Genomic DNA, 57,671 nt, shown 5'->3' on the forward strand with positions numbered 1-57,671 from the left:
TCCGGGGAGCACATCCGCGCCTTTGAGATGACGGGCTCCGCCCAGGTCACCGCCATCGTCTCCCGCTCCAAGGAAAAGGGAGAGGCCAAGGCCCGGGAGTACGGCCTGGAGGGCCGCTGTACCGTCTACACCGACTACGCCGAGGGGCTGAAGGACCCCAGCGTGGATATCGTGGTCATCTGCACCCCCAACGATATGCACTGTGAGCAGACCATCATGGCCGCCGAGGCGGGTAAGCACATCCTCATCGAAAAGCCGGTGGCCCTCTCCTGGGAGGACACCAAGCGCATGGACGAGGCGGTGCGCAAGGCCGGGGTAAAGACCCTGGTGGGCTACGTGCTCCACTACAACCCCCTCTTCGTCACCGCCAAGCGGATGCAGAAGGACTACATCGGCGAACTCAAGTACGCCGAGACCGACTACTTCCACCGGGTCACCGACTCCATCCCCTGCTACGAGTGGACCTGCAAGAAGAGCGTGGGGGGCAGCTCCCTCCTGGCCGGCGGCTGCCACGCCGTGGACGCCATGCGGTGGTTCATGCAGGACGAGGTGGTGTCGGTCTACGCCCAGTCCAGCAAGATGCGGGAGGACCTGGAGTTCGACGGAACCATCGCCATCATCCTCAAGTTCAAAAACGGGGCCGTGGCCAAGGTGGGCAGCAGCTACGACTTCATCAGCCCCTACGTCTTCAACCTCCACCTGTGCGGCACCAAGGGCACCTTGTGGAACGAGAAGCTCTGGTCCCCCGACCAGATCGCGGAGCAGCGGGACTACATGGAGCTGCCCGTCCTCACCCCCAACAGCGGCGACGTGAAGCACCACCCCTTCCCCGAGGAGGCCGCCCACTTCATGGACTGCATCATCAACGACAAGGAGACCGACTGCCCCATGTCCGACGCGGTCAAGACCCAGGAGGTGGTCTTTGCCGCCGACCTCTCCGCCGCCACCGGCGAGGTCATCCATCTGCCCTTGAAGTGACCTTCGCTCCTTCCAACAACAGAAAACCATGGGCCGTGGAAGATTTCCACGGCCCATGGTTTTTTATTCTCCTATGCCGGCTGCTCCGGCAATGGGGGCTTGACCCTGGCCCAGCCCTCCACCACCCGGACGCCCTCCTGGTTGACGCAGGTAGTGCGGAGGACGGCGGTGTTTTTTTCAGGATGCAGCTCCGACACCTCGGCTGTGGCGGTGATGGTGTCCCCCGCCCGAACCGGCGCCAGGAACTTTAGGTCCTGGCCCAGATAGATGGTGCCGGTCCCCGGCAGCTGGACCCCCAGCACGGCGGAAATGAGGCTGGCCGACAGCATCCCGTGGGCAATGCGGCCCTTGAAAAATGTTTGGGAGGCGTACTGCTCGTTCAGATGGGCAGGGTTGATGTCCCCGGATACTCCGGCGAAAAGGCAGATGTCGGTCTCCGTGATGGTCTTGGCGAAGCTGGCCTTCTGACCGATGGAAAGCCGGTCAATGCTGTATCCCATATCCATCCCTCCCTCTAACCGGCCGGAATCTGGTGCTGGAAAACGGCGGGCCGCTTTTCCAGGAAGGCGCCCATGCCCTCCTTCTGGTCGGGGGTGCCGAAGCACAGCCCGAACAGGCCCTGATCCCGTTCCACGGCGGCGTCCAGGGTCATCTGGTGCCCGCCGTCCACGGACCGCTTGGCCAGGGCCACGGCGGTCTGGCTGTTGCGGAGAACCCGCAGGGCCAGGGCGTGGGCCGCGTCGGCCAGCTCCTCCGGCTCCACCACGGAGTTCACCAGGCCGATGGTCTCGGCCCGCTTGGCGTCGATGGAACTGCCGGTAAAGATGAGCTCCTTGGCCCAGGTGTCCCCCACCAGGTGGGGCAGTCGTTGGGTGCCGCCCCCGGCGGGGAAAATTCCCAGGCCCACCTCCGGAAGGCCGAATTTGGCCCGGGTGGAGGCCACCCGCAGGTCGCAGGCCATGGCCAGCTCACAGCCGCCGCCCAGGGCGTAGCCGTTCACGGCGGCGATGAAGACCTTCTCCATCTCCTCCATCATGCGGTAGAGCTCCACCGTCTCCTTGGCGTAGACGGCGGCCTCGTGGGGGCTCATGGCGGACATATAGGCGATATCCGCCCCGGCCATGAAGGCCTTGCCCGTCCCGGTGAGGATCACCACGTTAACTGAGTCGTCCTTGGACAGACCTTTTAGGATCCACCAGTACTCGGTGAGGAAATCCCGGGTCAGGGCGTTGAGAGTGTTGGGGTCGTTGAATGTAATGGTGGCGATGGGGCCGTCCCGCTCCATCAAAATTTTTCCGCTGGTCTCGATAGATCATCACGCTCCTAAGAGAATAGGTTGGGCAACAGCATGGCGATGGGTTCGATGTAGGTGATGGCCACCAAAGCCACCAGAAGGGCGATAAGGAAGGTCCAGATGTTCTTTACCAGCTCCTGGAACTTGATATTGCCCACGCCGCAGGCCACGAAGAGGTTGGCCCCCACGGGCGGGGTGATGAAGCCGATGGAGAGGTTTACCACCATGATGATGCCGAAGTGGATGGGGTTGACGCCGAACGCCGCCACGACGGGGGTGAGGATGGGGGCGATGATGAGGATGGCGGAGGTGGTCTCCATCAGGCAGCCCACCACCAGCAAAATCAGGTCGATGACCAGCAGGATGACGAAGCGGCTGTCGGTAAAGCTCTGAAGAGCGGTGGCCACCATGGTAGGGATCTGCTCCAGGGTGAGCACCCGGCCCAGGACGGTGCCGGTGGCCACGATGATAAGGATGGTGCCGGTGGTCTTGGCGGAGTCAAAGAGCTTCACCCAGACCGTGCTCAAATCCAGCTCCTTATAGACGAACAGGCCGATGATAAGGGCGTAGACCACGGCCACCACGGCCGCCTCGGTGGGGGTGAAGATGCCGCCGTAGATGCCGCCCAGGATGATGACGGGGACCAGCAGGGCCCAGATGGCGTCCTTGAATTCCCGGCCCACCCGGGCCCAGGTAAAGGTCAGGCCGTTGCCGGTCCAGCCGTTCTTCTTGCTGGTCATCACCGACAGCACGATGAGGCACAGCCCGCAGGAGATGCCGGGGAGGAAGCCGGCCATGAACAGCGAGGAGATGGAGGTGCCTGTCGCTACGCCGAACATGACCATGGGGATGGAGGGCGGGATGATGGTGCCCAGACAGCCCGAGGCGGCGATAAGGGCCATGGTGAAGCCCTTACTGTACCCCCGCTCTATCATAGAGGGGGCCATGATGGTGCCGATGGCCGCCACGGTGGCGGGGGCGGAGCCGGAGATGGCGCCGAAGAACATGCAGGCGATGACGCACACGATGGCCAGACCGCCAGTCTTGTGGCCCACAAAGGCGTCGAAGAAGTTGACCAGCCGTTTGGACAGCCCGCCGCCCTCCATCAACGCCCCGGAGAGGACGAAGAAGGGGATAGCCATCAGGGGGAAGGAGTCACAGCCGGTGAACATGTTAGTGGTGATGTAGTTCATATCCACCGAGCCGCCCAGGAGGCAGTAGATCACGCAGGCGGCGCCGATGGAGATGCCGATGGGGACCGTCATAAAGCACAGGGCCATAAAGATGACAAAGATCACAATACCCGCGACAGCGCCTTGCATTATGCCTCCACCTCCTTTTCTTCCGTCTCAGGGGCCCGGTATTCCCGGATCAGCTTGACCGTGTCCTGGATGAGCCGCACGACCATCAGCCCACAGCCCGCCACCATGGAGAAGTAGGGCACCCACATGGGCAGGTGCAGCGTGGCGGAGTACTGGGTGCGCACGAAGGCCAGGCGGTATACCGCGTTCCAGGAATAGTAGGTGAACACCACGGCGAAAAGGAGGAAAAAGGCGTTGGAGATGAGGTCCAGGACAAAATTTCCCCGCTTGTGGAAGACCACCTTCAGCACGTCTACCTTGATGTGGGCCCGCAGCTTCACGGCCATGGCGCTGGAGATATAGATGAGCCAGACAAACAGATAGCGGCCCAGCTCCTCGGTCCAGGCCAGGGAGATGTCGGTATATTTCGCGGTGACCCGGATGAGGATCTGGAGAAAAATGACCACGGTCATGGCTGTCAGCAGCAGGGCGCAGATCATTTTTTCCAGGTTCTCGTCGATCCACTTCAGAATCTTCACAGAGGCTAGCGCTCCTTTCTCTCTTGGAAATAAGCCCCCTGCGGCGGCGGAGGTCGGGAGGACCTCCGCCGCCGCAGGCAGGAAAGGTTGGAACAATCAGCCGGCGGACGCGGCGTCGATGTAGGCCTGGAGGTCCAGATTGGGGTACTGGGTCTCGAACCAGTCGTAAACGGGCTGGCAGGCCTCCTTAAAGACCTGACGCTGCTCGTCGGTGAGAATGGTCACCTCGCACCCTTCGGAGATGATCTCCATATCGGAGGCCACGCTCTCCTCGGAGAGGTTGCGCTGGTAGTCGATGGTGTCGGCCACCACCTCGTCGAAGGTCTTTCTCAAGTCGTCGGGCAGGCTCTGATACCAGTCCTCGCTGACCATGACGGGGGCCAGGTCGATGCAGTGGTGGAGGTCGGTGAAGTACTTCTGGACCTCATAGAACTTATTGGTGTTGACGATGTTGGTGGGGTTGTCCTGGCCGTCCACGGTGCCCTGCTGGAGGGCGGTGAACACCTCGGCGAAGGACATGGCGGTGGGAGAGGCGCCCAGAGCCTCGAAGGTCTTGATGTAGATGTCGTTCTCCATGACCCGGACCTTCAGCCCCTTCATGTCGGCGGGGGTGACGACGGCGTTCTTGCTGTTGGTGAGGCAGCGGGCGCCGTTGAGCATCCAGCCCACGGGGCGGATGCCGATCTCCTCGGCCGCCTGATCGGCCAGCCCGGCCATGAAGTCGCTCCCGGCGAAGTCGTAGGCATTTTCAGGGGTGGCAAAGAAGAAGGGCAGGGACATGGGCATAAAGGCGTCGGTGAAGATGGCCAGAGGGGCGCTGGAGCCCTCGCCGATCTGCACGGAGTTATTCTGCATGGACTCGATGTTGGCCCGGGTGTCGCCCAGGGTGTTGTTGGGGTACAGGGTCATCTTCATGCGGCCGTCGGTGCGGGTCTCCAGCTCCTCGGCCATCCAGCGGAAGGCCACGGTGATGGGGTTTGTCTCGGCCACGGTGCCGGCGTAGATGATCTCGTACACCTGGCCGGGGTCGGCGCTCGCGCTGTTGGCGGCGGGCTTGTCGTTGTTTCCGCCGCAGCCGAAGAGGGTGAGGCTCATCGCGGTGGCCAGGAGCAGAGGCAGGATTCTTTTCGCTTTTTTCATGTTCATTCTCCCTTCAAATTTTGACGGTTGCTTCCTTACAGTTTCATGCCGCGCCAGAACTCGTCGAACTCATTTTGGAGCTGATCCCGGAATTTGGGGTGCGCAATGGAGATGAGGGCCTCCCCCCGCTCCCGCAGACCCAGGCCGAAGAGGTTGACCGCCCCGTACTCGGTGACCACCCAGTGCACGTCGATGCGGGCGGTGGAGACGGGCACGCCCGGGGGCAGAAGGGGGACGATGCGGGAGATGGTCTCGCCCTTGGCGGTGGAGGGCAGGCACAGGATGGGCTTGCCGCCCTTGGAGTAGGCCGCACCCCGGAGGAAGTCGCTCTGGCCCCCCACGCCGCTGAAGATGCGGCCGTTGTTCCACTCGCAGTTGACCTGTCCCGTCAGATCCACCTGGAGGCAGGCGTTGATGGCACAGACGTTATCATTCTGGGCGATGTTGATGGGGCTGTTGGTGTACCAGCCGGGCATCATGTTGATCATCACGTTTCGGTCCACAAACTTGTAGAGGTCGGCGGAGCCCTGGATGAACATGGCGGTGATCTTGCCCCGGTCCAGGGTCTTCCGCCTGCCATTGACCACGCCGCTTTCGATGAGGGGCAGCAGGTTGTCGGAGAAGACCTCGGTGTGGATGCCCAGGTCCTTCTTGTCCCCCAGGCACTTCAAAATGGCGTTGGGCACCTTGCCCTGGCCCATCTGGAGGCAGGCCCCGTCCGGGATCAGCTCGGCGATAAATTCACCGATTTTCGAGGAAGTGGGGTCGGTGTCGTCGATGGGCGGGATGTTCAGCAGAGGCACGTCCTCTTCCACGATGGCGTCAATTTGGGAGACGTGGATGGTGTTGTAGTTGCCGTACACCCAGGGCATGTTCTTGTTCACGTGGGCGATAATTTTTTTGCCGTGGGCGATGGCGGAGGCCCCAAAGTCCACCGACACGCCCAGGTTGCAATAGCCGTGTTCGTCCGGGGGGGTCACGTGGGCCAGCAGTCCGTCCACTGGCCGGGTGGTGGCCATGGCCCGGTCGATGAGGGACACGCTCATGGGGCAGAACTGCCCCCGCCCGTCCGAGGTGGCCATGCGGGTGACCGGCCCGCAGAAAATGGTGTCCACGTCCAGATGCCCGTGGTATTTCGGGTCGCAGTAGGGGGCGTCGCCCCAGTTGAGCCCCTGCCACAGCTGCACCCCCTCCAGCTCGTCCGCCCTGCGGCACAGGGCCTCGGCCAGCACCAGGGACTCGGCGGTGGCGTGGGTGGTGGCCCAGCGCTCCCCGGACTTCACCAGCTTTACCGCCTCGTCCGCGCTCATCACCTTGCGGCGGTAGTCCTCTCTCCAGTTCATCAGTATAACACACTCCTTACGACGTTTTTCGACTAAAACCGCTTTTGTCAAGCCCTGGAAAAATGTTCCTTTGCAAAGATTGCCGCCCCCAGCGCCCCCATGGTCTGGGGGGAGTCCGGGATGGTCACCGGGACGCCCAGCTCTTCCGAGAGGCACTGGGCCATGGTGCCGTTCAGCGCCACGCCGCCGGTCATCACCACCTGGGGCCGAATCTCCACCCGCTTGGCAAGGCCGCTGACCCGCCGGGCCACCGAGACATGGGCCCCCCGGGCCACCGAGGCCAGGGTGGCGCCGCCGGCCAGCTGGGAGATGACCTCCGATTCGGCGAACACGGTGCAGATGCTACTGATGGGCACCGCCTCCCGGCTTTGGGCCGCCAGCTGGGGCAGCTCCCGGATGGTGCAGTTGAGGACCCGGGCCATCACCTCGAAAAACCGGCCCGTCCCCGCCGCGCACTTCTCGTTCATCACAAAGTTCTCCACCCGGCCGTCGGCGCCCAGCTGGATGGCCTTGGCGTCCTGGCCGCCGATGTCGATGATGGTGCGGGCCTGGGGATAGCGGGAGACCACTCCCTTGGCGTGGCAGCTGATCTCGGTGATCTGCTCGTCGGCGCCCTGGTAGGTCATCCGCCCGTAGCCGGTGACCACCGTGTATTCCGCCTCCTCCCGGCCCAGGCCGGTCCGCTGTTTCAGCTCCTCCAGGGCCAGCTCCACGCCGTTGGTGCCGGTGCCGATATTGACCACCGCGCTGCCCAGCACCGTCCCGGCGGCGTCCACCGCCAGGACCTTGGAGGAGGAGGAGCCGATGTCGATTCCCAAAAACATAGGCCTCTCCTCACGTCCCCAGCATTTCCGCGAAGCTCTGGATGCGGGTGCGGATCTGCTCCACCGAGTCCATCTGCTGGTCCACCTCGATGTACAGCATGGGCACTCCGGCGTCGGTCAGCTCCTTTTTGTAGACGGGGTAGTCGAACTCCTCGGGGTCGCAGAACTTGAACATGCACACCACCACGCCGTCGGCCTTCTCGTCCCTGACCGTCTGGATGAGACGCTGACCCTTGGACTTGTCCTCCTCATAGAAGAAGGTGTCGCCCTTCAAATCAATCATCCGGCAGGCGATTTGCTCCATAACGCCGCCGGTGGTTCGGGACAGAGTGCGGAACTGGCGGCTCTCGTGGGCCAGGTCGTCGGCCACCACGGTAAAGCCGTTCTCGGTGAACACGTCCAGCAGCTTCACGGGTTCCATCATGAGGCCCGTGACCACCACCTTGGGCCCCCGCAGGGTCTCCTTGGGCTCCCCGGCCAGGGCGTCCATCAGCTCGGTGAGCTGTCTGGTGTACGCCGCCTTGTCCATGAACCAGGCGGCTTTCAGGATGAGGTGGCGGGCGGTGGGGTTCAGCGAGGCGGGGTAGTCCTTCACCAGCGCCACGAAGCGGCGCATGGCGGCGCGGTAGTCCTCGTAGACCTGGAAGGCTTTTTCGATGTCGCCGTCGGTGACGGCGCGGCCCGTCAGCTCCCCCAGCTGGGCGCGGAGCTTCTCGTTCTGGTGGAGGATGAAGTCCAGCGAGCCGCTGCTGGCCCGGTTCTGGAGCACGGTGTAGGTCAAGACCCTGGGCTCCTCCATGGCCACCGTCCAGTTGGCCAGGATGGATTTCATAGAGTCACAGTAGGTGGGGATGACGATGGCCTCCAGGAACCGGTAGGCCCCCCGGAGGGCCAGCTCCATGTTGGCCCGCATGATGGAACAGCAGAAGCCCTGGATGTAGCGGTCCACCTCGGTCATGGCGGTCTGGCCGCCCCACATGCCCACGGGCAGGAGCCCGGAGGCGTAGATTATCTCCTCAGGCAGGTAGATGGGGAAGCAGCCGATGGGCTTTTTGCCCGTCTCCTTCACGGAGCGGAGGATGGTCTCCTTGGGCGTCCGGCCCGCCTGGGCCAGGGCTGCGATCATTTCCTGGACGCTCATGCCTTCCCCTCCTTCCGCTTCTTATCCGCCATCATCTCCACCAGGGCCTGGACCCGGGTCTCGTACTGGGCCTCGGAGAAGACGCTGGGGTCGGTCTGGTCCCCGTCGAAGATGACGGAGGGGACTCCCAGTTCGCTCTCCAGCTTCCGCTGAATCTCGTACTGCTTGAAGTCCATGCCCTTACAGCTGCGGTTGGAGTGGAACAGCGCCCCGTCGATCTGGAAGTCCCTGGCCCGGTTCAGCAGCCGGTCGGTGGCGTACTCCACGTTGCGCTGGACGTAAATGGCGTCGTAGGCCTTTGCCATGCCCGCCAGGTCGTCCAGCTCATACAGGAGGGTCCAGGACTCGGGGTAGGTGGAGGTGACCACGTTGATGCCGTTCTTCTTCAAAATTTTATAAGTAGGGGCCAGGTAGGGCCAGCAGGCGATGCCGTCCCACAGGATGCGGTACTTCTCCTCCTCGCCGTCCTTCCAGGGCCCCAGGCCCTTGTCCCGCTTCTCCTTGAGCTCCTCGTACCAGAGCTTGAAGAGGTCGGCCCCCTCCTGCTTGCCCCGGACGCACACGATGGTGGCCATGTAGTTGAACATGTCGAAGCCGGACAGGGGCGAGGGCTTGGCCATGGCCAGGTCGGTGGCCTTTTTCCACCACATGGCGGTCTCGTTGGAAATGCGCATGACCTCCCGCAGCCGGTCCCAGTCCAGCTTCCGGCCGGTGAATTCCTCCAGCTTGGCCACGGCGTCCAGGAGCTGGGCCTTGACGAAGGCCACGTTGGCCGGGTCCACCTCATAGCTGGAGTTGAAGGGGCAGTCAATCATGATGAGGGGGATGTTGAACTTCTTCGCCAGGTTCTCATACCACTTGATGACCGTGCAGCAGATGTTGCTGCAGCAGAAGAGCAGGTCGGGGGCCGGGATATTCTCCGCCTCGGAAAAGAGGAGGTCGGCATAGCCGATGTTTACCCGGGCGTAGGAGCAGATGTCGGCGGAGTAGCCCGCGCTCTCGGAGTGCTCGATGAACCGTGGGGCGTCCTTCCGGGCCCCGATGGCGGCGGCGTGGTTCTCCGGGTAGACCACCGTCAGGCCCATGGCCTCCATCAGCTCCTGGGGGGCGATGGAGGTGGACCAGACCACCGGCCGGCCCGCCTTCTTGGCCTCCATGGCGCTGGCGTAGTGGTTTTTTAAGATCTCGCCAAGCATCTGCTTGGACGTCATTTTTTCCACGCTCAATTCCCCTCACTTCTCCGTGTAGTCGTAAAAGCCCCGGCCGGACTTGCGGCCCAGGCGGCCCGCCTCCACCATCCGCCGCAGCAGCGGAGAGGGCCGGTACTTGGAGTCGCCGGTGTCGGCGTAGATGGTCTCCATCACGGCCAGCAGGATGTCGATGCCCGCCATGTCGATGAGCTCGCAGGGACCCATGGGCCAGTTGAGGCCGTATTTACAGCCGGTGTCGATATCCTCCGGCGTGCCCACCCCACGCTCGATGAGGTCGAATGCCTCGTTTATCATGGGGTCCAGCAGGCGGTTGACGATGAAGCCCACGCTGTCGGCGGAGACGATGCAGACCTTCCCCAGCCGCTCGCCCACGGCCCGGGCCGCGGCGATGGTCTCCTCGGCGGTGCTGAGGCCCCGGACGATTTCTAAAAGCTTCATCACGGGCACGGGGTTGAAAAAGTGCATCCCCACGAACCGCTCGGGCTTGGTCACCACGCCGGACAGGGCGGTGATGGAGATGGAGGAGGTGTTGGTGGCCAGGATGGCGTCGTCGGCGCACAGCTCGCACACGCCCTTGAAGATGCTCTTCTTGACCTCCATCTTTTCGGAGGCCGCCTCGATAATCAAATCGGCATCCTTGACGGCCTTCAGCTCCGGGCTGATGGTGAGCCGGGCCAGGGCCGCAGCGCTGTCGGCGGCGGTGAGCCGCCCCTTCTCCACGCTCCGGGCCAGCTGCTTCTCGATGCCCGCCCGGGCCCGGACCAACTGTTCGCCGCTGACGTCCTGGAGGGTCACCTGGAAGCCGGACTGGATGGCGGTCTGGGCGATGCCGGTGCCCATGGCCCCGGAGCCGATGACAAAGATCTTCTGAATGTCTCTCATGTTCTTCCTCCTCAGTCCACGTTTTCCACGATCATGGCGATGCCCTGCCCGCCGCCGATGCACAGCGTGGCCAGGCCGTAGCGGACCCCACGGCGCTTCATCTCGTAGATGAGGGTGGTCAGGATACGGGTGCCGCTGTTGCCCAGGGCGTGGCCGTGGGCGATGGCCCCGCCGTTGACGTTGACCCGCTCGTAGAGGGGGCTTCCGGGGGCCATGCCCAGCTCAATGAGGCAGCCCAGGGACTGGGCGGCGAAGGCCTCGTTGAGCTCGAAGAGGCCAATATCCTCTAGCTTGAGCCCCGCCCGCTGGAGGGCCAGCCGGGTGGCGGGCACCGGACCCAGACCCATAACGTTGGGGTCCACTCCGGCGGTGGCGCTGCTGACGATTCGCACCAGGGGCTTGATGCCCCGGACCTTGGCGATATCCTCGCCCATCACCACCACGGCGGAGGCGCCGTCGTTCATGCCGGAGGCGTTGCCCGCGGTGACCGACCCGGTGCCGTCCCGGAGGAAGGCGGGGCGGAGCTTGGCCAACTTCTCCAGGGTGGTGTCCGGCTTGGGGTGCTCGTCGGTGTCAAACACAAAGGAGGACTTGCGCAGCTGGACCTCCACAGGGAGGAGCTCGTCTTGAAAGAGCCCGGCCTCGTGGGCCTTCTTCCACTTCATCTGGCTGTCATAGGCGAAGGCGTCCTGCTGCTCCCGGGTGATGTTGTAGCGCTTGGCCACGTTCTCCGCCGTCAGGCCCATGTTGAGCCCGTCGTACTTCTCGACGGGATGGGCGTGGGAGGAGGCGTACTCAAAGGCGTCCTCCACCTGGAACTTGTTCATCCGCACGCCCTCATACCGGATGGAGGAGGGCATGAAATAGGGCGCCCGGGACATGCTCTCCGCGCCGCCGGCCAATACGATACCGGCATCCCCGCTCATAATGGCGTGGGTGGCGCTGACCACCGCCTGGAGGGCGGAGCCGCACTGACGGTCCACCGAGAAGCCGGGGACGCTCTCGTCAAAGCCCGCCACCAGCGCCGACACCCGGGCCAGATTGGGGGTCTTGCTGAGCACGTCGCCCATAATGACCTGCTCCACGTCCTTCTTCTCGATGCCGCCCCGCCTGACGGCCTCCTCCAAAACCAGACTGCCCAACTGATAGGCGGGCACCGTCTTCAAGCTGCCCAAATAGGCCCCCACCGGCGTACGGACCGCGCCGGTGATTACACAATTTCCCATGTTACAACTTCCTTTCTTCCCAAAAAGACCGCGTTTTCCGGCTTCCGCCGTTCCCGTTTTCTTGCACACCCAAATTCTATTTGGAAGGCCGTTTTTTGTCCAATATCCCAAATCGAATGAATTTATATCAAATAAATTATGGATTAGGCGATATAAAAAGAGCCGCTCCGAAAGGATCGTCCTTTCAGAGCGGCTCTTTGGTGTCTTTTTTATTTATCGGAGTTTCCTGCCCTCTTTGCTCAGCTGGGAATCCCGCTTCAGCCCTTTGAAAAACTGGGTGGTCATCCCGGTAAACTGGTCGAAAATATCGTCCTGCTTCTTGTCCTTTCGGTAGCTCAGCCCCACGGTTCCATAGCAGGGCGGGTCATTCACCACCTTGTAATTTTCCCGCAGCACCGGGTCGGTAATCAGCGTGGTAAAGCTGCTGAAGGCCAGCCCGCAGCCGGACTTCACCAGTTCCCACATGATGCGGTGATCCGAAACCTCCACGGCATACCGGGGCTCGATGCCAGCCACGGCAAAAAACCGGTCCGACTCTTCCCGCAGGCTGTACCCCTTTTTCAGCCCCACGAAGGTCTCCCCCGCCAGATCCCGCAGCCGCACATGGTCTGCCTTGGCCAGCCAGTGCCCCGGCGGATAGATGATGGGACATTCCTCATTCATCAAAAGCCGGGTCTCCAGGTCCGCCACCTCCAGCAGCGGAGAGCTCAAAACAAAATCCACCGTCTTATTCCGTGCCATCTCAACAAGCTGGTCCCGCCCCACAGTTGAATAGGTGATATGAATATCCGGAGCCTGCTTGCGGAAATAAGACAGCAGCCACGAAATATAAAGGCCCATATTTGAGGCGATTTCGACGGTTTTTCCCGAGTCATGGGACATCTTCTTCAGCTCATCGCAAGTGCTGTCCAGGCTCTTGAGTATTTCCGAAATGCGTTTATAAAAGAAATCCCCATTTTGGTTGAGGCGGATCCCCCGGCCCACATGGTCGAACAGCTCCACGCCCAGCTCCTCTTCCAGCGCGGCGATGGTCTTGCTCAAAAAGGGCTGGGCCACCCCCAGCCGGGTGGCCGCCTTGGTCATATGCTCATATTCCGCCGCGCATTTGAAGTAGGCCAGCTGTTTCAATTCCATGTGTACCCACCTTCCCTCTCAGGTCACGGCTACTTCCATTCCGCTCAATCCGCCCCTTGATTTTTTGGTTAAAACGCTCAATGAAGGGCTCTTTTTTACCCGGTTCATGATATCACACGCCGGGGGAATCTGTCAAAAGATTCCCCCGGCCGCCGGTGTGGATACCCTCGTCGGAGCCCTGACTTATTGCCGGGGATATGGTACACCGCAATGCCGTTAGCGGAGCCCGCCGCTACGCCGAACCGCTCAAGTACATTTCGGGTGGAAAGGAAGCCGGGGCAAGCGACCAAGACCGACCGCCTGCCCCCCGTGGGCACCGACGCCATCTGGTGCAGGAGCAACCACAACCCCTCCCTCCGCCTTCTGCTGGACGAGATGCGGGAATACACCCAGTCGGGCGCCCCGGCCTCCGGCCCGGCGGCGCGAGACTGAAAATCCGCAAAACCGCGCCTGGAATCAGATGATTCCAGGCGCATTTTTGCGGCCGCAGTTCCGCTGGCGGACACAATAGCGGCGATGTACTGAAACGTTCGGCCGCAGTTGGGTTAAACCGCCCATCGAAACTATGATTTTCTCTTTTTGCGGCAAGGAAAGGGGAGCCGCCGGGAATACTAAGGCATTGACACAAGGGCCGCCGGCGTGGTAGGCTTGGTCCGTTCGGCGGGGAACCCCTTTCCACCCCCGCCTCGCCCGTCCCGGGCTTAGAAAGGAATGATCCAAATGTCACAAGCGCTGCTCTGGGCCGCCGGAGGCACCGGCTTCACCTTCCTCATGACCACTCTGGGGGCGGCCCTGGTCTTTTTCTTCCGCAAGACGGTCAATCTGAATTTCCAGCGGGTCTTTCTGGGCTTTGCCGCCGGGGTGATGATCGCCGCCTCGGTGTGGAGCCTTCTCATCCCCGCCATCGAGGAGGCGGAGGCCGCCGGGAAGGTAGGCTGGATCCCCGCGGCGGGCGGCTTTCTGCTGGGCGTGGGGTTCCTGCTGCTGCTGGACAGCCTCATGCCCCACCTCCACGCCGGGGCCGACCGGCCGGAGGGCCTGTCCACCTCCTGCCGCCGGACCACCCTGCTGGTGCTGGCCGTCACCCTGCACAACATCCCCGAGGGGATGGCGGTAGGCCTCTCCTTCGCCCTGGCCGCCCAGCACGGCGACGCCGCCGGCTACACCGCCGCCCTGACCCTGGCCCTCGGCATCGGCATCCAGAACTTCCCCGAGGGGGCCGCCGTCTCCCTCCCCCTGCGGCAGGAGGGGCTGTCCGCCGGACGGGCCTTCCTCCGGGGCTCCCTCTCCGGCATCGTGGAGCCCGTTTTCGGCATCCTTATGGTCCTTCTCTCCGGCTTTCTGGCCCCCTTCATGCCCTGGCTCCTCTCCTTTGCCGCGGGCGCCATGCTCTATGTGGTGGTGGAGGAGCTGGTCCCGGAGGCCCACCTGGGGGAGCACTCCCATATGGGGACCCTCTCGGTGATGGCCGGCTTTCTCCTGATGATGATTCTGGACGTGGCCCTCGGGTAAATAGCCTCCGGGGGCCCGTCCGAAGCAGGGAATTTTTTGCAAAATCAGTCTTGACAAATGCGGTTAGCTGATGTAAACTCATACACAGTCCAGGGGTTAGTAATCGCTAACCCCGTGTTTTACCCCATGTGTTAGTTTTAGCTAACTCTCAGAAGGGGATACGAGGAGGAGGGTAGGATGATGCCGCTGACGTTGGCAAAGCCCGGGGAGACCGTGGTCATCCGCAAGGTCACCGGAAAGGACGAGATCCGCCAGCATTTGGCCGAGCTGGGTTTCGTGGTGGACGGCATGGTCACGGTGGTCAGCGAGCTGGCCGGGAACCTGATCCTGCAAGTAAAGGACAGCCGGGTGGCCCTGGACAAAACCCTGGCCAGCCGGATCATGATTTGAGTGTGTGAGAGGAGGAAGGAGCATGAAAACACTGCGAGAAGCCAAGGTGGGGGACACCGTCACCGTGGTGAAGCTCCATGGCGAGGGCGCGGTGAAGCGCCGTATCATGGATATGGGCATCACCAAGGGTGTGGACCTGCACGTGCGCAAGGTGGCCCCTCTGGGGGACCCCATGGAGCTGAGCGTCCGGGGCTATGAGCTCTCCGTCCGCAGGGCGGACGCCGAGATGATCGAGATCGCCTGAGCCCCCGCGGCGGCGCTGCCCGGCGCCGCCTGTTTTCAGCAAGAGAGTTAGCGAAAGCTAATCCAAGTAGAGAGGAGACCGACCATGGAAATCAAGATCGCGCTGGCGGGCAACCCGAACTGCGGCAAAACCACGCTGTTCAACGCCCTGACCGGCTCCAGCCAATACGTGGGCAACTGGCCCGGCGTGACGGTGGAGAAGAAGGAGGGCAGGCTCAAGGGCCACAAGGACGTGGTCATTCAGGACCTGCCCGGCATCTACTCCCTGTCCCCCTACACCCTGGAGGAGGTGGTGGCCCGGAGCTATCTGGTGGGGGAGAAGCCCGACGCCATCCTCAACATCGTGGACGGCACCAACATCGAGCGCAACCTCTACCTCACCACCCAGCTCATCGAGCTGGGCCTCCCTGTGGTGGTGGCGGTGAACATGATAGACCTGGTGCGCAAAAACGGCGACCAGATCGACCTGAAAAAGCTTGGTGATGCCCTGGGCTGCGCGGTGGTGTCCATGTCCGCGCTGAAAGGCGAGGGGGGCATGGAGGCCGCGGAACAGGCCTTGGCCCTGGCCCGGAACAAGACCCACGGCGACCTCCCCCACGTCTTTACCGGCAGCGTGGAGCACGCCATCGCCCACATCGAGGAATCCATTGAGGGCAAAGTGGACCCCTGGTATCTCCGCTGGTACGCCATCAAGGTCTTTGAGCGGGACGAGAAGGTCATGGCCGAGCTGGGCCTGCCCGCCGATTTGAAGGCCCACCTGGAAGAGCATATCGCCGACTGCGAACGGGAGCTGGACGACGACGCCGAGAGCATCATCACCAACCAGCGCTATTCCTACATCAACGGCGTGGTGGACCGGGCGGTGCGGAAAAAGGCCCCCAAACACAGCCTGTCCGCCTCCGACAAGATCGACCGGGTGGTGACCAACCGGGTCCTGGCCCTGCCCATCTTCGTGGCGGTCATGTTCCTGGTCTACTACATCGCCATCGGCACTGTGGGCACCTGGGCCACCGACTGGACCAACGACGGCCTCTTCGGAGACGGCTGGTTCCTATCCGGCGGTGCCGGCTATGAGGACGCCGCCGGGGCCTATGAGGAGGCCCAGGCCATGATCGCCGGCTACGAAAACGGCGACGCTGAGGTCTACTTTTACGACGACGAGACCGGCGAGACCACCGCTGAGCCCGTGACGGCGGAGGCCTACGCCCAGGCCCTTACGGTAACCGAGCCCGACCCCGCCGACTACGGCGCCTGGGTGAACGGCATCCCCGTGGTGGTGGGCGGCTGGCTGGAGAATCTCCAGGTGGCCGGCTGGCTCCAGGGCCTCATCGTGGACGGCATCATCGGCGGCGTGGGGGCCGTGCTGGGCTTCGTGCCCCAAATGCTGGTCCTCTTCCTCATGCTCTCCATCCTGGAGGACGTGGGCTATATGGCCCGGGTGGCCTTCATCATGGACCGGATCTTCCGCAAGTTCGGCCTCTCGGGCAAGTCCTTTATCCCCATGCTGGTGGGCACCGGCTGCGGCGTCCCCGGCGTCATGGCCTCCCGCACCATTGAAAACGAACGGGACCGGCGCATGACCATCATGACCACCTGTTTCATCCCCTGCGGGGCGAAAATGCCCATCATCGCCCTCTTCGCCGGGGCCCTGTTCGGGGGCAGCGGCCTGGTGGCCACCTCCGCCTACTTTATCGGCGTGGCCGCCATCATTCTCTCCGGCATCATGCTCAAAAAGCTGAAGGCCTTTGCCGGTGACCCCGCCCCCTTCGTTATGGAGCTGCCCGCCTACCACGTGCCCGCCGCCTCCAACGTCCTGCGTTCCACCTGGGAGCGGGGCTGGTCCTTCATCAAGCGGGCGGGCACCATCATCCTGGCTTCCTCCATCATCCTATGGTTCCTCCAGGGCTTCGGCTTCGTGGACGGCGCCTTCGGCCTGGTGGAGGACAACAACCACTCCCTGCTGGCCGCTGTGGGCTCCGCCATCGCCTTCCTCTTCGCCCCCTTGGGCTTTGGAAACTGGCAGGCCGCCGTGGCCACCATTACCGGCCTCATCGCCAAGGAGGAGGTGGTCTCCACCTTCGGCGTCCTCTATCCGGGAAACCTGAGCGCCCAGATCGCCATGGCCTACACCGCCCTCTCCGCCTATTCCTTCATGATCTTCAACCTGCTGTGCGCCCCCTGCTTCGCCGCCATGGGCGCCATCAAGCGGGAGATGAACAACACCAAGTGGACCCTGGCCGCCATCGGCTATATGTGCGGCTTCGCCTATGTTGCCTCCCTTATCATTTACCAGCTGGGCGGGCTCATCCTGGGCGAGGTGGCCTTCGGCGCCGGCACCGTCGCCGCCGTGCTCTGCCTGGCCGGCCTGATCTATCTGCTGGCCCGCAGGAACCGGTATGACGAGAACCACCTTTCCATCAGCTCCGTGGCCGCCGCCACGGCCAAATAAGGAGGTATCCTCTATGAACGCGCCTACCATTCTCATCGGCCTCATCATTTTTGTCCTCTTTGCGGCCATTGTCGCCCGGGGCATCCACAACAAGCGCCAGGGCAAGGGCGGCTGCTCCTGCGGGGGGAGCTGTTCCAGCTGCGGCTGCGGCTGCTCCGCCGCCGGGGCGGGTCACTCAGGGAAATAGAGATCGGCAGCAGCAAAAGAAGGCCGGACCTTTTAGGTCCGGCCTTCTTTTATGCCTTCACCGCAGCACCCAGCGGAGCATGAGCAGCAGCCCGAAGCCCGGCGCCCCCAGCACCCCCAGCACCAGGGCGTTGAGGAGGTTTACCCCCAGCCCGGCCCCCAGGAAGGCCCCCACAGGGGCAAAAAGGGACAGGCAGGCCAGCCCCACCCCCGTCCGGGCCAGGAGCCGCAGCAGCCCGCTCAAAGGCCGCCGCAGAAGGGCCAGGGCCACCACGATGGCCAAACTCCCCAGCAGCCAGGGCAGGCTTTCCATCACCAGTTCCATCCTCACACCGCGGGCAGGGCGGGCTGCACGGCCCCCTGGAGGGCCGCCGGGACCTCCAGGGCCTTGCGCTGCCGGAGGAGGTAGGAGTACCGGGTCTGAAGGGCCTGGATCTCGTAGACGTAGGATTCCACCAGCTCCCCGTCGGCGGCGTAGTTGAATCCGGCATAGGCCTGGGCCAGGAGCACCCTGGTGTGTTCCAGGCTCTCCTCCAAGGTCTGCCTGTCCTCCATCCCCCGGTCCGGCGTCTCCCGCCGCCAGGGCAGCTTCCAACGTTGCGGCATATGCGCCACCTTCCTTTCTAAAACCATTGTATGGAAAGTGTGGACAAATATGCCGGGGGTTATACGGGGCCGGACGGAGACCGCCGCCCGTTTTGCCAAAAAAGGAGCGCCCCGTCTTTGACGGGGCGCTCCCAGAGAGCTTTGATCTTACTTGTACAGCTCCTGCAGTCTCATCAGGTGCTCGTAACGGGCCTTGGCAGACTCCTCGCTCTTGGCGAACAGCTCCTTGGCGCGCTCGGGGAAGGAGCGGGTCAGAGCGGAGTAGCGGGCCTCGTTCATCAGGAAGTCCTGATAGCCGCCCTTGGGCTCCTTGGAGTCCATGATGAAGGGGCTCTTGCCCTCCTTCTTCAGGTCGGGGTTGAACCGGAACATGTTCCAGTAGCCGCACTCGACAGCCTTCTTCATCTCGTCCTGGCAGTGGAGCATGCCGCCCTTGATGGAGTGCATCTCGCAGGGGGAGTAGCCGATGACCAGGGAGGGGCCGTGGTAAGCCTCGGCCTCACGGATGGCGGTCAAGGTCTGAGCCATGTTGGCGCCCATGGCCACCTGGGCCACGTAGACGTAGCCGTAGCTCATGGCGATCTCGGCCAGGGACTTCTTGGCGGTGGACTTGCCGGCCGCGGCGAACTGGGCCACGGCGCCGAAGTTGGTGGACTTGGAGGCCTGGCCGCCGGTGTTGGAATACACCTCGGTGTCGAAGACCATGACGTTCACGTCCTCGCCGGAGGCCAGCACGTGGTCCAGGCCGCCGAAGCCGATGTCGTAGGCCCAGCCGTCGCCGCCGAAGATCCAGATGGACTTCTTGGACAGGAACTCCTTGTGGGAGAGGATCTCAGTCACCAGAGTGCAGGCCTCGCAGTCGCAGAACTCCTTGCCGGCGGCCTTCATCTCCTGGGCGTGGGCCTTCATCTCGGGCAGCTTGTCGCCGAAGACGCCCGCGGCGGCGGGGCTGGAGGTAAAGGCGACGCAGTCGTCCACGGTCATGCGGCACTCTTCCAGCTCGGCAATGTACTTCTTGGCGGCCGCGGCGTTGGCGGTGCCGTCCTCCAAAGTGTCCAGCCAGGCCTGAGCGGCGGCCTTCAACTCGGGATCGGTGTAGGGCACGGCGATGAGGGCCTCGGTCTTCTGGACCAGGCGGTCACGGATGGCCTTCTGGCCGTAGAAGAAGCCCAGGCCGTGCTCGGCGTTGTCCTCAAACAGGGAGTTGGCCCAAGCGGGACCCTTGCCCTCCTTGTCGACGGTGAAGGGGGAGGTGGCGGCGGGACCGCCCCAGATGGAGGAGCAGCCGGTGGCGTTGGAGACGTACATCCGGTCGCCGCACACCTGGGTGATGAGACGGGCGTAAGAGGTCTCGGCGCAGCCGGCGCAGGAGCCGGAGAACTCCAGCAGGGGGGTCTTGAACTGGCTGTCCTTGACGGAGGTGACACCCACCATGTCGGCCTTCTCGGCCACCTGGGCCACGCAGTAGTCGAAGACCTCCTGCTGGGCGGCCTGGCTCTCCTGGGGCTCCATGGTGATGGCCTTGGTGGGGCAGACGCCCACGCACACGCCGCAGCCCATGCAGTCCAGGGGGGAGACGGCCATGGTGTACTGGTACACGCCCTTGCCCTTGCCGGCCTTGATGTCCACGATCTTGGCGGCGGCGGGGGCATTCTTGGCCTCGTCAGCGGTCAGAGCGAAGGGACGGATGGTGGCGTGGGGGCAGACATAGGCGCACTGGTTGCACTGGATGCACTTGTCCTGATCCCAGGCGGGGACGGTGACGGCAACGCCGCGCTTCTCGTAGGCGGCGGCGCCCTGCTGGAAGGTGCCGTCCACGTGGCCGTTGTTGTAGAAGGCGGACACGGGCAGGCTGTCGCCGTCCATGCGGCCCATGGGCTCCATCAGCTCTTCCACCATCTTCACGGTGGCGGGACGGCCGGTGAGGCTGCTGGCCTTGGGGGCGTCCTTGGCGTCCTTCCAGGAGGCGGGGATCTCCACCTTGTGCAGGAGGGAGGCGCCCATGTCGATGGCCTTGTGGTTCATGTCCACCACGTCCTGGCCCTTCTTCAGGTAGGAGTGGGTGGCGGCGTCCTTCATGTACTCCAAAGCCTGCTCGGCGGGGATGATCTTGGCCAGAGCGAAGAAGGCGGACTGGAGGATGGTGTTGGTGCGCTTGCCCATGCCGATCTCGATGGCCGCGTCGATGGCGTTGATGGTGTAGACCTGGATGTTATGCTCGGCGATGTAGCGCTTGGCCACGGCGGGCATGTGGTGATCCAGCTCCTCGTCGGACCACTGGCAGTTGATGAGGAAGATGCCGCCGTCCTTCACGTCACGGACCATGGGGAAGGCCTTGATGATGTAGGAGGGCACGTGGCAGGCCACGAAGTCGGCCTTGTTGATGTAGTAGGGGGCCCGGATGGGCTGATCGCCGAAGCGCAGGTGGCTGATGGTCACGCCGCCGGTCTTCTTGGAGTCGTACTGGAAGTACGCCTGGATGTACTTGTCGGTGTGGTCGCCGATAATCTTGGTGGAGTTCTTGTTGGCGCCCACGGTGCCGTCGCCGCCCAGACCCCAGAACTTGCACTCGATGGTGCCGGGAGCCGCGGTGTTGGGGCAGGCGTGCTCCTCCAGGGACATGTGGGTCACGTCGTCCACGATGCCGATGGTGAACTCACGCTTGGGCTCGGCCTTCTGGAGCTCCTCGTAGACAGCGAACACGCTGGCGGGAGGCGTATCCTTGGAGCCCAGGCCGTAACGGCCGCCGATGACGGTCTTGTCGGTGATGCCGGCCTCGAACAGGGCGGAGATCACGTCCTGGTAGAGGGGCTCGCCCAGGGAGCCGGGCTCCTTGGTGCGGTCCAGCACGGCGATCTTCTTGCAGGTGGCGGGGAGGGCGGCGATGAGCTTGTCGGCCCGGAAGGGGCGGTACAGCCGCACCTTGATGAGGCCCACCTTCTCGCCGTGGGCGTTCATGTAGTCCACCACTTCCTCGGTCACGTCGCAGATGGAGCCCATGGCGATGATGACCCGGTCGGCGTCGGGGGCGCCGTAGTAGTTGAACAGCTGGTAGTTGGTGCCCAGCTTGGCGTTGACCTTGGCCATGTACTCCTCGACGATGCCGGGGACCTCGTCGTAGTACTTGTTGCAGGCCTCGCGGTGCTGGAAGAACACGTCGCCGTTCTCGTGGGAGCCGCGCATGGTGGGATGCTCGGGGTTCAGGGCCCGGGCGCGGAACTCGTTGACGGCGTCCATGTCCACCATGTCCTTGAGATCATCATAGTCCCAGATGGCGATCTTCTGGATCTCGTGGGAGGTCCGGAAACCGTCGAAGAAGTTGATGAAGGGGACACGGCTCTTGATGGCGGCCAGGTGGGCCACGGCGCCCAGGTCCATGACCTCCTGGGGGTTGGACTCGGCCAGCATGCCGAAGCCGGTCTGGCGGCAGGCCATCACGTCGGAGTGGTCGCCGAAGATGTTCAGGGCGTGGGTGGCCACGGTACGGGCGGACACGTGGAACACGCCGGGCAGCAGCTCGCCGGAGATCTTGTACATGTTGGGGATCATCAGCAGAAGGCCCTGGGAAGCGGTGTAAGTAGTGGTCAGAGCGCCCGCGGCCAGAGAGCCGTGGACGGTGCCGGCGGCGCCGGCCTCGGACTGCATCTCGATGACCTTCACGGTGTTGCCGAAGATGTTCTTGCGGCCCGCGGCGGCCCACTGGTCAACATAGTCGGCCATGGGGCTGGACGGAGTGATGGGGTAGATGCCCGCCACTTCGGTGAACGCATAAGATACGTGCGCCGCAGCGGTGTTACCGTCCATGGATTTGAATTGTCTCGCCATTTTGAACGATTCCTCCTTCAGGTATTTCACGGAAAAAATTGAATCGGTTGTTACGCAGCGTCCTTATTCTATCACCTGCTTTTCATTTTGTAAACAGCCTCTTTCCATTCTCGGGACATTTTTTTGTGGAAAGTGCACCTGTTTCTCTCAAAATGGAAAAAGTAAGGATTTTTTAAACCCCTTTGTTTATCACCTGTTGAGAGTTCCTTTTGGGCGTTTTGTTCATAGACTTGACGTTTATATAGTAGACATCCCATGTCGGCGGCTGAGGGCAAAAGGCCCCCGGCGGCGCTCTGCGCCGCCGGGGGCTCCTGATTAGGGGGAGGGGCGCCAGACGGAAGGGCCGTCCCTCTGTTCCCGTGCGTGTCATGTCGGAAAAACGTACTCACAGATCAATTCATCTTGATGATCTTTGTAGTAAGTCCACCACTTGGCACAGCTTTCTTCCAGATCAGCAGCATAATAAAGCTTGTAAAGCACCCCGTTGATTGAAATCCAATCTGATGAAATCAATACTCTATAATTGATCTCATTCTCCAGCACAGAAAAATGATATTGCTGCAAGTCGGAACTACTGGTTAGGATGATTTCAAAGCTCCATTTGGGATCTGCGGCCTTTTTTGCCTCTTCTTGATCATCGGCTGGCGGTTGATATGAATATGATATCAGCCGACCAGCCAAATCATCAAACACAAAGTAGTAACCGCCGCCGGCGTCTTGAAAATTTCGAATGAATCCCATGGGCAAATCATCGCTGCTGCTTGCGCAAAGCTCGGCAAAAGGGTCAGGAGGCTTTTTCGGAAGATAATAATTTGTAAAGAGGACTAATATGACACCAGAAAGCAACAAAATAACAGCCGAACGTTTGGCTTTCATACAAACTCCTCTCCTCAACCGTAATTTCACAGCGAAACTTTTATTTCACACCTTTATTATACGCTTCGTTTTATTGGAGTCAATTTTTCAACTCCGCGTGTCTCCTCCCCACCACCCGGCCGTTTTTACATAGCGGCACCCTGCCGTCCCCATCCCAGCGGCGTGTACCTTCCGGGAAAATCCATTTCTTTTGCCAACTCCCCTCCTCTGTGGTACAATAACCCCAAAACGAAAGGGGGCTTTTTCCATGATGACCCAGGTGCGCTCCCTGGGCCTCCGCGGCGTGGAGGGCTACGAGGTCACCGCCGAGTGCGACCTCTCCGGCGGCCTACCCAATTTTGAGATCGTGGGGCTCCCCGACACGGCTGTGAAGGAAGCCCGGGACCGGGTGCGCGCGGCGGTGAAGAACTGCGGCTTCACCTTTCCCGTCTCCCGCATCACGGTGAACCTGGCCCCCGCCGACCGGCGGAAGGGGGGCACGGTCTACGACCTGCCCATTCTGGTGGGCATCCTCTCCGCCGGGGGCCAGCTGCCCCCGGTCTCCCCCAAGGCCGCCTTTCTGGGGGAGCTGTCCCTCTCCGGGGCGGTGCGGAGCGTGCCGGGGATGCTCCCCATGGCCCTGGCGGCAAAGGCGGCGGGGATCGAGGCCCTCTTCGTCCCCGCCGACGCCGCGGCGGAGGCTACCCTGGCCAAGGGGCCGGCGGTGTACCCCGTGGCCCACGTCTCCCAGCTGGTGGCCCACCTGACGGGGGAGGCGCCCATCTCCCCGGCCCCGCCCTGGAGCCCGGGAGCGGAGGGGGAGGAGGTCCTGGACTTTGCGGAGGTGAAGGGCCAGGAGAACGTAAAGCGGGCCCTGGAGATCGCCGCCGCCGGGGGCCACAACGTGCTGATGATCGGCCCGCCGGGCTCGGGCAAGTCCATGCTGGCGAGAAGGCTGCCCTCCATCCTCCCCGGCCTGTCGGAGCGGGAGGCCTTGGAGGCCACCGCCGTGTGGTCGGTGCTGGGGCTCACCGACAAGGACCGGCCCCTGCTCACCGCCCGGCCCTTCCGCGCCCCCCACCACACCATCTCGGCCATGGGCATGGCCGGGGGCGGCGCCCCCATCCCCCGGCCAGGGGAGATCTCCCTGGCCCACCACGGCGTCCTCTTCCTGGACGAGCTGCCGGAATTTCACAAGGACGTGCTGGAGGTCCTCCGCCAGCCCATGGAGGAGGGGACGGTGCAGATCACCCGGGCCGGCGGCAGCGAGCGCTTCCCCGCCCAATTCATGCTGGTGTGCGCCATGAACCCCTGCAAATGCGGCTGGTACGGCCACGGCGCCCGGTGCAAGTGTTCGCCCAAGGACGTGGAGAAGTACCAGTCCAAGCTCTCCGGCCCTCTGCTGGACCGGGTGGACCTGACGGTGGAGGTGGACGCCCCCGACTTCGACACTCTCTCGGAAAAACCGGCGGGGGAGACCTCCGCCGCCATCAAAGGGCGGGTGGATGCCGCCCGCTCGGTCCAGGCCGCTCGCTTCGGGGCGGAGGGCGTGCCCTGCAACGCCCAGATGGGCCGGGGGGAGCTGGAGGCCTTCTGCCCCCTGGACGGCCCCTGCCAGGCCCTTTTGAAGGGGGCTTTCGAGCGCATGGGCCTCACCGCCCGCAGCTATGACCGCATCCTCCGGGTGGCGCGGACCATCGCCGACCTGGACCACAGCGAGGCCATCCAGGTCCCCCACCTGGCGGAGGCCCTCCAGTACCGGGCCAGCGGCTGGCTGGCGAAATAGCGTTCCCGTCAAAACGGGGAGACGCCGTTTGAAAAGACGGTTTTCCTTCTCTTGATTCCACTGCCCCGTGGTCGGATCGGGGCCCCCTTTCAACATCAGATATTTAAAGTGAGGTCATTCCATTGAACGAAATCATTCTCCTGAAGCTGGGCGAGCTGGTCCTGAAGGGCCTGAACCGCCGCACCTTTGAAGAAAAGCTCATGTCCAACGCCCGCCGGAGGCTCCATTCCTACGGCTCCTTCCAGGTGACCACCAAGCAGTCCATCACCTACGTGGAGCCCCAGAGCGACGACTGCGATATGGACGGGGCCTTCGAGGCCATGAAACGGGTTTTCGGCGCCGTGGGCGTCTGCCGGTGCCGGGCCTGCGCCAAGGACAAGGAGGTCATGCTGACCACCATCCGGGAGTTTCTGGCCCCCCAACTGGCCGCCGCCGGGACCTTCAAGGTGGAGTGCAAGCGTTCGGACAAGGCCTTCCCCCTCAACTCCATCCAGCTGGCCCAATACCTGGGCGGGGAGCTGGATGATCTTTACCCCCACCTCACCGCCGACATGCACCACCCCGACCTCACTGTCTACGTGGAGGTCCGGGACGACGCCGCCTTCGTCCACGGCAACACCGAGCCGGGGGCGGGCGGCCTGCCCGTGGGCATGGGCGGACGGGCCGTGAGCCTTCTCTCCGGCGGCATCGACTCCCCCGTGGCCTCCTGGATGATGGCCAAGCGGGGGCTGTGCCTGGAGATGGTCCACTTCTTCTCCTACCCCTACACCTCCGAGGAGGCCAAGCAGAAGGTGCTGGACCTGGCCAAGATCCTGACCCCCTGGACAGGGCGGCTGGTGGTCCACGTGGTGCCCTTCACCGCCATCCAGGAGGAACTGCGCCGCTCCTGCCCTGAGGAACTCTTCACCATCCTCATGCGCCGGTTCATGATGCGCATTTCCGCCGAGGTGGCCCGCCGCACCGGGGCGGGGTGCCTGGTCACCGGCGAGAGCCTGGGCCAGGTGGCCAGCCAGACCATGGAGGCCATGCAGTGCACCGGCGCCGTCACCTCCCTGCCGGTTTTCCGCCCGGTGGTGGGCATGGACAAGGAGGAGATCATCCGTATCTCCCGGCGCATCGACACCTTTGAGACCTCCATCCTCCCCTATGAGGACTGCTGCACCGTCTTTACCCCTAAGCACCCCAAGCTCCGGCCCACCGTGGCCGAGTGCGAGGCCGCCGAGGAAAAGCTGGACGTGGACGCCATGGTGAAGGACGCCGCGGACCATATCGAGCGCATCCATATCAGCGTGGAATGAGGGGTCGGCGGATACTGTTTGGTTGGTGCCTGGTTGTACGTCGGGACGTGGATAAATCTGGGGAACATTTCTTTTCGGTCTTAGGGAAGCGTGACCTGGCCGGCATAGCCGGCCAGGCTCCGCTAAAAATGCGCCGCCGGCGCATTTTCTAAACGCTGCTGCCTCAGACCCCCAAAGAAAAATCTTTGGTGCTAACCTGCACGCAGACTCCCTTTTTAGTAGAAGGTCTACTGCCCGAAGCTAGGGGTATAAGCACAGGAGCGTCTGTGCGACACGTAGCCCCTTTCGCGCCGCTGCCACTGACGTGCTCTTGATCGATAAGTGCCCCATTCGCACATGTCCTTAGCCTTCCCCCTGGGGGAAGGTGGCAGCCCGAAGGGCTGACGGATGAGGGAAACTGGGGATAATAGAAAAGGTTTTACTAAGCCGATAAGTTCCCCTCATCAGTCTCGCTGCGCTCGACAGCTTCCCCCAAGGGAAGCCTAAGACCTGTCGAACCCCGGACCCGTTACGAGGCAAGTGGACGGGGTCTTCCCACACTCTTGCGGACAGCCCCGGGGGATGAATCCAAACAAGGGGGCCGAGGCCCCGCAGCGTTAAGAAAACTTGCCAGTGGCAAGTTTTTAGCGTAGGCCGCCCGGCTATGCCGGGCGGATCTCTCTTCCACGGGGAGCACAGCAGGGGGTACCACCGTTCAAGGCGGACAAACAAATTTGGAAAGGAAGTCCTGTCAAATGTCCCACACCGCTGAACTTATCGCCGTCGGCACCGAGTTGCTTCTGGGCAACATCGCCAACACCGACGCCCAGACCTTGTCCAAGGAGCTCTCCGCCCTGGGCATCAACGTCTTTTACCACACCGTGGTGGGGGATAACCCCGACCGCCTGCGCCAGGCTGTGGACATCGCCAAGGGCCGGGCCGACATCCTCATCACCACCGGCGGCCTGGGCCCCACCTGCGACGACCTGACCAAAAACGTCCTGGCCGAGGCCTTCGGCAAAAAGCTGGTCTACAACCCTGAGGCCGCCCAGCGGATGGAGGCCTACTTCCAAAAGCTCCACCCCGAGGCGGGCCAAAAGATGACCGAGAATAACTACCAGCAGGCTTATCTTCCCGAGGGCTGCACCCCCTTCCAAAACGACTGGGGCACCGCCCCCGGGTGCGGGTTCGAGGCCGGGGGCGTCCACGTGGTGATGCTCCCCGGCCCCCCCTCCGAGTGCGGACCCATGTTTCGGGCCCGGGCCGTGCCCTACCTCCGGGACCTCACCGACGGGGTCATCGCCAGCCGGTCCCTGCGCATTTTCGGCATGGGGGAGTCGGCGGTGGAACACCAGCTCCGGGAGCAAATGAATTCCCTCCAGAACCCCACCCTGGCCCCCTACGCCAAGGAGGGGGAGGTGGAGCTGCGCATCACCGCCAAGGCGGAGGATGACCACGCCGCCCAGGCCCTCATCGCCCCGGTGGAGCGGGAGCTGCGGGAACGGTTCGGCCCCCTCATCTACGGCGCAGACGTGCCCTCTTTGGAGTCTGTGTGCCTGTCCCTGCTCCGGGAACAGGGCCTCACCCTCTCCGCCGCCGAGAGCTGCACCGGCGGGCTCATCGCCAAGCGGTTCACCGACCTGTCCGGGGCCTCCGCCGCCTTCCGGGGGGGGGTGGTGAGCTATACCAACGAGGTGAAGCACTGCGTTCTGGGCGTTCCCCAAGACCTGCTGGACCAGTACGGCGCCGTCTCCGAGCCGGTGGCGAGGGCCATGGCGGAGGGCGCCCGCCGGGCGCTGGGGGCCGATTTGGCGGTGTCCGCCACCGGGGTGGCCGGGCCGGACGCCGACGACCGGGGCAACCCGGTGGGGCTCGTGTACGTGGCCCTGGCCTGGGAGGGGGGCGTCCACGTCCGCGCCATCCACGCCGCCGGGCCCCGGGAACGAGTGCGCACCGTGGCGGCCAGCCACGCCTTCGACCTGGTCCGCCGGAGGCTGACGGGGCTGGATCTGTGAGCCTGCGTCCTCATCCGGCAGGGGAGAGGCCTGCTTCCATGGATAATCGGAAACACCTCTCCCGCCGCCGGCCGATTCCCCCGCGCCGTGAAAGGAGGCGAACTTCTCCGTGAAACTCTGCCTTGTCTCTCCTCTATGCAAAGCCTGACGGGCGGCCTGCATAGAGGATATTCTTTCTGACTCATCGCCCCGACAGGCTTTGCTTTTGTTTTATTAATACAAACAAAAGGAGCAAAGTCTGTATGAAACGTCATTTGAACACCCACGCCATGGGGCCCTTCCTGCTCCTGTGGCTCACCCAGTCCTTTTCCACCCTTGGCAGCTCCATGACCAGCTTCGCTCTGGTGGTCTGGTCCTATCAAAATTCCGGGTCCGCCCTGACCACCGCCCTGCTCTCCGTCTGCTCTTACGCCCCGTACATCCTTATGAGCGTCTTTGCCGGCGCCCTCAGCGACCGGTGGGACAAGAAGCGGGTCATGCTTTTCAGCGACACCTTCGCCGCCTGCTGCACCGCGGCGGTGCTGATCCTGCTAGAGGGCGGCGGCCTGCGGATCTGGCACCTCTACCTGCTCAACTCCCTCAGCGGGCTGATGAACACCTTTCAGCAGCCCGCCTCCGAGGTGGCGGTCAGCCTGCTGGCCCCTCAGGACCAGTACCAGAAGGTGGGCGCCCTGCGCTCCCTCTCCAACTCCCTCAACAGCATCCTGGCTCCGGCGCTGGCCTCCGCTCTCTTTGCCCTGGCCGGGCTCCGGGTGGTCATCCTTTTCGACCTGGCCACTTTTCTCGTCGCCTTCGGCACCCTTTTGTTCCGAATCGCCATTCCCCCGGCGCCCGGGGCGGCGGGGGAGGGGGAGCGTCTTTTCCGCGCCGCCGGGGCGGGGCTTCGGTACCTGCGGGAAAACCGGGGCATCCTCCACCTGATCCTGTTCCTGGCGGCCATCAATTTCACCGCCTCGGTCTACAACGCCGCCCTGCCCGCCCTTCTGCTCTCCCCGAGAGGGGGCGGGGAACAGGTCTACGGCATCGTGAACACGGTCTCGGGGGCCGCCATGCTGGCGGGGAGCCTTCTGGCCGCCATACTGCCGCCCCCCAGGAGCCGGGTGCGGGTCATCTGCAACGCCCTGCTGCTGACCATGGGCACGGAAAATCTGCTCCTCGCCCTGGGCCGTGACCTCCCCGTCTGGTGCCTGGGGGCCATCCTGGGCTGGGTGGGCATCCCGATCATGAATACCAATCTGGACGCCCTGATGCGCGGCGTCATCCCCATTCCCATGCAGGGGCGGGTCTACTCCGCCCGGAACACCCTCCAGTTTTTCACCATCCCCCTGGGCTACACCCTGGGCGGGCTTCTGGTGGACAAGCTCTTCGAGCCTCTCATGGCCGCCCAGGGCCCCGGCGCCCTCCTTGCCCGCCTTTTCGGCACGGGGAAAGGGGCGGGCGCCGCCCTGCTGTTTTTCCTTCTAAGCCTGCTGGGGACGGTCACCTGCCTGGTCTTTCGGGCCGACCGCCGCATCTGGGATCTGGAGCGGGGAAGGGAGGGAGAATGAGGCCGCCTTGACATTTCCCTGGAAATCGTTTACTCTTAGTAATAAATTGGAGTAAAAACAGGAAACGAGGGGTCGCTATGTCAGATTACGCCAGCCGCCGGATTTCGGAGGCCGAGCTCTCCGTGATGGAGGCCTTGTGGGATGCCGGAACGCCGATGACCGCCAAGGAGCTCCAGGAGACGCTGAAGGTGACCCGGGGGTGGGAGCGCACCACCGTCCGCTCCCTGCTGACCCGGCTGGCCGAAAAGGGCTCCGTCTCGGTGGACAAGACCGCCGACGTGGCCGCCTATGCCGCGGGCTTTACCCGGGACGAGTACGGCTGGGACCTGACCGAGGTGCTGGTCTCCCGCCTCTACGACGGGGACGCCAAGGCCCTCACCGCCGCCCTGTGCCGGCACGGCTGCCTTGACCAGCGGGACCTGTCCGACCTGGAATTTCATATGTGACCGGAATCAAATACCACATGCCGCATTTTTCCAAGAAAAAATGCGGCATGTTTTCTTTTTTTAACTCCCAATTCGATTATGTGTTCCCACCAATGAGCGGCGGATAACAGCGTGAATATCCTCGTTGCCTTGTGAAAACAGAGAAATATTGTATGATGTAAAAGGATTTTGACTGTGGAGTTTAGAAGACGTAAAATATATCTGATAGACTAAAGGTTTCTTTAGCGGTATGATTTCAATAGAAAAGGTGGTGTGGTTAATGGATATTGGTTCTAAAATTAAAAATGCACGACTTAACGCAAACCTTACACAAGAGCAGGTAGCAGAAGTCCTTGGTGTGAGCCGTCAGACAGTTTCAAACTGGGAAAATGAAAAAACCTACCCGGACATTATAAGCGTAGTGAAAATGAGTGACTTATACCACATCAGCCTTGACCACTTGCTAAAGGAGGAAAAGACTATGCCGAATTACTTAGACTATCTGGAAGAAAGTACAAACACAGTTAAGAGCAATGACCGTAAAGCAAAAATCACATTTATTTCCGTTTACCTTGCAATCTGGGCTTTTGCAATTATTGTTTTCTGGTTCTTCACAAGCGGATCTGATGCAATGGGATATAGCTTGATGTTCCTATGGGTATTGCTCCCGGTTTCGACTTTCATCTTCTCTTTAATGATTGGAAGGAATAACTACTGGGGTAATCAAAAATGGGTATCTGCCATTGTTTTTGGTGTTATGTATATGTTGGCAGAGTACGCAACCTTCAGCGTGGCCAACATGGTAGCGTTCCACAAGTTCAATATGCCTGAATTTGGGATGATCGTGGGCGGTGCAGTGATATCTGCTATAGGAATTGCAATAGGTTCTGCCGCAAGACGAATGAAGCAAAGCAGATAAATCGGAAGCAGTAATTCCTGCCCTCAGTGTATAGGGGGCAATACGCTGTGGTAAGGGAACACAAAAGGAAATTGGGAGTTTTTTAAAGCAAAACAGTTGCTTTTCTGCCTTTCCCAGGATATAATAGATGTTCGTATGTAAAAAAGTATGATTATTTGAAGCACGAAAGATTTGAGGTGCAGGAAGTTGCAGAATCAGCATTTGAGAAACGTCGCCATCATCGCCCACGTCGACCACGGCAAGACCACTCTGGTGGATGAGATGCTCAAGCAGGGCGGCATCTACCGGGAGAACCAGGCCACCGTGGACCGCGTCATGGACTCCGGCGATCTGGAGCGGGAGCGGGGCATCACCATCCTCGCCAAAAATACCGCCGTGCACTATAAAGACACCAAGATCAACATCGTGGACACCCCGGGCCACGCCGACTTCGGCGGCGAGGTGGAGCGTATCCTGAAGATGGTCAACGGCGTCATCCTCCTGGTGGACGCCGCCGAGGGCCCCATGCCCCAGACCCGGTTTGTCCTGTCCAAGGCCCTGGAGCTGGGCCACCGGGTCATCGTGGTGGTGAACAAGATCGACCGGCCCGACCAGCGCATCCACGAGGTGTGCGACGAGGTGCTGGAGCTGCTGATGGAGCTCAACGCCACCGAGGAGCAGTTCGACTCCCCCACCCTGTTCTGCTCCGGCCGGCAGGGCACCGCCTCCTACTCCCCCGAGGTGGCGGGCACCGACCTGACCCCCCTCTTTGACACCATTTTGAACTATATCCCCGCCCCCGAGGCCGACGACACCAAGCCATTCCAGATGTTGGTGTCCTCCATCGACTACAACGAGTTTGTGGGCCGCATCGCCATCGGACGCATCGAGCGGGGCTCCATCAAGCAGAATGAGGAAATTGCCGTGTGCAACTTCCACACCCCCGACGAGGCCCCCAAGAAGGCCAAGGCCACCGCCATCTATGAATTCGACGGCCTGGCCAAGGTCCCCGTGGAGTCCTCCTCCGCCGGCAGCATCATCGCCATGAGCGGCATCGGCGACATCACCATCGGTGACACCATCTGCTCCCCCGCCGCGGTGGAGCCCATCGAGTTCGTGAAGATCTCCGCCCCCACCATGGAGATGACCTTCTCGGTCAACGACTCCCCCTTCGCCGGCCGGGAGGGCAAGTTCGTCACCTCCCGCCAGATCCGAGAGCGGCTCCAGCGGGAGACGCTGAAGGACGTGTCTTTGAAGGTCACCGAGACCGACAACACCGACTCCTTCAACGTGGCGGGCCGGGGAGAGATGAGCCTTTCCATCCTCATCGAGACCATGCGCCGGGAGGGCTACGAGTTCCAGGTCTCTCCCCCCAGGGTCCTCTTCCAGGAGATCGACGGCAAGCAGTGCGAGCCCATCGAGCGGCTGGTGGTGGACGTCCCCGCCGACGCCATCGGCTCCTGCATCGAGGCCATCGGCCGCCGCAAGGGCGACCTCATCGACATGACCCCCATCGGCGACCGGATGAAGGCCCAGTTCCTGGTGCCCTCCCGGGGCCTCTTCGGCTACCGCAACGAGTTTTTGACCGCCACCAAGGGCGAGGGCATCATGGCCTCCGTCTTCGAGGAGTACGCCCCCATGAAGGGGGAGATCGCCCGGCGGAGCACCGGCAGCCTGGTGGCCTTCGAGACCGGGGAGGCCGTGACCTACGGCCTCTTTAACGCCCAGGAGCGGGGCGTCCTCTTCATCGGCGCGGGCACCCCGGTATACGCCGGGATGATCGTGGGCGAGTGCCCCAAGCAGGAGGATATCTCGGTCAACGTCTGCAAGAAGAAGCAGCTGACCAACATGCGGGCCTCCGGCTCCGACGACGCCCTGCGGCTGACCAGCCCCCGCATCATGTCCCTGGAGCAGGACCTGGAGTTCCTGGCCGACGACGAGCTGCTGGAGGTCACCCCGGAGAACCTGCGGCTTCGCAAGCGCATCCTGGACCACGGCGAGCGGATGAAGCAGGCCTCCCGAAAGAAATAACGCAAAACCGGGCCGCCATCGTGGGCGGCCCGGCTTTTTCTCTTTGCCTGGCCGCCGGGCTAAGAAATTTTCTCTCTCCATGGCAGAGTTCCTCTAACTTATGGAAAAAAACAGAGTGACCGCTTGTTTTTTTCTTCAGTTTCGCTATAATGGAACCAGCGTGTTTGCGAAAGCACCTTAATCATTAACAAGGAGGAACTTTGAAATGAACAAGACGATTGCTTCTCCCGCCGCTCCCGCCGCCGTGGGCCCCTACTGCCAGGCCAAGCTGTGCGGCGACACCCTGTACACCTCCGGCCAGCTGGGCCTGGACCCCGCCGCCGGCAAGCTGGCCGAGGGCGGCATCGAGGGTCAGGCCCACCAGTCCTTGAAGAACCTGGGCGCCATCCTCAAGGAGTCCGGCATGGATTACTCCGACGTGGTCAAGACCACCTGCTTCCTGGCCGACATCAAGGACTTCGCCGCCTTCAACGCCATCTACGCCGAGTACTTCAAGGGCGAGGTTCCCGCCCGCTCCTGCTTCCAGGTCGGCGCCCTGCCCATGGGCGCTCTGGTTGAGGTCGAGGCCGTCGCCGTAAAGTAAGCATCCCCCCGCTTTTGTTCCAAAAAGGCTGGCACCTGCCTTTTCAAAAAAACGCCCCGTCCAATGGACGGGGCGTTTTGTCTATTTTGTACAAAATACCAACTGGTTTTTCTATCCCGCCGGTTCCCCCAGCCCCTTGCATTTCTTCCAGGATTCGGGTATGATAGTTCAAGTGCAAAATATATTTTAGTCCAAAAAAAATTAGTGTGTGAGGCGAGTGTTTATGTCAAAGGAGACAAACAAGCAGCCGGCCAGTGTGTTCCAAATGGAGGGCATCCCCCCCATGGGGAAGGTAATCCCTCTTGGTATGCAGCACGTGGTGGCGGCCATCGTGGGCGTCATCACCCCAGCCATCATCATCTGCAACACCTGCAACATCACGGGCAGCGACCGCACCCTGATGATCCAGGTTTCTCTCATCCTGACGGCCCTGGCCACCCTTCTCCAGCTCTTCCCCATCTTTGGACGTCTGGGCTCCGGCCTGCCTGTGGTGATGGGCGTCAGCTTTGCCTATGTCCCCACCCTCACCGCCATCGGCGGCGAGTTCGGTTTGGCCACCATCCTGGGCGCCGAGCTGGTGGGCGGCGTCGTGGCCATCCTTTTCGGCATCTTCGTCAAGCCCATCCGCAAGTTCTTCCCGCCCCTGGTCACCGGCACCGTCATCTTCACCATCGGCCTGTCCCTCTATCCCACCGCCGTGAAATACATGGCCGGCGGGGCGGGGAGCGCCGAGTTCGGCTCCATGAAGAACTGGCTGGTGGCCATCGTCACCCTGGCTGTGGTCTTTGCCCTCAACAACTTCGGCAAGGGCATCCTCAAGCTGGGCAGCCTTTTGTGGGGCATGATCGTGGGCTACATCCTGGCCGTGGTCCTCAATATGGTGGACTTCTCCGGCATCGCCGCCGCCCCCATGGTCCAGATCGCCGTGCCCTTCCATTTCCCCATCGAGTTCAATATCAGCGCCTGCGTGTCCATGGCCATCATGTACATCGTCAACTCGGTGCAGACCATCGGCGACCTCTCCTCCACCACTCTGGGCGGCCTGGACCGTCTGCCCACTGACAAGGAGCTCTCCGGCGGCATCGTGGGCCAGGGCTTTATGAGCATCCTGGGTTCCATCTTCGGCGGCCTGCCCACCGCCTCTTACAGCCAGAACGTGGGCATCGTCACCGTGAACAAAGTCGTCAACAAGGCGGTCTTTGCCTTTGCCTCCCTGGTTCTGCTGGTGGCCGGCTTCCTGCCCAAGTTCGCCGGCATCCTCACCACCATCCCCCAGTGCGTCATCGGCGGCGCCACCATCTCGGTGTTCGCCACCATCACCATGACCGGCATCCGCATGATCACCTCCCAGACCTTCACCATGCGCAACTCCACCGTGGTAGGCCTGGCGGTGGCCCTGGGCGTGGGCGTCACCACTGTGGGCTCCAGCGCCCTGGCGGGCTTCCCCGGCTGGGTCACCACCGTGTTCGGCTCCTCCAGCGTGGTCATTTCCACCATCGTGGCCATCGCCCTCAACCTCATCCTGCCCGCCGACCCCCCCGAGGACGTGGAGAAGGTGGCCGTGGCCTTCGAGACCGACGACGTGATGGAGCGCCTCAGCGACGACGATCCCACCAACGACCCCACCGACGCCGAGTTCCAGCGGTAAGCAAACCAAAAAAGGCCCGGACCGTCAGGTCCGGGCCTTTTCTCGCGCCGCGCTGCTCAGCCTTCCTTGGCCTCGTCGATGTAGCTGTACAGGGTGTACTTGGAGATGCCGAAGAACTTGCACACCTTGTCCCCGGACTTGGTGATGAGGAAGGCCCCCGTGTCGTTCAAAAAACGGATGGCCTTCACCTTGTCGTCCTTGGTCATCAGCGGCACCGGCTTGCCCACCAGCTTCACGCTCTGGCCGATGAGCTCATCCAGCAGGTCGGAGACGTTGCGTGCGATGGGCTCCGGCTCCCTCTGCTGATCCTCGGTGGCGGTGAACTGGTTCAGCGTCTCCTCCATGGAGAGGAGCAGGGTGATGTCGTAGTTAATGGCAAAAATGCCCACAGGCTTGCCGTCGTCGTCCCGGATAAAGATGGTGCTGGACTTCAGGATCTTCCCGTCCTTGGTCTTGGTCAGGTAGCCGAAGTGGTCCTTCAGCACCGAAGAATCCCCCCGGAGAGCCTCCAGGACGATGTGGGAGGGGCCGTCCCCCACCTTCCGGCCGGAGACATGGCCGTTTTCGATGGCGACGATAGAGCTGTCCGGATCGTTGGAGGCCAAGTCGTGGACCACAACCTCACAGTTGGGCCCGAACTGTTTGGCCAGGCCCTTGGCCAGCTGGAACAAAAACTCCATGGATGTGGCTTCCGACATGCGGTTCCCCTCCTCTGGGCGTCGATTCCTGTTATTTTTTCATTATATCATATGAACTGGGGATTTCAAGAAAAATTGTTAGGCTAAAAAATTTTTAGGTATTCACGAAAAAGCATTGCTTTTTTTACAATCCTGTGGTAGGATGGAGCCAGATAAGGGGTCTTCCCTGTGAAAAACAACCAAATACCCGGTCATAGCTGCAAAGAAGTGCTTCGCGCACGGGCTGAATGAGGTCTTGTCCCCATCGGCCCCGGTCAGCAAGGGCCAGACGGACGCTCATTCCACGCCGGAATGGGCGTTTTTTGACGTTGGAAGCCGGAACGCATTTATGATGAGATGAAAAGGAGGAAATCGCCATGCTGCTGATCGGCAACGGAAGACTGATGACCCGGGACCCGGAGCATCCCTACCTCAAGGACGGCGCCGTGGTCACAGACGGGGAGGTCATCAAGGAGGTGGGCTCCACCGCCGAGATGAAGGCCAAGTATCCCCAGGCCCAGTTTGTGGACGCCAAGGGCGGGGTCATCATGCCCGGCCTCATCAACGCCCACACCCACATTTACTCCGGCCTGGCCCGGGGCTTGTCCATCGAGGGCAACAACCCCACCAACTTCCTGGAGGTGCTGGAGGGGACCTGGTGGAACATTGACCGCCACCTGGCCATGGACGGCACCCGGGCCTGCGCCGCCATCACCATCCTGGAGAGCATCCGGGACGGCGTCACCACCCTCTTTGACCACCACGCCAGCTTCTGCGAGATCCCCGGCTCCCTCTTCGCCATCGAGGAGGAGTGCAAAAAGCTGGGGATGCGGGCCTGCCTGTGCTACGAGGTCAGTGAGCGGGACGGGGCGGAAAAGACCCGCCAGGCCATCCGGGAAAACGCGGACTTTGCCCGCCACTGCAAGGAAAATCCCTCCGATATGATGAAGGCCATGTTCGGCGGCCACGCCCTCTTCACCATCTCGGACCGGACCTTTGAGGAGATGGTGAAGGCCAACGACGGCATGACCGGCTTCCACATCCACGTCTCCGAGGGGATGAACGACGTCATCGACTCCCGGGAGAACTACGGCTGCCGTTCGGTGAACCGCCTCTACTACAACGGCATCCTGGGCCCCAAGACCATCCTGGGCCACTGCATCCACCTCTCCCCGGCGGAGATGGACCTCATCAAGGAGACCGACACCATGGTGGTCAACAACCCGGAGAGCAACATGGGCAACGCCGTGGGCTGCGCCCCCGTGCTCCAGATGTTCGAGAAGGGCATCCTCATCGGCCTGGGCACCGACGCCTACACCCACGACATGCTGGAGAGCCTGAAGGTGGAGCTGACCATCCAGCGCCACAACGCCTGCAAGCCCAACGTGGGCTGGGGCGAGGCCACCACCATGCTCTTCCAGAACAACGCGAAGATGGCCGCCCGCTATTTTGAAAAGCCTCTGGGCATCCTGAAACCCGGGGCCGCCGCCGACGTTATCGTCATGGACTACCATGACTTCACCCCCTTCTCCGACGAGAACCTGGACGGACATATGCTCTTCGGCATGCAGGGGCACGACTGCACCACCACCGTCATCAACGGCAGGCTCCTCTACCAGGACCGGAAGTTCGTGGACATCGACGAGGAGGCCGTGAACGCCTTCTGCCTGGAGCAGTCCAAGAAGCTCTGGGGGGAGTTGAACCACCGGGTGTATTGAGCGTTGACTGACTGCACGTCGGGATGTGCGGCCTTCTGGGGGATGTTTCTTTTCCCGAGGAAAAGAAACATCCCCCAAGCCCCCAAAGAAAAGTCTCTGGTGCGGCCTTGCGCGCAGGTTCCCTTTTCAGTAGTAGGTCTACTGCTCATTGATAGGGGGAAAAGCACGGGAGCGTCTGTGCGACCCGTGGTCCCACTAGCGCCGCTCGGCCGCTGACGTGTTCTTGACAGAAAACTGGTCTTTAGCCTTCCCCTCGGGGGAAGGTGGCAGCCCGAAGGGCTGACGGATGAGGGGAACTGGGGATACGGGAAAGGCCCTGCTAAAGAGATAAGTTCCCCTCATCAGTCTCGCTTCGCTCGACAGCTTCCCCCCAGGGGAAGCCTAATTTCCGCGTACCTAGGCGCGCCAATGAGCTGGAAACGCTGTCTGTACAGCGGTACCCTGCGGCAGCGGCGCTAAGAAGAATACGAGTTGACAGACGTGAGCGCCAGTCGTTAGAAGCTACCACTTGTATATTTAGTTAGCGCTTTTCTTTGGCATCCACCGCAGCGTTCAGAAAACTTGCCGATGGCAAGTTTTCTGCGTAGGCTGGCCGGCTATGTCGGCCAGGGGCCGCCCTGCCCCTATCCCCACCCAACCACGAACCAAATTAGAACGGAGGTACATACCCCATGAGTGACATCATGCGCCCCATTTCCTTCCCCCACCTGATGAACTGGGTCCTCACCGAATACAAGGACCACGGCACCATCTTCGGCGTCCAGGCCGCGAAAATGCCCCGGCATACCGACGGCCAGGCCCTTCCCCTTTTCGCCGAGAAGATCGAGTCCCCCTTCGGCCCCGCCGCCGGCCCCAACACCCAGCTGTGCCAGAACATCGTGGCCTCCTACGTCTCCGGCGCCCGGTTCTTTGAGCTGAAGACCGTCCAGATCATGGACGGGGAAGAGCTGTCCAAGTGCGTCAACAAGCCCTGCATCACCGCCGCGGACGAGTGCTACAACTGCGAGTGGTCCACCGAGCTCACCGTCCCCCAGGCCATGGATGAGTACATCAAGGCCTGGTTTGCCTGCAAGCTGCTGGCCAAGGAGCTGGGCCTGGGCGACCCCGACGGCTTTATCTTCAATATGTCCGTGGGCTATGACCTGGCGGGCATCCAGTCCCCCAAGATCGACGCCTACATCGAGGGCATGAAGGACGCCTCCCACACCGCCATCTGGAAGGAGTGCGTGGCCTGGGCCCAGGCCAACCTGGACAAATTCCAGCGGGTGGACGGGACCTTCGTGGCCTCCATCTCCCCGGCGGTCTCCCGCTCCATCACCGAGTCCACCCTCCACGGCTGCCCCCCCGACGAGATCGAGCGCATCGCCACCTATCTCATCACGGAAAAGGGCCTCAACACCTACGTCAAGTGCAACCCCACCCTCCTGGGCTACGAGTTCGCCCGCAAGCGACTGGACTCCCTGGGCTTTGACTACATCGTCTTTGACGACCACCACTTCCTGGAGGACCTCCAGATGGCGGACGCCCTGCCCATGTTCCGCCGCCTCCAAGCCCTGTGCGACGAACGGGGGCTGGAGTTCGGCGTGAAGATTACCAACACCTTCCCCGTGGACGTGGCGGCGGGAGAGCTGCCCAGCGCCGAGATGTATATGTCCGGCCGCTCCCTCTACCCTCTGTCCCTCTCCCTGGCCGGGATTTTGGCCAAGGAGTTCGGCGGCAGGCTGCGCATCTCCTACTCCGGCGGCGCCGACGCCCGGAACATCAAAGGCCTCTTCGACTCCGGCATCTGGCCCGTCACCATGGCCACCAACGTGCTGAAGCCCGGCGGCTACGAGCGGTTCTGCCAGATCGGCCGGGTCCTGGCCGGCGCCGGCTCCAACCGCTGGTCCGGGGTGGACGTGGCCAAGGTGGAAGCCCTGGTGGACGCCATCCCCGCCGACCCCATGTACCACAAGGCCCTCAAGCCCATGCCCAGCAAAAAGCTGGAGGCCAAGGTGCCCCTCATCGACTGCTTCACCGCCCCCTGCCACCAGCAGTGCCCCATCCGCCAGGATATCCCCGCCTACCTGAAGCTGGCGGGGGAAGGCAAGTACAAGGAGGCCCTGGAGGTCATCACCCAAAGAAACGCCCTGCCCTTCATCACCGGCACCATCTGCCCCCACCACTGCGCCGACAAGTGTATGCGGGGGAACTATGAGGAGTCCATCCACATCCGGGAGGTGAAGCTGGAGGCCGCCCAGAAGGGCTTTGACGCCCTCCTGCCCACCCTGAAGCCCAAGGCGGCGGTCCCCGGCAAGAAGGTGGCCGTGGTGGGCGGCGGTCCCGCCGGCCTGGCGGCGGCCTACTACCTGGCCCGGGAGGGCGTGTCCGTCACCATCTTCGAGCAGCGGGACAGCCTGGGCGGCATCGTCCGCCACGTCATCCCCGAGTTCCGCATCTCCAAGGACGCCATCGACTCCGACGTGGCTCTGGTGAAGGCCATGGGCGTGGAGGTAAAGCTGAACGCCCAGGTCTCCTCCGCCGGGGAGCTCAAGGCCCAGGGCTACACCCACGTGATCTTCGCCACCGGCGCCTGGAAGCACGGCGCCCTCAAGCTGGAGCAGGGCCAGGCCGGGGACGTGCTGGAGTTCCTCCTGGCCGCCAAGGCCGACGGCTCCAAGGTCTCCCTGGGAAAGAACGTGGCCATCGTGGGCGGCGGCAACACCGCCATGGACGCCGCCCGGGCGGCCAAGCGCGTCCCCGGGGTGGAGAACGTGTACCTGGTCTACCGCCGGGATAAGCGCAATATGCCCGCCGACGAGGAGGAGCTGGAGCTGGCCGAGGCCGACGGCGTCCTCTTCCGCCCCCTGCTGGCCCCCATCAGCCACGAAAACGGCCGGCTCCTCTGCCACAAGATGGTGCTGGGGGACCGGGACGCCTCCGGCCGCCGGGCCCCGGTGGACACCGGCGAGGTGGAAGCCATCCCCGCCGACACCGTCATCGCCGCCGTGGGGGAGCGGGTGGACGGCGACTTCTTCCGGGCCAACGGGGTGGCCCTGGACGACAAGGGCCGGGTCACCGTCAACGCAGACACCGCCGAGAGCGCCAATCCCGGCGTCTTTGTGGTGGGCGACGCCCACACCGGCCCCAAGACGGTGGTGGAGGCCATGGCCGACGCCATGAAGGCCGCCCAGGCCATTCTGGGCCACAAGGGCGGGCTGGAGAAGTTCGAGGGTCTCAACGCCGACTTTGACAAGGACGCCCTTCACGCCAAGCGGGGCGACCTGTGCGCCGACTGCTCTGAGTGTACGGAAGGGGACCGCTGCCTGGGCTGCGCCGCCGTGTGCGAGACCTGCGCCTCCGTCTGCCCCAACCGGGCCAACATCGCCGTGGCCGACCCCGGTATGGCTATGGCCCAGATCGTCCACGTGGACGGGATGTGCAACGAGTGCGGCAACTGCGCCACCTTCTGCCCCTACGACTCCCGCCCCTACAAGGACAAATTCACCCTCTACTGGTCCGAGGAGGACTTTGAAAACAGCGAGAACGAGGGCTACCTCCCCGCCGGGGACGGCTCTGGCCGCTGCAAGGTCCGCCTGGGCGGACAGGTGAAGGAGTACGACGTCACCGACCCCGCCTGCGGCCTCTACGAGCCCCTGCGCCAGCTCATCCTGGCGGTGCGGGATTCCTACGGCTACCTGATCCGGTAAGTTTCCCACTAAAATACGAAAAAACCCCCAAAAGAGCAGCGGCAAGTGCCGCTGCTCTTTTTAAAAGGGTTGCATATTGGAAAAAATACGGTAAAATAGAAGTATAAAAGTTGCTGGAAGAGGGACAAAAATATGATCGCCAGCCCGAACGCCCAGATTCATACCGCTACCAGTTACAGCGGCTTCGTCACGGAAGCCGCTGCCCTGATCGCGTCTGCGGGCCAGGACAGGGCCTTCACAGTCAGCTACATCGACATTACCGGTTTCAAAAAATTTAACGACCACTACGGTTTTTCCGCCGGGGACCGGCTCCTCTCCGATCTGAGCGCCCAGCTGAAGACCATGCGCCGCACCGTACTGTGCAGCCGGGTCTTTTCCGACCATTTTCTCCGCCTGGCCCAGTATGACCCGGCCGCCGACACCATGGCCCAGCTGGTGGAAAACATGGAGCAGACGCTGTGCGCCCTGGAGGACCGGATCGCCAGGCAGTACCCCGACTGCTCCATCAGCTTTTCCTGCGGCTACTGCAGGATCGAGGGCGGGCAGACGGGGCTCATCCAGGCCATGGATGACGCCAACCTGGCCCGGAAAGAGGCCAAGGCCCTGGGCCGCACCCGGGCGGTCTGGTTCGACCTGAGCCTGCGGGAAAAGCTGGCGGAACGGGAACGGCTGGAGGTGGAGATCCGCTCCGGCCTGCGCAATGAACAGTTCACTTTCTTCCTCCAGCCCAAGGTGGACCTCCACACCGGCGCCATCGTGGGGGCGGAGGCTCTAGCCCGCTGGGACCGCCCCGACGGAAAGCAGGTGCTCCCCGACCAGTTTATCCCCCTCATGGAGGAGAGCGACCTCATCCTCTCCCTGGACCAGCTCATCTTCCGGCTGGTATGCGACTATCTCCGCACCCGGCTGACCCAGGAGAAGCCGGTGGTGCCCATCTCGGTGAATATGTCCCGCCGCCATCTTCACCACGCTGACTTCGCCGATATCCTCAACCGCCTGGCCCGGGACCGGAACATCCCGCCCTATCTCCTGGAGATCGAGCTCACCGAGACCGTCCTGCTCAATGACCCGGCCGAGGCCAAAGACGCCGTGGCCAAGCTGCGGGCCTATGGCTACCGGGTCTCCATCGACGACTTCGGCTCAGGCTACACCAGCATGAATCTGTGGCGGGACCTGGATTTCGACGTAGTAAAGCTGGACAAGTCCTACATCCTGGACCGCCCCGACCGGGGAGAGGCCCTGCGCAATGACATCGTGGTCACCTCCATCTCTTACATCAGCCGCCAATTCAACACCCCCCTGCTCTGCGAGGGTCCCGAGACGGCGGAGCAATGCGCCCATATGGAAGCCCTGGGCTGCGACATCGCCCAGGGGTACTTCTTCTCCCCACCGGTGGAACCCGCCCGCTTTGACCTGCTTTTGGAGGCGGGCAGCTTTGCCCTGCCCTACCAGTCGGGCTGGGACCGCCTGCCCCAGTACTCCCACCAGGAGATCACCGCCCTCCAGGGGGGCCGGGAGGTCCTGGATCTGGCGGGCTGCGCCATGCTGGTCATCCGCCTCGATTCCCGGCGGTCCGGCGCCTGGCACTGGGCCGACCTCAATCAGGCCGCGGCGGAGCTCTACGGTTTTCCCGACCGGGATACCGTCCTCCGCCAGAACTTCGACCCCATTAACGACTTTGTGGATCCTCAAGACCTGCCCCGGGTGAACGCCCTGCTCACCGCCGCCCCCACGGGGGAGCCCTCCCCCGTCTCTTTCCGCATGACCTCGGCCAGCCGCACCGTCCACTATGTCACCGGCACGGTCCGCTGGGCCTCCAGCGAGCGCGGCGGCCCCTTCTGCCTGATCACCCTGCTGGACGACACCCTCCGCCACGAGACTTTGGGGGCCAAGCTGGAGCTGGCCGACACCGTGGAGGCCTTGCCCACCAGCGTATTCCACCTTACCATCGGCCCGGACCGGGCCCTCTCCTTCCAGCTGCTCTCCTTCCGCCTGCAAAACCTGCTGCGCTTTACTCCCCTGGAGTACAAGCTGCTGTACAAGGCCCATCAGGAGTGGCGGCTCCTCCCGGAAGAAGAGCGTGAGCCGGTGGAGCGGCAGATCCTCTCCGCCGCCCGGGAACACGCCCCCATCAGCCTGGTTTTCCACGCCATCTCCAAACACGGCCCCCTTTACCGGCTCTCCCTGCTGGCCTCCTACCTCCAGACCGACCCATCCGGGGCCTGCGTCTACGCGGGCACCCTCACCGACGTCACCCCGGCGGAGGAGAGGGACCTCCCATCCCCCTTCCCCCCGCCCGACCTTTGGAGCTATGACTACGAGGTGAACACCTTGTTCCTGCCCTCGTCGGAACACGCCTCCGGCCTGGCCCTGGGAGGGCTCACCCAGCTCTCCCTGGAGGATTTCCTGGCCCGGGGCATGATCGCCCCGGAGGACCAGGGGGCCTATCTGGATATGTACCGCCGGATCGCCGCCGGGGCCCCGGTGGCCGAGAGCCAGGTCCGCGCCAGGCAGGCCGGCGGCGGCTACGCCCCTTTCCGCCTGACCTGCCGCCCCTCCGCCTGGAACGCCGACGGCGTCCCCGTGGAGTTGGTGGGCGTGGCCACCCCCTTGTAATGCCGTCATTGACGGGCGTCCCCCTCCGGTCCAAAACATGAAAAACAAGGCCCCGGAAACCGACAGGTTTCCGGGGCCTTTTCTTTCGCTCACAGCACCTTGGACAAGAAGTCGATGGTGCGCTGTTCCCTGGGGTTGGCGAAAAACTCCGCCGGGGTGTTCTGCTCCAGGATGTGGCCGCCGTCCATGAAGAGGACCCGGGACCCCACCTCCCGGGCAAAGCCCATCTCGTGGGTGACCACAACCATGGTCATGCCCTCATGGGCCAGCTCCTTCATCACGTCCAGCACCTCGCCCACCATCTCGGGGTCCAGGGCGGAGGTGGGCTCGTCGAAGAGCATGACCTTGGGCTTCATGGCCAGGGCCCGGACGATGGCGATGCGCTGTTTCTGGCCGCCGGAGAGCTGGGCGGGATAGGAGTCCGCCCGGTCGGCCAGCCCCACCCGCTCCAGGAGCTTGACGGCCTCGGCGTCGGCCTCCTCCTGCTTCATCAGCCCCGTGCGGACGGGGGCCAGGGTGATGTTTTTGCGGATGGTCATGTTAGGAAAGAGGTTGAAGTGCTGAAAGACCATGCCCATCTGCCGCCGGACGGCGTTGATGTCGGTCTTGGGGTCAGTGACCACGGTGCCGTCGAAGGTGATGGTGCCGGCGGTGGGCTCCTCCAGCAGGTTGAGGCAGCGCAGGAAGGTGGACTTGCCCGAGCCGGAGGGGCCGATGACAACCACCTTTTCCCCCGGGGAGATATGCTCGGAGATATTGTCCAGCACCAGATGGTCCCCGAAGGATTTGGAGAGGTTTTTAACGTCGATCACTTTCCCGCAGCCTCCTTTCCAGCTTGCCCAGCAGCCAGGTGAAGAGCATTACCAGCACCAGATAAATGACGGCTGCTCCAAAAAGGGGAAACATCTGCTCATAGTTGCGGTTGGCGATACCCCGGGCGGCGTAGAGCAGTTCCTTGCCGCCGATGACGGTCAGCAGGGAAGTGTCCTTTAAAAGCATAATGAACTCGTTGCCCAGAGAGGGTAAAATGGCCTTAATGGCCTGGGGGATGACGATAAAGCGCATGGTGTCACCGTAATTGAGGCCCAAGGAGCGACCCGCCTCCGCCTGTCCTCCGTCCACGCTCATAAGCCCACCGCGAATGATCTCGGAAACATAGGCCCCTGAATTGATACCCAGGCCAAAAATACCAACCATAGTGGCGTTCCGGCTCCAGGTAAAGACCACGAACATCCAGATCATCAGTTGGAGCATCATGGGGGTGCCGCGAATCACGGTGACATAGACTTTTGTCACGGCATTGATAAAACCAAGCACCGGATTACGGTGTCCGGGACGCTGCTGGTCGTGGGCAGTGCGGATCATCGCCACGATCAGCCCCAGCAGGACGCCCAGCAGCAGAGCCAGGGCCGTAGCCGCCAGTGTGGTCCCAACCCCTTTGATATATTGCTGCCAACGGTTCTCCATAATGAAGGCCCGATAGAACTTCAAGAAAAAGTCCTGCCAGAAGGTTAAATCCTTCACCGCGGATAACTGCAGATAAAGCGCCTCCATGGGCGTTCCCCCTTCCTCAAACAGAGGAAAAAGGGCGGCTTGCGCCGTCCCTCTCTCCATTTTCTGTCCAGTTGCGCCGTATCTCTTTTACTCCGCAACAATGTACTTGTCAAGAATGGACTGGACAGTACCATCGGCGGTGAGCTCCGCCAACGCGCCGTTGACGGCCTCCAGCAGGGCGGTATTGCCCTTGGCAAAGCCGATGGCATAATCCTCGTTGGTATACTCGGTGTCCAGAATGACCAGGCCGGGGTTGGCGGCCACAAACTCGCTGGCAGGGGCGCTGTCAATAACCACACAGTCCACCTGATCATTCATCAAGGCCTGGACGGCGGTGATGCCATTGTCATAGGGGACCACGTGATCGGCGCCGTAGTCATCGGTGCAGTAGGTCTCGCCGGTGGTGCCCCGCTGGGTGCCGATGAGTTGATCGCCCAGAGTGTCCAGGGTCACGTCGGAGCCCTCTTTCACGATGATGACCTGAATGCCGGTGGCGTAGGTATCGGAGAAGTCCATAACGGCTTTCCGCTCCTCATTTACGGTAAGGCCGGCCATACAGATATCGCTCTTGCCCTGCTGAACGGCGACTTGGGCGGCGTCGAAGTCCATGTCGTCCACCACCAGTTCCAGGCCCAGCTTTTTGGCGATGGCCTCGGCCACCTCCACGTCGATACCCTCGAAACCGCCGTTGTCGGTGGTCATCTCATAGGGAGGGAAGGCGGCGTTGGTGGACATGTGCAACTTGCCGGCCTCCACGGTCTTCAGCTCGGCGGGGGCGGCGCTCTCGGCGCCCTGGCTCTCCACAGCCTGGCTCTCGGCCGGGGCGGAGGGTGCGGCGCTCTCGGTTGTGGCACCGCCGCCGCAGGAGGCCAGCAGGGACAGGCTCAGGGCGGCGCTGAGGCCCAGGCCTAAAATCTTCTTCCAATTTTTCATTTTCATTCGCTCCTTTTGTCTTTCCTTAAGACTGTGCATAATTATACAGCCAATACAGGAATAATGCAAGCCCTATTCACTTGTATTTTTCACCAAAAAAGGGAAAAGGGCCGCCTAAAAAGGCGGCCCTTTTCCCAATAGAAAGGATGAAAATGAAGGAATACTCACTGGTCAGGCGGCGGGGCGCTCCTCTGAGCGGAGCAGTCCGGCCACGGTGTCCACGTCGGCGATATGGTAAAAGACCAGGCCGGTGACCTGCCGCTGGTCCTGGATCCCCAGCACCGCGTCGGCCCGGTCGTCGGGGGAGTCGGAGCCGACGGCGGCGCCGAAACGGATGTTGCCGCAGGTCCCGCTGCGGCCGGTAATGACAAAGTCCAGCCCCTCCAGAGGGAGGACATACACGTTGCTCTTCACCACGGCGATGACCCGGCGGTCGGTGACGGCGTAGAGGGTCTTTCCCTCCAGCAGCATCTTGTCCAGGGCGGGCCGACTGGCCAGTAGCAGGGGGACGAAGTTGATGACCACAAAGGCGATGGCCAACACCTGGGCGGGGCGGCCGATCCCGGCCATATAAGGCAGCACAAAGGCCACGGTGGCGATGAGGAACACCGCGGCCACACACCACAGCGCGATCTGGCGGCGGCGGTCGGGGGCGTCGAGCAGCCTGCTCTTCTCCACGCGGCCAAACCAGAGGACCTTCTCATTTTGCTCCAGCAGTTCATTCAGCGTATTTTCCATCTTGGAACGCTCCTTTCGCTTCTCGGATACGGGGCGGGGGAGGCGTCTCCCTCTCTCTGGTGCCATCATAATCCAAAAGGCTGTTAAAAGGCTGTAAACCAGCCGGGTCGGGCCGTAAAGAAACCGTTAAACCTCCGGCAGGGCCCGCCCCGCTTTACAAACCCGCCGGACGGTGCTATGCTGGATTCAGCCCGTCCACCGGACGGGACTCAAAAAAATCACAGGAGGGAATGTGACATGAAAGCACCGTGGAAGCAGGTCTTGAGCCTGGCGCTGTGCGGCGCCGTGCTCACCGGCGCGCTGGCCCTGGGGGCCGGGGCGGCGGACGCCGGCAGTTTTACCGACGCCAAAAGCGTCACTCACTGGCAGGCTGTGGCAACCCTGGCCAAGCTGGACGTCATTAGCGGCAAGGAAGACGGCTCCTTCGATCCCGGCGGGGCGGTGACCCGGGCCGAGGCGGCCAAAATGGCGGCCCTGCTGGTCACCGGCGGCGAGACGCCCTGGACCGACCCGGATTTTCTGCCCTCCCTCGGCGCCGGGTCCAGCTACCCCGATATCGCCGGCCACTGGGCCCAGCCCTATATCGAATACGCCACCGTCCTGGGCCTGTTCTCCGGCCGGGAGGACGGCTCCTTTGACCCCGACGGCCTGGTCACCGGGTCGGAGCTGGCCAGGGTAGTCCTGGTGGGCCTGGGCTACGACAGCGAGGTCTGGGGCCTCGTCGGCCCCGACTGGGAGATCAACACCAACGCCTTCGCCAACGCCCCGGAGGCCAACCTCTTCGCCGGGCTGGACGCCGCCGACCCCAGTCTGCCCTATAACCGGGAAAACACCGCCCAGCTCCTCTACAACGCCCTGGGGGCCACGGTGATGGAAAAGACCCGGGACGGCGTCCTCTCCACCGGAGAGGTCACCTACAAGTATGTTCTGGCCACTGACGGGGCGGGGGCCCCGGTCACGCTGCTGCAAAGCCGCTTCCATCTGGATGCAGTCACCGATCTTCCCGCCCAGCCCGTCTGAGGGCGGGGACGCAAAACAGCGGGGACAGGCAAACTTGCCTGTCCCCGCTGTTTTGTTATCTCTACCCGTCCTCCAGCAGCCGGTAGCCGATGCCCAGCTCGGTGACGATATACTTGGGTTCGGAGGGATTCTCCCCCAGCTTACGGCGGATGTTGGCCATATTGACCCGCAGGATTTGGTTTCCCCCCGCCACATAGGGCCCCCAGACCTGCTTGAGGATAAAGTCGTAGGTGAGCACCTTCCCGGCGTGGAGGCAGAGCAGCTCCATGAGCTTGAATTCGTTCTGGGTCAGGTGAACCTCCTGATCCCCCACAAAAACCTGGTGGCTGGCGGTGTCCACCACCAGATCCTTCACCTGGTAGCGCTCCTTTTTCTCCCCCTGGGCCGCGTCCCGGACCCGCTGGGCGTGGCGGAGGGTGGTGCGGATCCGGGCCAGCACCTCGGGGACCCCGAAGGGCTTGACGATATAGTCGTCCGCCCCCATGTCCAGGGCCTTCACCTTCTCGCTCTCCCGGTCCCGGGCGGAGAGGATGATGACAGGGGTATCCTTCTGGGGGTCGGCGGCCACCTGCTCCAGCACCTCCAGCCCGTCCATGTCGGGCAGGCCCAGATCCAGCAGGACCAGATCCGGCCGGTGGGAGAAAAAGAGGGTGAGGGCCTCTTTCCCCGTGACGGCGGGGAGGGCCCGGTACCCGGCGGAGGCCATGGCCCGGCAGATAAAGTTGCTGATGGTGCGCTCGTCCTCCACCACCAGGATCAACGGCTGTTCCATCACGCTGTCTCCTCCTCTTCCAGGGGCAGTCCGAAGCGGAACAGCGCGCCCCCCTGGGGCAGGTTTTCCGCCTCAAAAAATCCGCCGTGGGCGGTGATGATGCTCCGGCACACTGAAAGGCCGATGCCCATGCCCCGGGAGGCGTCCCCCGACGTGGCGGCGGAGAGGGGGCGGCCCGTCCGCACCGCCTCCAGCGCCTCGGGGGAGAGGCCCCTGCCCCGGTCGGTCACCTCGGTCACCGCCCAGTTCTCCCGGCGGAAAAGCCCCAGGGTGATCCCCTCCGGCGCTCCCGAGTGGCGCACGGCGTTTTCCAGCAGGTTGAAGATGACCTGCCGGATGAGCAGGGGGTCCATGGGCACCAGCAGCACATCCTCCGGCAGCGCCAGGGCCACCCGGGCCTCGGGAAACCGGCGGCGGATCTTCTGCACCGCGTCCCCCGCCACCTCCTCCAGCACCTCACTCTGCTTTTTGATCTGGGCCCCCTCCCCCTGGATGCGGGTCACGGAGAGAAGGTTCTCCACCATGGTGATAAGGGCGTCCGCGTCGCTTTTGATGTCGGAGAGGAGGGACACATCCCGCTCCGGCCGCCCCTCTTCCTCCAGCAGCACCGCCGCCGCCCCGGAGATGGCGGTGAGAGGGGTACGCAGGTCGTGGGACACCGCCCGGAGGATGTTGCCCCGGATGGTCTCCCGCTCCTTTTCCAGCTGGATGGCGGTCTTTTCCCGGTCCAGCCGCTCGTTGAGCTCGAAGAGGGCCTTGGCGTTGCGCTCCCGCTCCACCGCCTCCGCCGCCTGGATCTTCAGCCGGGTGGTGAGGGTGCACACCACCAGCGACACGGCCACCATGCTCAGCATAGCCACCGGGTAACCCGCCAGATCCAGGGTAAATGTGGCAAAGGGGTACATGAAGTAATAGTTGAGGAAAAATCCCGCCACCAGGGAGGCCGCCACGGCATAGGTGTACCCTGTGGTGAAAATGGAGATGAGGACCACCGCCAGCACATACACCAGGGCGGAGTTGTTCTCCACGCCGGTGTGCTGAAGGAGGAGCCAGCTCCCCAGGGAGGCCGCCGCCAGCAGCGCCACGGTGACGGCCCCGTCCCGCAAGATCCGGGGGAGGGCCCTCAGAACCGAACGCCCCCTGGCCCGCAGATTGCCCATGGTGTCCGCCGCCCTTTCCGTCAGGCCCGGCCCTTACCGCCGGACAAAGTCCAAAATCAGCTCCGCCGTGGCCTCGATGCCCTTCCGGGAGGAGTTGATGCACAGGTCGTAGGTCTCCGCCGCGCTCCACTTCCGGTCGGTGTGGAAGGTGTAGTAGGCGCCCCGGGTCTTGTCCATCCGGCGCATCTTCTCCTCCGCCTCCTTGGGGGTGACCCCGTCCCGCTGGCACACCCGCTCCACCCGCTTGTCCCAGTCTGCGGAGATATACACCCGCAGAAGGCCGGGCTTATCCCGCAGCAGGTAGTCGGCGCACCGGCCCACGATGACGCAGCTGCCCTTCTCGGCCACGGAGAGCACCGCCTCCCGCTGGGCCTTGGCGGCCAGCTGCTCCACCGTCACCCCGTGGGCGCCGGAGAGGAGGTTCTGCTGTCCCATGACCAGGGAGTAAAAGAAGCTGTTGGTCGGCTTTTCGTCATAGCTCTCCAAGAACTGATGGCTCAGGCCGCTCTCCTTGGCGGCCACCGCCAGCAACTCCTTGTCGTAATAAGGGATGCCCAGGGCCTGGGCCACCCTTTTGCCGACCTCCCGGCCTCCGCTGCCAAACTGGCGGCCAATCGTGATATAATAGGTCCCTTCCATCTCAGTCACACTCCTTTTTTTCGTCCAGCCGGCCCCAGACCCGGGCCAGCAAAACAACGGCTACTATCCATGATACCACATCCGCGGCCGGAGCGGAATAGAGAGCACCCTCCACGCCCCAAATTTTTGGCAAAAAGATGGCCAGAGGCACGCTCAGCACGAACTCCCGCAGCAGGGACAGGGCCATGGCCTGCACCGGCTTGCCCAGGGATTGAAGAAAAATACTCGCCGCCTTCTGGATACAGCACAGGGGGATGGCGGCGAGAAAAATTCGAAAAGCCTTCACCGCGAACTCGTTATAGAGCCCGCTCTCGCTGCCAAAGAGGGCGGTGATCTGAAGAGGGAATACCTGGAAACAAAAGAGGGAGAAAAACCCTACCGCCGCCTCGGCGGCCAGCATGATCTTGAGGATCTCCCTCACCCGGCCGGTCTGTCCGGCGCCGTAATTATACCCCACCAAGGGCTGGCAGCCGGCGGCGACCCCCACCACCACGGATACCACGATCTGAAACATTTTCATAACGATGCCCACCACCGTCAGTGGGATGTCAGAGCCGTATTTGGACTGGGCGCCGTAAAACACCAGCACGTTGTTCATAACGGCCATGATGACCACGATGGACACCTGGGTAATGAAGCTGCTCACCCCCAGAGGGAGAAATTTTTTCAGCAGGCGGCCGCTGGGCCGGAAGCTGTCCCCCCTCAGCCGGAAGGTCCGGGCGTGGGCGAGATACCACACCGCCAGCAGGGCCGTGACGATCTGGCCCAGGATGGTGGCCAGGGCGGCCCCCATCATGCCCCACCCCAGCACGAAGATGGCCACGGGGTCCAGAATCACGTTGATGATACACCCTGCCAGGGTGGAGAGCATGGCGAATTTAGGCGCCCCATCGGCCCTGATGACGGAATTCATGGCGTTTCCGAACATAAAGAAGGGAAGTCCGGGGAGAAGGAAGGCAAAATACTCCCTGGCATAGGAGACATTGGCCTCGGTGGCTCCGAAGGCCCCCAGGATGGGCTCCCGGAAGAGGGCGAAGAGGAGGGTGAGCCCCACCCCGCACAGCACGGTGACGGTGACGGCGCTCCCCACGCTCCGATGGGCGCTCTCGGTGTCCCCCTGGCCCTGGCAGAGGGAGAGATAAGCGGCGCAGCCGTCCCCCACAAAGAGTGCCAGGGCCAAGGTGATGACGGTAATGGGGAAGACCACGTTGGTGGCCCCGTTGCCCAGATAGCCCACCCCGCGGCCGATAAAGATCTGATCCACGATATTGTAAAGTGCGGACACCAGCAGGGACAGGATGCAGGGGATGGAAAACCGGAGCATGAGCCGCCCCACCGGGGTCCGGGCCAGCTCTTGATTCACGGTTTCGTTCATATCAAACACCTCCAAAATAAAAAACAGTATGGCTGCGGCTCTCCCGTGAAACGGCCTTCACAGAAAAGTTACAACCATACTGTTTTCTTATAGTTTAGTATACCACAGCTCTCCCGGGCGGTGTGCCCAAAAACAGCGGGGAAAAATCCCCCTCTTCCGAGGGCATTTCCAACAAAAAAGGAGCGGCCGCCAAAAGGCGGCCGCTCCCCGGTCCTGCGCTGGTTTCCGTCTCAGCCCTTCTGGGTGCAGTACTTGAAGAAGACCTGGCCGGTGGGCTTGTAGTACAAGCCCTGGATGTTGTCGTTGAGCATGAACTTGTAGGTGTAGAAGTAGATGGGGGCCAGCACCCAATCCTGCCCGATGAGGATGTCCTCCGCCCTGTGCATGGCGGCGGCGCGCTCCGCGGGGTCGGAGGTGGACTTGGCCTGCTTGATGGCCTCGTCAAACTCGGCGCTGGAATACTGGGCGTCGTTGTTGCCGCCGCCGGTGACCCACATGTCCAGGAAGGTGATGGGGTCGTTGTAGTCGGCGTTCCAGCCGTTGCGGGCGACCTGGTAGTTGCCCTGCTTACGGTTGTCCAGGAATACGTTCCAGTCCTGGTTTTCCAGCTTCACGTTGACGTTCAGGACGTCCTTCCACTGCTGCTGAAGGGCCTCGCCGATCTTCTTGTGGTTGTCGCTGGTGTTGTAGATATAGGTGATGGTGGGCAGGCCCTCGCCGTTGGGATAGCCGGCGTCGGCCAGAAGCTGGCGGGCCTGCTCGCAGTTCTTCTGATACTGCTCGTCGGTGGTGGGGGCGGTCCAGTAGTCGCCGCCCTCGGCCCGGAAGTCGGTGGTGGTGCCGCTGACGGTCACGCCGGCGGGCACGTAGCCGGTGGCGGGCACCTGACCGGTCTGGGTGATGTTGTCCACGATATACTGGCTGTTGATGGCCAGGGTGAAGGCCTGACGGACCAGGGGGTTATCGAAGGGGGCCTTCTCCACGTTGTAGGAGGCGTAGTAGATGCTGATCTGGGGAACGATGTTCAGCCGGCCCTCGTTCATGAGGGTGGGGATCTCGTCCACGGGCATATCCATGATATAGTCCAGGTCACCGGCGTTGAAGGCGGTGAGCATGGCGTTGTTGTTGTCCATCAGCTTGAAGGTGATGGTGTCGGGGCCAAGCTCCTCCACGCCGTAGTACTCAGGATTCTGCTCCATGACGATCTCGGCGTTGTGCTCCCACTTGGCGAGCTTGTAGGCGCCGTTGGAGATATAGGTCTCGGGGCTCTGGGTCCACTGGTCGCCGTTGGCCTCGATCACGTCCTGGCGGACGGGATAGGTGGAGGGATAGGCGCACATCTCCAGGAAATAGGGGCAGTCATAGGTCAGGTCGATCTGCAGGGTCTTGTCGTCCAGAGCCTTGATGCCCAGGGTGTCCAGGGGGGCGAAGCTGGCGGCTTCCACGCCGTTGGCCAGCTCGGTGGCGGTGAGAGGCACGCCGTTCTCGTTCAGGCCGCCGTTGACGCCGTCATAGCCCACGACCATGTCGATCATGTAGCAGTAGTCGGCAATGGTCTCGGGGTTGGCCAGGCGCTGCCAGGCGTAGACGAAGTCGCCGGCGGTGACGTCCTTGCCGTCGGACCACTTGATATCGTCCCGCAGGTGGAAGATATAGGTGGTGGTGCCGTCGTCGTTGACGGTCTTCTCAAAGCCAGTGATCTGGCCGTTTTCCAGACCGGCCAGGTTGGCATTCTCGGTGCCCTCCACGGCCTCGCCGCTGTCCTTCCAGGTCATCAGACCCTCGAACATGTGCTGGATCATGACGTTGCCGTCGGAGGCGGTGTTCTTGGCGGGATCCAGGCTCTCGGGCTCGGAGGCGATGTTGACGTTCATGTTGAACGCCTCGCCGGCGACCGCCTTGGATTCCTCAGCGGGGGCCTGGGAGGGAGTGGGCTTTTCGCCGCCGCAGCCGGCCAGGAGAGACAGGCTCATAGCGGAGACGAGGGCAAGAGAGACAAGTTTCTTCATGCAATGGAACCTCCATTTCGTATTTGTATCGCGTTCGCCCCGGAGGGGCCGGATACACATAGGATCATCATATCATGTCCAGAGGACATGATATGGGGCTTTTTGCCGCTGAAAGCGGCAAACCAGGTTCTTTGCGCCTTTGTGCGGCATTCTCGTGATTGCCGGCGCACCGTTATTGTATCATGGGACAGGGGTCCTGTAAAGAAAATTGTTTCAAAAGTGTTAAATCCAGGGCAGGATCGTCCCAAAAGCAGGCCTTGCCGTTTACTTATCCAGCAGGTGGCAGGCGGCCCAGTGGCCAGGCTCGTGTTCCAGGAAGGCCGGGGTCTCCTCCCGGCAGCGGTCGGTGGCGTAGGGGCAGCGGGTGTGGAACCGGCAGCCAGTGGGCGGATTCATGGGGGAGGGGATGTCCCCCTCCAGCACGATGCGCTGGCGGGTGCGGCTCACCTCCGGGTCGGGAACCGGCACGGCGGAGAGGAGGGTCTGGGTGTAGGGGTGGAGGGGGTTCTTGTTGAGCTCGTAGCTCTCGGCCAGCTCCACCAGGGAGCCCAGGTACATGACGCCGATGCGGTTGGAGATATGGCGCACCACGGAGATGTCGTGGGCGATGAAGAGATAGGTCAGCCCCAGCTCGGCCTGCATGTCCTCCAGCATATTCACCACCTGAGACTGGATGGACACGTCCAGGGCGGAGATGGGCTCGTCACAGACGATGAATTCCGGCTCCACCGCCAGGGCCCGGGCAATGCCCACCCGCTGCTGCTGGCCGCCGGAGAACTCGTGGGGGAAGCGGTTGGCGTGCTCGGTGTTCAGCCCCACCCGGCCCAGCAGTTCCTTGATGCGGGCGGTGCGGGCGGCCTTGCTGTCCGCCAGGTGGTGGATGTCGATGGCCTCGCCGATGATGTCGCCCACCGTCATCCGGGGGTCCAGGGAGGCGGCGGGGTCCTGGAAGATGATCTGCATCTTCCGCCGCAGGGGGAACATGTCCACCTCTTTGGCCTTGGCCACGTTCTTTTTCACCAGGACGGTGCGGGAATGCTCCTGGCCCTCCGAATCCTTTTCCATAACGGTCTGGGCGTCAAAGGGGTACTCGTGCTGATAGATGGTCTTTCCATCATAGATGATCTGGCCGGAGGTGGGCTCGTGGAGCCGGAGGATGGTCCGGCCCAGGGTGGTCTTGCCGCAGCCCGACTCTCCCACCAGACCCAGGGTCTCCCCCTTGTTGATGAAGAGGGAGACGTTCTCCACGGCCTGGACGCCGGGGCCCTTCATGCCCTTGACGGGAAAGTATTTCGTGAGGTTCTTGACCTCCAGAAGCTTCTCAGCCATTCTCGGCGCCCCCTTTCTGCTCCAGGGCTTCCTGCACCCTCAGCCAGCAGGCGGAGCGGTGGCCTTCGCCCACCTCCACATAGGGAGGCATTTTCTGAAGGCAGATCTTCATGCAGTGCTCGCACCGGGGGGCGAAGGGGCAGCCCTCGGGGGGATTGAGCATGTCCACGGGGGTGCCCTCGATGGGGATGAGCCGCTCGTGGCTCTCGGCGTCCACCCGGGGCATGGACCGGAGGAGGCCCTCGGTGTAGGGGTGGGCGGGGGAGTAGAAGATGTCGTCCACCGGGCCCTGCTCCACCATCTTGCCGGCGTACATGACGCAGACCTTGTCGCAGATCTCGGCCACCACGCCCAGGTTGTGGGTAATGAAGATGATGCCCATGTGGGTCTTGGCCTGGAGGGACTTCATCAGTTCCAGGATCTGGGCCTGGATGGTCACGTCCAGGGCGGTGGTGGGCTCGTCGGCGATGAGGAGCTTGGGGTGGCAGATGAGGCCCATGGCAATCATCACCCGCTGGCGCATGCCGCCGGAGAGCTCGTGGGGGTACTGCTTCATCCGCTGCTGGACGTTGTTGATGCCCACCATGGTGAGCATGTCCATGGCCCGCTTGGCGGCCTCCTCCTTGGGGATGGACCTGTCGTGGGCCCGGAGGGCCTCGATAAGCTGGTTTCCGATGGTATAGACGGGGTTGAGGCTGGTCATGGGGTTCTGGAAGATCATGGCCGCCCGGCTGCCCCGGAAGGCCGTCATCTCCTTCTTGTCCTTGGCCAGCACGTCCTCCCCCTCAAAGGTGATGGAGCCGCCGATGACCTTGCCGGGGGATTGGAGGAGGCCCATGATGGAGTAGGCCTCCACGCTCTTGCCCGAGCCGGACTCGCCCACGATGCCCATGACCTCGTCCTCGTCCAGGGTATAGGTGATTCCGCCCACCGCCTTGACTTCGCCCGCGGGGGTAAAGAAGGAGACGTGCAGGTCGTTCACTTCCAAAAGGTGTTCATATTCGCTCATTGGTCTTGTCTCCTCCTTTCTTATTTCTTCAGCTTGGGGTCAAGGGCGTCCCGCAGGCCGTCGCCCACCAGGTTCAGGCACAGGATGGTGACGCTCAGCAGGGCGGCGGGGATGAGCAGCCGCTCCGGGTAGGTGTACATGCCGCCCAGGGCGTCGGAGCACATGGAGCCCAGGCTGGTCATGGGGGTGTCCACGCCCACGCCCAGGAAGGAGAGGAAGCTCTCCAGGAAGATGGCGGACGGGATCTGCAGGAAGGTGGTGGTGACGATCTGTCCCACGCAGTTGGGGAGCAGGTGGCGCTTGATGATGCGCCCCTGCTTGGCGCCCAGGGCCCGGGCGGCGGTGACGTACTCCTGCTGCTTGAGCTGGAGGATCTGCCCCCGGATGATGCGGGACATGGTCACCCAATAGAGCAGGCCGAAGGCGATGAACATGGCGATGATGTTGGCCCCCAGCACGTTCAGCAGGCTGGCAAAGGCCCCCGTGTGGGTGCTGACGTAGTCGTTGAGGGAGGCCCGCAGCACCGTGGACATGAGGAGGATGACCAGCACCTCGGGCACCGACTGGATGACCTCCACGATCCGCTGCATCACCGCGTCCACCATCCCGCCGCAGTAGCCGGAGATGGAGCCGTAGAGGGCGCCGATGCACAGCACCAGCAGGGCGGCGCAGATGCCCACCAGCATGGAGACCCGGGCGCCCATCATGACCCGGACCATGATGTCACGGCCGAAGCCGTCGGTGCCGAAAATGTGGGGGAAGACATTCTCCCCGGCGGCCTTCCGCTCCAGCTCGGCCCGGGAATAGCCGAAGGGCTTGTACTTGATGCCCAACTCCTGAATCACCGTCTCCCGGTCCCCGGCGGCCTTGGCCTTGGCCCGGATCTGGGCGATCTGGATGGGGGTGAGGGTCCTGCCCTCGGCCTCGGCTTCCGCCTTGGCCTGCTCCACCGCCTGCTCCGGGGTGACCATGGCCGCCTCGATGGCCAGCTGGTCCTCCAGGGAGTAGTGCCAGGGGTGGAGGTTCTCCGCCCCGGAGTTGAACTCATCGTAGCCGTAGGGCACCACCACGGGGCCCACGAAGGCAAAGAGCACGATGCACACCAGGATCACCAGGGCCACCATGGCCACGGTGTTCTTGCGCA

Annotated in this window: 49 protein-coding genes (2 of these 49 only partly in view); 20 read left to right on the forward strand and 29 right to left on the reverse strand. The window is 62.7% G+C overall.

From position 1 onward, the window contains the following. A protein-coding gene (locus AAEU42_RS10795; RefSeq protein ID WP_342233561.1) for a Gfo/Idh/MocA family protein crosses the window boundary here: on the forward strand, positions 1–978 show its 3' portion. It extends 24 nt beyond the left edge of the window; 978 of the gene's 1,002 nt are visible here — the last part of the coding sequence; its start codon lies beyond the left edge, outside the window; the stop codon is at positions 976–978. A gap of 71 nt (positions 979–1,049) precedes the next feature. Here the strand turns inward: AAEU42_RS10795 and AAEU42_RS10800 are convergent, their stop codons facing one another. The 12 genes from AAEU42_RS10800 to AAEU42_RS10855 all read right to left on the reverse strand — a co-directional run bounded on the left by AAEU42_RS10800 (position 1,050) and on the right by AAEU42_RS10855 (position 13,013). Continuing rightward, entirely contained in the window at positions 1,050–1,478 is a 429-nt protein-coding gene (locus tag AAEU42_RS10800) for a MaoC family dehydratase (RefSeq protein ID WP_425288210.1), read from the reverse strand. A 14-nt stretch (positions 1,479–1,492) separates the two neighbouring features. Continuing rightward, positions 1,493–2,263, reverse strand: coding sequence for an enoyl-CoA hydratase/isomerase family protein (locus AAEU42_RS10805; RefSeq protein WP_342233563.1), 771 nt, complete (start codon positions 2,261–2,263; stop codon positions 1,493–1,495). A 38-nt stretch (positions 2,264–2,301) separates the two neighbouring features. Next, a complete protein-coding gene (locus AAEU42_RS10810) occupies positions 2,302–3,594 on the reverse strand; it encodes a TRAP transporter large permease (RefSeq protein WP_342233564.1) in 1,293 nt (430 codons plus the stop codon). Continuing rightward, positions 3,594–4,112 carry a TRAP transporter small permease gene (locus tag AAEU42_RS10815; protein WP_342233565.1) on the reverse strand — a complete coding sequence of 173 codons (519 nt, stop codon included), beginning with the start codon at positions 4,110–4,112 and terminating at the stop codon, positions 3,594–3,596. Before AAEU42_RS10815 ends, AAEU42_RS10810 begins: the two co-directional genes overlap by 1 nt. A gap of 96 nt (positions 4,113–4,208) precedes the next feature. Then, positions 4,209–5,252: a TRAP transporter substrate-binding protein gene (locus AAEU42_RS10820; RefSeq protein WP_342233566.1), complete on the reverse strand. Its 1,044-nt coding sequence runs from the start codon at positions 5,250–5,252 to the stop codon at positions 4,209–4,211. A gap of 35 nt (positions 5,253–5,287) precedes the next feature. Then, positions 5,288–6,595, reverse strand: a complete 1,308-nt coding sequence (locus AAEU42_RS10825) for an acetyl-CoA hydrolase/transferase family protein (RefSeq protein ID WP_342233567.1) — start codon at positions 6,593–6,595, stop codon at positions 5,288–5,290. A gap of 47 nt (positions 6,596–6,642) precedes the next feature. Next, on the reverse strand, positions 6,643–7,419 hold the full coding sequence (locus AAEU42_RS10830) for an acyl-CoA dehydratase activase (protein WP_342233568.1): 777 nt from the start codon (positions 7,417–7,419) through the stop codon (positions 6,643–6,645). A 10-nt stretch (positions 7,420–7,429) separates the two neighbouring features. After that, positions 7,430–8,560: a 2-hydroxyacyl-CoA dehydratase subunit D gene (locus tag AAEU42_RS10835; RefSeq protein ID WP_342233569.1), complete on the reverse strand. Its 1,131-nt coding sequence runs from the start codon at positions 8,558–8,560 to the stop codon at positions 7,430–7,432. Continuing rightward, on the reverse strand, positions 8,557–9,771 hold the full coding sequence (locus AAEU42_RS10840) for a 2-hydroxyacyl-CoA dehydratase subunit D (RefSeq protein ID WP_342233774.1): 1,215 nt from the start codon (positions 9,769–9,771) through the stop codon (positions 8,557–8,559). Before AAEU42_RS10840 ends, AAEU42_RS10835 begins: the two co-directional genes overlap by 4 nt. Before the next feature lie 21 nt (positions 9,772–9,792). Then, positions 9,793–10,653 (reverse strand): 3-hydroxyacyl-CoA dehydrogenase family protein, encoded by an 861-nt coding sequence (locus AAEU42_RS10845; RefSeq protein WP_342233570.1) that lies wholly within the window; start codon positions 10,651–10,653, stop codon positions 9,793–9,795. A gap of 11 nt (positions 10,654–10,664) precedes the next feature. Then, on the reverse strand, positions 10,665–11,879 hold the full coding sequence (locus AAEU42_RS10850) for a thiolase family protein (protein WP_342233571.1): 1,215 nt from the start codon (positions 11,877–11,879) through the stop codon (positions 10,665–10,667). A gap of 213 nt (positions 11,880–12,092) precedes the next feature. After that, positions 12,093–13,013: a LysR family transcriptional regulator gene (locus AAEU42_RS10855; RefSeq protein WP_342233572.1), complete on the reverse strand. Its 921-nt coding sequence runs from the start codon at positions 13,011–13,013 to the stop codon at positions 12,093–12,095. A 261-nt stretch (positions 13,014–13,274) separates the two neighbouring features. Here AAEU42_RS10855 and AAEU42_RS10860 point away from each other — a divergent pair, with 261 nt between their 5' ends. From AAEU42_RS10860 to AAEU42_RS10885, 6 genes are all read left to right on the forward strand, one after another. Then, positions 13,275–13,445 (forward strand): hypothetical protein, encoded by a 171-nt coding sequence (locus tag AAEU42_RS10860; protein WP_342233573.1) that lies wholly within the window; start codon positions 13,275–13,277, stop codon positions 13,443–13,445. 288 nt (positions 13,446–13,733) lie between these two features. Beyond that, the gene (locus tag AAEU42_RS10865) at positions 13,734–14,525 is read left to right on the forward strand and encodes a ZIP family metal transporter (protein WP_342233574.1); all 792 of its coding nucleotides are present in this window, start codon (positions 13,734–13,736) and stop codon (positions 14,523–14,525) included. Positions 14,526–14,702: 177 nt separating this feature from the next. After that, positions 14,703–14,915: a FeoA family protein gene (locus tag AAEU42_RS10870; protein ID WP_342233575.1), complete on the forward strand. Its 213-nt coding sequence runs from the start codon at positions 14,703–14,705 to the stop codon at positions 14,913–14,915. A gap of 22 nt (positions 14,916–14,937) precedes the next feature. Next, positions 14,938–15,159: a FeoA family protein gene (locus tag AAEU42_RS10875; RefSeq protein WP_342233576.1), complete on the forward strand. Its 222-nt coding sequence runs from the start codon at positions 14,938–14,940 to the stop codon at positions 15,157–15,159. A gap of 84 nt (positions 15,160–15,243) precedes the next feature. After that, the gene (gene feoB / locus AAEU42_RS10880) at positions 15,244–17,607 is read left to right on the forward strand and encodes a ferrous iron transport protein B (protein ID WP_342233577.1); all 2,364 of its coding nucleotides are present in this window, start codon (positions 15,244–15,246) and stop codon (positions 17,605–17,607) included. A gap of 13 nt (positions 17,608–17,620) precedes the next feature. Next, positions 17,621–17,794 (forward strand): FeoB-associated Cys-rich membrane protein, encoded by a 174-nt coding sequence (locus AAEU42_RS10885; RefSeq protein WP_342233578.1) that lies wholly within the window; start codon positions 17,621–17,623, stop codon positions 17,792–17,794. A 57-nt stretch (positions 17,795–17,851) separates the two neighbouring features. On the opposite strand, the gene AAEU42_RS10890 is transcribed toward AAEU42_RS10885, so the two are convergent. From AAEU42_RS10890 to AAEU42_RS10905, 4 genes are all read right to left on the reverse strand, one after another. Further along, a complete protein-coding gene (locus AAEU42_RS10890) occupies positions 17,852–18,118 on the reverse strand; it encodes a pro-sigmaK processing inhibitor BofA family protein (RefSeq protein ID WP_342233579.1) in 267 nt (88 codons plus the stop codon). Positions 18,119–18,120: 2 nt separating this feature from the next. After that, complete coding sequence (locus AAEU42_RS10895; RefSeq protein WP_342233580.1) at positions 18,121–18,399, reverse strand: DUF2508 family protein; 279 nt, start codon at positions 18,397–18,399, stop codon at positions 18,121–18,123. 147 nt (positions 18,400–18,546) lie between these two features. Beyond that, positions 18,547–22,224, reverse strand: a complete 3,678-nt coding sequence (gene nifJ, locus AAEU42_RS10900; RefSeq protein WP_342233581.1) for a pyruvate:ferredoxin (flavodoxin) oxidoreductase — start codon at positions 22,222–22,224, stop codon at positions 18,547–18,549. Between the two features lie 366 nt (positions 22,225–22,590). Beyond that, positions 22,591–23,100 carry a hypothetical protein gene (locus tag AAEU42_RS10905; protein ID WP_342233582.1) on the reverse strand — a complete coding sequence of 170 codons (510 nt, stop codon included), beginning with the start codon at positions 23,098–23,100 and terminating at the stop codon, positions 22,591–22,593. A 247-nt stretch (positions 23,101–23,347) separates the two neighbouring features. Here AAEU42_RS10905 and AAEU42_RS10910 point away from each other — a divergent pair, with 247 nt between their 5' ends. From AAEU42_RS10910 to AAEU42_RS10950, 9 genes are all read left to right on the forward strand, one after another. Continuing rightward, the gene (locus tag AAEU42_RS10910; protein ID WP_342233583.1) at positions 23,348–24,865 is read left to right on the forward strand and encodes a YifB family Mg chelatase-like AAA ATPase; all 1,518 of its coding nucleotides are present in this window, start codon (positions 23,348–23,350) and stop codon (positions 24,863–24,865) included. A 122-nt stretch (positions 24,866–24,987) separates the two neighbouring features. Beyond that, on the forward strand, positions 24,988–26,163 hold the full coding sequence (thiI, locus tag AAEU42_RS10915; protein WP_342233584.1) for a tRNA uracil 4-sulfurtransferase ThiI: 1,176 nt from the start codon (positions 24,988–24,990) through the stop codon (positions 26,161–26,163). Between the two features lie 734 nt (positions 26,164–26,897). Continuing rightward, positions 26,898–28,157, forward strand: coding sequence for a competence/damage-inducible protein A (locus AAEU42_RS10920; RefSeq protein ID WP_342233585.1), 1,260 nt, complete (start codon positions 26,898–26,900; stop codon positions 28,155–28,157). A gap of 242 nt (positions 28,158–28,399) precedes the next feature. Then, a complete protein-coding gene (locus tag AAEU42_RS10925) occupies positions 28,400–29,704 on the forward strand; it encodes an MFS transporter (protein WP_342233586.1) in 1,305 nt (434 codons plus the stop codon). A gap of 77 nt (positions 29,705–29,781) precedes the next feature. After that, on the forward strand, positions 29,782–30,150 hold the full coding sequence (locus AAEU42_RS10930) for a BlaI/MecI/CopY family transcriptional regulator (RefSeq protein ID WP_342233587.1): 369 nt from the start codon (positions 29,782–29,784) through the stop codon (positions 30,148–30,150). A 229-nt stretch (positions 30,151–30,379) separates the two neighbouring features. Beyond that, positions 30,380–31,048 carry a helix-turn-helix domain-containing protein gene (locus tag AAEU42_RS10935; protein ID WP_342233588.1) on the forward strand — a complete coding sequence of 223 codons (669 nt, stop codon included), beginning with the start codon at positions 30,380–30,382 and terminating at the stop codon, positions 31,046–31,048. 186 nt (positions 31,049–31,234) lie between these two features. Continuing rightward, positions 31,235–33,058, forward strand: coding sequence for a translational GTPase TypA (gene typA / locus AAEU42_RS10940; RefSeq protein ID WP_342233589.1), 1,824 nt, complete (start codon positions 31,235–31,237; stop codon positions 33,056–33,058). 205 nt (positions 33,059–33,263) lie between these two features. Then, on the forward strand, positions 33,264–33,641 hold the full coding sequence (locus AAEU42_RS10945) for a RidA family protein (protein ID WP_342233590.1): 378 nt from the start codon (positions 33,264–33,266) through the stop codon (positions 33,639–33,641). A 223-nt stretch (positions 33,642–33,864) separates the two neighbouring features. After that, positions 33,865–35,289, forward strand: coding sequence for a uracil-xanthine permease family protein (locus AAEU42_RS10950; RefSeq protein ID WP_342233591.1), 1,425 nt, complete (start codon positions 33,865–33,867; stop codon positions 35,287–35,289). Between the two features lie 56 nt (positions 35,290–35,345). On the opposite strand, the gene AAEU42_RS10955 is transcribed toward AAEU42_RS10950, so the two are convergent. Next, positions 35,346–35,987, reverse strand: a complete 642-nt coding sequence (locus tag AAEU42_RS10955; protein WP_342233592.1) for a helix-turn-helix transcriptional regulator — start codon at positions 35,985–35,987, stop codon at positions 35,346–35,348. 356 nt (positions 35,988–36,343) lie between these two features. Here AAEU42_RS10955 and ssnA point away from each other — a divergent pair, with 356 nt between their 5' ends. The 3 genes from ssnA to AAEU42_RS10970 all read left to right on the forward strand — a co-directional run bounded on the left by ssnA (position 36,344) and on the right by AAEU42_RS10970 (position 43,989). Beyond that, the gene (ssnA, locus tag AAEU42_RS10960; protein WP_342233593.1) at positions 36,344–37,684 is read left to right on the forward strand and encodes a putative aminohydrolase SsnA; all 1,341 of its coding nucleotides are present in this window, start codon (positions 36,344–36,346) and stop codon (positions 37,682–37,684) included. A 671-nt stretch (positions 37,685–38,355) separates the two neighbouring features. After that, complete coding sequence (gene ygfK / locus AAEU42_RS10965) at positions 38,356–41,373, forward strand: putative selenate reductase subunit YgfK (RefSeq protein WP_342233594.1); 3,018 nt, start codon at positions 38,356–38,358, stop codon at positions 41,371–41,373. 132 nt (positions 41,374–41,505) lie between these two features. Next, positions 41,506–43,989 (forward strand): putative bifunctional diguanylate cyclase/phosphodiesterase, encoded by a 2,484-nt coding sequence (locus AAEU42_RS10970; RefSeq protein WP_342233595.1) that lies wholly within the window; start codon positions 41,506–41,508, stop codon positions 43,987–43,989. A gap of 89 nt (positions 43,990–44,078) precedes the next feature. Here the strand turns inward: AAEU42_RS10970 and AAEU42_RS10975 are convergent, their stop codons facing one another. The 4 genes from AAEU42_RS10975 to AAEU42_RS10990 form a co-directional block, all read right to left on the reverse strand. Beyond that, positions 44,079–44,801, reverse strand: a complete 723-nt coding sequence (locus AAEU42_RS10975; protein WP_342233596.1) for an amino acid ABC transporter ATP-binding protein — start codon at positions 44,799–44,801, stop codon at positions 44,079–44,081. Continuing rightward, positions 44,788–45,543 carry an amino acid ABC transporter permease gene (locus AAEU42_RS10980; protein ID WP_342233775.1) on the reverse strand — a complete coding sequence of 252 codons (756 nt, stop codon included), beginning with the start codon at positions 45,541–45,543 and terminating at the stop codon, positions 44,788–44,790. Before AAEU42_RS10980 ends, AAEU42_RS10975 begins: the two co-directional genes overlap by 14 nt. A gap of 87 nt (positions 45,544–45,630) precedes the next feature. Next, positions 45,631–46,476 (reverse strand): ABC transporter substrate-binding protein, encoded by an 846-nt coding sequence (locus AAEU42_RS10985; protein ID WP_342233597.1) that lies wholly within the window; start codon positions 46,474–46,476, stop codon positions 45,631–45,633. A 171-nt stretch (positions 46,477–46,647) separates the two neighbouring features. After that, a complete protein-coding gene (locus AAEU42_RS10990) occupies positions 46,648–47,214 on the reverse strand; it encodes a hypothetical protein (protein ID WP_342233598.1) in 567 nt (188 codons plus the stop codon). A gap of 237 nt (positions 47,215–47,451) precedes the next feature. On the opposite strand from AAEU42_RS10990, the gene AAEU42_RS10995 reads away from it, so the two are divergent. Next, a complete protein-coding gene (locus AAEU42_RS10995) occupies positions 47,452–48,234 on the forward strand; it encodes an S-layer homology domain-containing protein (protein WP_342233599.1) in 783 nt (260 codons plus the stop codon). A gap of 61 nt (positions 48,235–48,295) precedes the next feature. Here AAEU42_RS10995 and AAEU42_RS11000 read toward each other — a convergent pair whose 3' ends face one another. The 8 genes from AAEU42_RS11000 to AAEU42_RS11035 all read right to left on the reverse strand — a co-directional run. Further along, positions 48,296–49,006 (reverse strand): response regulator transcription factor, encoded by a 711-nt coding sequence (locus AAEU42_RS11000; protein WP_342233600.1) that lies wholly within the window; start codon positions 49,004–49,006, stop codon positions 48,296–48,298. Then, positions 49,006–50,166, reverse strand: coding sequence for a sensor histidine kinase (locus AAEU42_RS11005; RefSeq protein WP_342233601.1), 1,161 nt, complete (start codon positions 50,164–50,166; stop codon positions 49,006–49,008). The genes AAEU42_RS11000 and AAEU42_RS11005 overlap by 1 nt, the downstream gene beginning before the upstream one ends. 33 nt (positions 50,167–50,199) lie before the next feature. After that, positions 50,200–50,805, reverse strand: a complete 606-nt coding sequence (locus tag AAEU42_RS11010) for a cytidylate kinase-like family protein (protein ID WP_342233602.1) — start codon at positions 50,803–50,805, stop codon at positions 50,200–50,202. 1 nt (position 50,806) lies between these two features. Beyond that, positions 50,807–52,180 (reverse strand): MATE family efflux transporter, encoded by a 1,374-nt coding sequence (locus AAEU42_RS11015; RefSeq protein WP_342233603.1) that lies wholly within the window; start codon positions 52,178–52,180, stop codon positions 50,807–50,809. A 230-nt stretch (positions 52,181–52,410) separates the two neighbouring features. After that, positions 52,411–54,189 carry a peptide ABC transporter substrate-binding protein gene (locus tag AAEU42_RS11020; RefSeq protein WP_342233604.1) on the reverse strand — a complete coding sequence of 593 codons (1,779 nt, stop codon included), beginning with the start codon at positions 54,187–54,189 and terminating at the stop codon, positions 52,411–52,413. Between the two features lie 264 nt (positions 54,190–54,453). After that, a complete protein-coding gene (locus tag AAEU42_RS11025; RefSeq protein WP_342233605.1) occupies positions 54,454–55,518 on the reverse strand; it encodes an ABC transporter ATP-binding protein in 1,065 nt (354 codons plus the stop codon). Further along, the gene (locus tag AAEU42_RS11030; protein ID WP_342233606.1) at positions 55,511–56,527 is read right to left on the reverse strand and encodes an ABC transporter ATP-binding protein; all 1,017 of its coding nucleotides are present in this window, start codon (positions 56,525–56,527) and stop codon (positions 55,511–55,513) included. Before AAEU42_RS11030 ends, AAEU42_RS11025 begins: the two co-directional genes overlap by 8 nt. Positions 56,528–56,547: 20 nt before the next feature. Continuing rightward, a protein-coding gene (locus AAEU42_RS11035) for an ABC transporter permease (protein WP_342233607.1) crosses the window boundary here: on the reverse strand, positions 56,548–57,671 show its 3' portion. It continues 172 nt past the right edge of the window; only the last 1,124 of its 1,296 coding nucleotides appear in the window; its start codon lies off the right edge, out of view — the gene reads right to left on this strand; its stop codon occupies positions 56,548–56,550.

The organism is Pseudoflavonifractor phocaeensis (assembly GCF_038439875.1).
Taxonomy (GTDB): Bacteria; Bacillota; Clostridia; order Oscillospirales; family Oscillospiraceae; genus Vermiculatibacterium.

Coding starts and splice junctions, on each gene's coding strand:
- AAEU42_RS10850 (WP_342233571.1), bottom strand. CDS start 11,879: ATGGGAAATTGTGTAATCACCGGCGCGGTCCGTACGCCGGTGGGGGCC.
- AAEU42_RS11030 (WP_342233606.1), bottom strand. CDS start 56,527: ATGAGCGAATATGAACACCTTTTGGAAGTGAACGACCTGCACGTCTCC.
- AAEU42_RS10805 (WP_342233563.1), bottom strand. CDS start 2,263: ATGGAGCGGGACGGCCCCATCGCCACCATTACATTCAACGACCCCAAC.
- AAEU42_RS10980 (WP_342233775.1), bottom strand. CDS start 45,543: ATGGAGGCGCTTTATCTGCAGTTATCCGCGGTGAAGGATTTAACCTTC.
- AAEU42_RS11000 (WP_342233600.1), bottom strand. CDS start 49,006: ATGGAACAGCCGTTGATCCTGGTGGTGGAGGACGAGCGCACCATCAGC.
- AAEU42_RS11005 (WP_342233601.1), bottom strand. CDS start 50,166: ATGGGCAATCTGCGGGCCAGGGGGCGTTCGGTTCTGAGGGCCCTCCCC.
- feoB (WP_342233577.1), top strand. CDS start 15,244: ATGGAAATCAAGATCGCGCTGGCGGGCAACCCGAACTGCGGCAAAACC.
- AAEU42_RS10825 (WP_342233567.1), bottom strand. CDS start 6,595: ATGAACTGGAGAGAGGACTACCGCCGCAAGGTGATGAGCGCGGACGAG.
- AAEU42_RS10945 (WP_342233590.1), top strand. CDS start 33,264: ATGAACAAGACGATTGCTTCTCCCGCCGCTCCCGCCGCCGTGGGCCCC.
- AAEU42_RS10835 (WP_342233569.1), bottom strand. CDS start 8,560: ATGAGCGTCCAGGAAATGATCGCAGCCCTGGCCCAGGCGGGCCGGACG.
- AAEU42_RS10985 (WP_342233597.1), bottom strand. CDS start 46,476: ATGAAAAATTGGAAGAAGATTTTAGGCCTGGGCCTCAGCGCCGCCCTG.
- ssnA (WP_342233593.1), top strand. CDS start 36,344: ATGCTGCTGATCGGCAACGGAAGACTGATGACCCGGGACCCGGAGCAT.
- AAEU42_RS10905 (WP_342233582.1), bottom strand. CDS start 23,100: ATGAAAGCCAAACGTTCGGCTGTTATTTTGTTGCTTTCTGGTGTCATA.
- AAEU42_RS10925 (WP_342233586.1), top strand. CDS start 28,400: ATGAAACGTCATTTGAACACCCACGCCATGGGGCCCTTCCTGCTCCTG.
- nifJ (WP_342233581.1), bottom strand. CDS start 22,224: ATGGCGAGACAATTCAAATCCATGGACGGTAACACCGCTGCGGCGCAC.
- AAEU42_RS10895 (WP_342233580.1), bottom strand. CDS start 18,399: ATGCCGCAACGTTGGAAGCTGCCCTGGCGGCGGGAGACGCCGGACCGG.
- AAEU42_RS10875 (WP_342233576.1), top strand. CDS start 14,938: ATGAAAACACTGCGAGAAGCCAAGGTGGGGGACACCGTCACCGTGGTG.
- AAEU42_RS10955 (WP_342233592.1), bottom strand. CDS start 35,987: ATGTCGGAAGCCACATCCATGGAGTTTTTGTTCCAGCTGGCCAAGGGC.
- AAEU42_RS10870 (WP_342233575.1), top strand. CDS start 14,703: ATGATGCCGCTGACGTTGGCAAAGCCCGGGGAGACCGTGGTCATCCGC.
- AAEU42_RS10820 (WP_342233566.1), bottom strand. CDS start 5,252: ATGAAAAAAGCGAAAAGAATCCTGCCTCTGCTCCTGGCCACCGCGATG.
- ygfK (WP_342233594.1), top strand. CDS start 38,356: ATGAGTGACATCATGCGCCCCATTTCCTTCCCCCACCTGATGAACTGG.
- AAEU42_RS10840 (WP_342233774.1), bottom strand. CDS start 9,771: ATGACGTCCAAGCAGATGCTTGGCGAGATCTTAAAAAACCACTACGCC.
- AAEU42_RS10830 (WP_342233568.1), bottom strand. CDS start 7,419: ATGTTTTTGGGAATCGACATCGGCTCCTCCTCCTCCAAGGTCCTGGCG.
- AAEU42_RS10800 (WP_425288210.1), bottom strand. CDS start 1,478: ATGGGATACAGCATTGACCGGCTTTCCATCGGTCAGAAGGCCAGCTTC.
- AAEU42_RS10990 (WP_342233598.1), bottom strand. CDS start 47,214: ATGGAAAATACGCTGAATGAACTGCTGGAGCAAAATGAGAAGGTCCTC.
- AAEU42_RS10855 (WP_342233572.1), bottom strand. CDS start 13,013: ATGGAATTGAAACAGCTGGCCTACTTCAAATGCGCGGCGGAATATGAG.
- AAEU42_RS10935 (WP_342233588.1), top strand. CDS start 30,380: ATGATTTCAATAGAAAAGGTGGTGTGGTTAATGGATATTGGTTCTAAA.
- AAEU42_RS10810 (WP_342233564.1), bottom strand. CDS start 3,594: ATGCAAGGCGCTGTCGCGGGTATTGTGATCTTTGTCATCTTTATGGCC.
- AAEU42_RS10930 (WP_342233587.1), top strand. CDS start 29,782: ATGTCAGATTACGCCAGCCGCCGGATTTCGGAGGCCGAGCTCTCCGTG.
- AAEU42_RS10845 (WP_342233570.1), bottom strand. CDS start 10,653: ATGAGAGACATTCAGAAGATCTTTGTCATCGGCTCCGGGGCCATGGGC.
- AAEU42_RS10950 (WP_342233591.1), top strand. CDS start 33,865: ATGTCAAAGGAGACAAACAAGCAGCCGGCCAGTGTGTTCCAAATGGAG.
- AAEU42_RS10885 (WP_342233578.1), top strand. CDS start 17,621: ATGAACGCGCCTACCATTCTCATCGGCCTCATCATTTTTGTCCTCTTT.
- AAEU42_RS11010 (WP_342233602.1), bottom strand. CDS start 50,805: ATGGAAGGGACCTATTATATCACGATTGGCCGCCAGTTTGGCAGCGGA.
- AAEU42_RS10995 (WP_342233599.1), top strand. CDS start 47,452: ATGAAAGCACCGTGGAAGCAGGTCTTGAGCCTGGCGCTGTGCGGCGCC.
- AAEU42_RS10910 (WP_342233583.1), top strand. CDS start 23,348: ATGATGACCCAGGTGCGCTCCCTGGGCCTCCGCGGCGTGGAGGGCTAC.
- AAEU42_RS11025 (WP_342233605.1), bottom strand. CDS start 55,518: ATGGCTGAGAAGCTTCTGGAGGTCAAGAACCTCACGAAATACTTTCCC.
- AAEU42_RS11015 (WP_342233603.1), bottom strand. CDS start 52,180: ATGAACGAAACCGTGAATCAAGAGCTGGCCCGGACCCCGGTGGGGCGG.
- AAEU42_RS11020 (WP_342233604.1), bottom strand. CDS start 54,189: ATGAAGAAACTTGTCTCTCTTGCCCTCGTCTCCGCTATGAGCCTGTCT.
- AAEU42_RS10890 (WP_342233579.1), bottom strand. CDS start 18,118: ATGGAACTGGTGATGGAAAGCCTGCCCTGGCTGCTGGGGAGTTTGGCC.
- AAEU42_RS10865 (WP_342233574.1), top strand. CDS start 13,734: ATGTCACAAGCGCTGCTCTGGGCCGCCGGAGGCACCGGCTTCACCTTC.
- AAEU42_RS10970 (WP_342233595.1), top strand. CDS start 41,506: ATGATCGCCAGCCCGAACGCCCAGATTCATACCGCTACCAGTTACAGC.
- AAEU42_RS10920 (WP_342233585.1), top strand. CDS start 26,898: ATGTCCCACACCGCTGAACTTATCGCCGTCGGCACCGAGTTGCTTCTG.